This is a genomic window from Flavobacterium sp. ov086, from assembly GCF_900187965.1.
Lineage (GTDB): Bacteria > Bacteroidota > Bacteroidia > Flavobacteriales > Flavobacteriaceae > Flavobacterium.
Map to the genome: position 1 here is coordinate 229936 of NZ_FZNL01000005.1, position 57671 is coordinate 287606.

Here is a 57671-nt window from a genome sequence, read left to right on the forward strand (position 1 = left end):
ATTAAATCAAACCGGAATATTCATGCGATTATCAAGAATATGTCTAAAACCGGCCGATATTATTGGGTTGTAACCGATTTTAAAATTATAGCTGATGGTGATGGCGAAATTGTAGGATACTTTGGAACCAGAAAATCAGTTCCGGAAGAAGTTGTAACAAAGTTTATAGAACCTTTGTATAAAAAACTTGTGCATATCGAAGAAGCAAGCGGACTCCATGCTTCTGAGGAATACCTTATTGGTTTCTTAGAAGAGCGCAAGAAAAGCTATATGGAGTATATTGATAATATTATTGCAACAAAAAAAGATGATAAAAACAAAATAAGTAAAGGTTTGTTTAGTGGTCTTTTTGAAAAGAAAGAACCTCCTAAAAAGAAGTAAAAACAATCAATTATATATGCTTCATTGGATCAGGTAAAATATTCAAAAAAACAAAATTTGTCCCCCAACAAATCTGAAATCACCCTTAGAAATGGTAATTGAATATTTAGAATTTAAACATAAATTTGAGTTTGATGCAATGAAGTATATTTTTTTCTGAAATTTCAATTTTGAAATTCCAAATACAATCCTGAGGATTTCAGGATAAAATCCAATTTTGAAATTGCTTCGTCTGTTCGCTAACGCTCGGGTCCAAATTCCAAGCTCAGAGTCTAAAAACTTAGAACCTCAGAACCTCAGAACCTTTCTCTAACTAATATAATTCCAGATATTTTTCTTCTTGGTCAACTCAATAAATACAGCTTTTAAGACTGCGTGTTCAGGTTTTTGTAATGGACCATCTTCTTTAAGGATTTTCAGTGCATAATTTCGGGCGAGACCCAAAATATCACGATCACGTACAATATCAGCAATTTGAAGATTTAAAACACCACTTTGCTGTGTTCCCATTAAATCCCCCGGACCACGAAGTTTAAGATCAACTTCGGCGATTTCGAAGCCGTCATTGGTTTGTACCATAGTTTGCATTCGAGTTTTACTGTCATCACTTAATTTATGGCTCGTCATTAAAATACAATAACTTTGCTCAGCACCACGACCAACACGACCACGCAATTGGTGAAGCTGAGATAAACCAAAACGCTCAGCACTTTCTATAATCATTACACTCGCATTAGGCACATTTACACCAACTTCAATAACCGTTGTCGCCACCATAATATTGGTTTTGCCTTCAGAAAAATGTTTCATTTCGGCATCTTTATCAGCTGGTTTCATTTTTCCGTGCAAGATAGAAATCGAATATTGAGGCAACGGAAAATCACGGGAAATACTTTCGTAACCGTCCATTAAATCTTTAAAATCCATTTTCTCAGATTCCTGAATTAACGGATAAACGATATAAATTTGTCTTCCAAGTGCAATCTCATCCCTCAGAAACTTCCAAACCTTCAAACGATTACTATCAAAACGATGTACGGTTTGAATAGGTTTTCTGCCGGGAGGCAATTCATCAATTACTGAAATATCCAAATCTCCATACAAACTCATTGCTAAAGTTCGCGGAATAGGAGTAGCCGTCATTACTAAAACATGTGGAGGAATTTCGTTTTTCTTCCACAATTTAGAACGTTGTTCTACCCCAAATCTGTGTTGCTCGTCAATTACAGCCAGACCTAGATTTTGAAATTTCACTTTATCTTCCAATAAAGCATGCGTTCCAATTAATATATGTAAGCTTCCGTTTTCGAGTTCTTCATGAATGATCTTTCGAGCAGCAGTTTTAGTCGAACCGGTAAGTATTTTAATGTTTAGATTTAATGTTTCTGCTAATTCAGATAAACCAATAAAATGCTGATTTGCCAGAATTTCGGTTGGAGCCATCAAACAAGCCTGAAAGCCGTTATCAATTGCCAAAAGCATGCTCATAAATGCCACAATAGTTTTTCCAGAACCAACATCACCTTGCAGTAAACGGTTCATTTGAGCATTGCTTCCCATGTCTGAACGAATTTCTTTGATTACCCTTTTTTGAGCATTGGTAAGTTGAAATGGTAAATGATTTTGATAAAAATCATTAAATAGTTCCCCCACTTTTGTAAAAGGATGTCCTTTTATTTTATGTTTCCGAATCAGGTTTTTGGTAATTAATTGCAGTTGAATAAAGAATAATTCTTCAAATTTTAACCGGAATTGGGCTTTCGCCAAAACTTCACTGCTTTTAGGAAAATGGATATTGAATAAAGCCGCTCTTTTCGAGATTAATTTTAATTCTTCAATCAGATAAGAAGGAAAAGTTTCTGCGAATAAAGCCTGAGTTTCGATAAATAATTGCTCCATCATTTTATTAATCGTCCTATTTGAAATTCCCCTGTTTGCCAGGGTTTCGGTCGAAGGATAAACAGGCTGCATGGCTGAACGAAGACTTTTTTCGTGTTCCGTCAATAATTCAATTTCCGGATGTGCCATGCTAAATTGACTTCCGTAAAGAGAACATTTTCCAAAAATCACACAAACTTCATTTAGTTTCAAACTTTCACGAATCCATTTATGACCCTGAAACCAGTTAAGATCCATTTGTCCCGTATCATCCACGAAAGTGGCAACGAGACGTTTTTTGTTTTTGGCAAATTCAACCGTTTTTATATTGATTATTTTTCCAATAATCTGAACTTCAGAGCCTATATTCTGAAGTTCGTTAATCTTATAATAACGAGTTCTGTCGATATATCTATTCGGAAAAAAATTAACCAAATCCCTATATTTATGAATTCCCAATTCCTTACGAAGCAATTGACCACGATTTGGGCCAACACCTTTTAGGTATTCAATTGGAGTTTCAAGGAGGTTATTAGACATTTTTTTTGACTTCTTAGTTTTTTAGACTGGCTTAGATTTTTAGATTTTAGAAAATAGAGTATAGACAAAAATCTATTTTCTTTTTTCTAAACTCTATTCTCTTTTCGGAAAAGCGAAGATAGATTTTAATTAGGAATTTTGAAAATCAGAGAATTTAAAGTATAGAAAATAATATCTTTGAAGAATAAAATAACAAGAAATGACAACACATTTAGCACTTTTAAGAGGAATCAACGTTTCAGGACATAATATGATGAAAATGGAAGCTTTGAAAACAATGTTGGAAAATATTGGTTTTAAAAATGTACGAACCTATCTTCAAACCGGAAATGTTTTTGTGGATACTGAAGAGGAGAGTGCTTCAAAAGTTGGTTTTATGATTAAACAGGAAATCTTTAAAGTTTTTGGTCATGAAGTTCCAACCATTGTCATTACTAAAGAAGATTTGGAATTGTGTTTTAAAAACAGTCCGTTTTTGAAAGAAAAAGAAATTGATACCAAAAAATTATATGTCGCTTTTGTATCGATTGCTTTAAAAAGCGAAAATATCAACGATCTAAAAATAAGCCAGTTTAAACCCGATGAAGCGAGCATTGATGGTAATCGAATTTTTATTAAATATGATGTAGGCGCAGGAAAAACAAGATTTGACCAAAAATATATCGAGAAAAAACTAAACGTAACAGCGACAATAAGGAACTGGAATACGGTTACTAATTTGCTTAACATGTATGCTGAAAATTAGAAAATGCGTCAATTAGAAAATGAGATAACGCTCATGACATTAACTGCAATTTTTAATTATTAACAACAAAATCATTATCTAATTTTCAAATTCTACTCTCTAATCCATTTTAGCATTGAGGGAAATGCTGCTTTGTTTTCTTTTAAGGCGCGTTCTTTTCCTAAACAAAGTCCGACCCATTCAAGAAAAGGAAGACCAATATAAACTTCATTCTTAAAATTCGAAACCAACCAATCTGATCCATTTTTATAACCATCGGGATGAAAAACAAATTCAGGTTCTAATTGTAAATATTTCGCTGCTGCAAACGACCAAAGAATTGCCCCCATTTCTTCACCATCAGAAGGCCAGGAAGCTGACATTTCACTCGTACCAACTATATTTCTTTCTGCGGAAGTTGTAACGGCTAAATGTCCTGCTTCATGCAAAATATCACCCGGATATAATAGCTTTTTATAGTCAATATAAATACAATTTGGACCTAAACTTAATCCGGGAAGAAAAGTTTCGTCCAGTTCTTTTTCAATCACATTAATTCCAATTTGATTGAGAAATGATAAGACTTTTTTGAGTTCCAAACTGTTCTCTTTTATTAACATAAAAACAAAATATTATTCTAAGTTACTTAATTGAAGTTTAAATCAAATCGCAATACCAGAAACCAAAATCAAAAGCATCACTTGAATTGGTGTCGCAAGCTATATTTGAAGAATCTTCGGTTTTTGGTTTTTCATATTTTCGATAAACGATCTCTCCAATTTCAAAATGTATTGGTTCTGAAAAAATTGGTCCATCAAAAGTAAAGGTATGAAATTCACCATTTTCGCCGCAAACATCTACATTATCAGGTAAATCATTGATAAAATCCTGATCAATTATACGTCCAACAAAACTTTTGTCTAAATATCGTTCATTTACACAAACCACAATAGTCTTAAATCCTGTCGCAATAAATTCCTGTATTAAATCCTGAGTTGGAATTTTCCAGATCGGAAAAATGCCTTCAAACCCTATTTTGGCTAGTTGATCTTCACGGTATTTTCGTAAATCTTCCAGGAATATATCTCCAAAAACCGAATGTGTAATGCCTTGTTCTTTTAATTCGGTTAAGGTTTTGGTCATGACATTTTCGTAAACCTCCATCGTTGGCATTTCCGGAATTTCTAGAATTTTAAGAGGCAAACCAATGCTTTTTGCCTGTGCTTTAAGTAATTCAACACGAACACCATGCATCGAAATACGCTGAAACTGCTGGTTAACACTTGTTAGTAGGCATTCGATTTTAAAATCAGGGTTTTGTAAAATTTTATGTAAAGCAAGTGCAGAATCTTTTCCGCTGCTCCAGTTAAATAAGGCTTTTTTGGGTGCTGACACGATAATATAATTTTCTGATGGTAAACTTACAAATTTCGTTCGATTTGTTGACGAAACCTTTGTAACTTTGGATCTTTGCCCTCAAATTTATTCTTAATGAAATTTATTCTTTTATTCTTTACCAGTTTCATTTTTGCACAACAAACCCAATTTGTCGATTTTAAATCGGTTAATGCGCATTTGAAATTAAATACCACAGACAAATCGATTGCTGGATCAGTAGAATATCAGTTTGATATACTGAAACCAACCGATACGATTAAAATTGACGCCAAAGACATGGAATTTACTAAAATTCTAATCAATCAAAAAGAGGTTAATTTTATAAATACAGGTAAACAATTACAGCTTATCGATAGTTTTAAAGAAGGAAAAAACAAGCTGACTTTTGATTATTGGGCAAGGCCAAAACAGGCTTTATATTTTATAGCTATAGAAAATTCTGAAGTGCAGATCTGGACACAAGGGCAGGGAAGATATACCAGTAATTGGTTTCCGAGTTTTGATGATGTCAATGAAAAGCTGATTTTTAATTTAGGAATCACATTCAACAAAGAATATCAGGTAGTCTCAAACGGAGTCTTAAAGGAAAAAATAACAAACGGCGATTTAACCGAATGGCAATACAAAATGGAAAAACCAATGAGTTCTTATCTTGTCATGCTTTCTATTGGGAAATATGATAAAAAAGAACTGAAAGCCAAGTCTAAAATTCCGTTAGAATATTATTTAGAAAATAAAGATGCAAACCGTTTTGAATCGACTTTTCGTTATTCGAAGCGAATTTTTGATTTTTTAGAGAAAGAAATTGGAGTAAATTATCCTTGGGAAGTCTATAGAGAAATTCCGGTTCGTGATTTTTTATATGCCGGAATGGAAAACACAACTTCAACGCTTTTTGCAACGCGTTATGTAGTAGATTCTATTGGCTTTGAAGATCGAAATTATACCAATGTTGATGCTCATGAATTAGCACATCATTGGTTTGGAGATTTGATTACTGCCGAAAGTAGTATGCATCATTGGCTTCAGGAAGGTTTTGCTACTTATTATGCTTTGCTTGCGGAAAGAGATATTTATGGAGACGATTATTTCTATTCGAAGCTATATGATACAGCCCAACAAATCAAATTTGCTTCCAGAACAGATTCGGTTCCGGTTTTGAATGCCAAAGCGAGTTCTTTGACTTTTTATGAAAAAGGAGCCTGGGCTTTGTTTGTTCTGCACGAATCAATTGGAGATAAAGCATTCAAAAAAGCTATAAAAAGTTACTTGAAAAAGTATGCTTATCAAAATGTAAATACACAAAATTTCTTTGATGAAATCAGGAAAGTTTCAGATTTTGATTTGGATAAATTCCAAAAAACATGGCTAGAATCGCCAACATTTGATACTGCCGAAGCAAATACTTTATTGAGTAAAAATAAAACAATTCAAGTTCGATTAGAAGTTGATAAATTAAAGAAAACGCCATTGGCAGAAAAAGAAGTTTTTCTAAAAAAGACTTTAGAATCTGATGTTTTTCCAAGTGTAAAACAAGCTATTGTTGATCAATTAGAAAAGGAAAAGTATGAAGGCAAAAAGGCACTTTTACTTACCGCTTTAAAAACCAATAATGTGCAAGTTCGACAAGATGTCGCAAGTACTTTGACTAAGATTACAGAGGATTTTAGGTTAGAATATGAAACTTTGCTGGGTGATAAATCATATCAAACGCAAGAAATTGCTTTGTTTTGGTTATGGAAAAACTTTCCGGATCATCGCTCAGAATATCTTGATAAATCTAAAAACTGGATTGGTTTTAACGATTATAATCTTCGTACAATGTGGCTTTCATTAGCATTATCTACACCAAATTACAGCAGTAATCCGGATGCTTTGGTTGCGGAATTAGTTTCTTTTTCATCAACAAAATATGAAGCGACAACAAGACAAAATGCACTTGAAAAATTAATTTCGTTTAAAATTATTAATGATCAGGTTTTGAGTAATTTAGTTTCGGCTACAACGCATCATATGTGGCAGTTTTCTAAGTTTGGAAGAGAGACAATTCGATTTTTATTAAAAAATTCGGAGATGCGTGTTTCATTTGAAAGAATTTTGCCTAATTTGACCCCTGATGAACAGTTTCAATTAGATCGTTTGTTGAAAGAGAATGAGGTGAAGAAGCAAGAATAGTGAAGTTGAGAATGAAGAAGAAAGATGCAAGAAGAAAGATTTGACATTTAGTGAAGGTCTTTCATCTTGACTCTAAAATCTTGTATCTTTCTAAAAAAAAAATCCAAAAACAAAACCTACAATATATTTATGAGAGCATTGGTTATTTCTGGTGGAGGAAGTAAAGGAGCATTTGCGGGAGGTGTAGCGCAATATTTAATCGAGGAGAAAAACCACGAATACGATCTGTTTATAGGGACTTCTACCGGAAGTTTGTTAATTCCGCATTTGGCATTAGGACATATTAAGAAAATTCACTCGGTTTATACCAATGTTACAATGGGAAGCATCTTTAATATTTGCCCTTTTGTAGTTAAGAATAAAGATGGAGTTGATATTGTAACCATTAACCATTTCAATGTTTTGCGTCAGTTTTTTAAAGGAAAAAGAACCTTTGGAGAGAGTAAAGGATTGAAGAAATATATTCAGAATAATTTTAGCCTTTCTGATTTCAATAATCTTAAAAAACTTAAGAACGATGTTGTAATTACAGTAACTAATTTTACTAAAAACGAATCAGAATATAAATCTATAAAAGATTGCAGTTATGATGAGTTTTGCGATTGGTCCTGGATTTCCAGCAATTATGTTCCGTTTATGAGTTTGGTCGAAAAAGATAATTGCGAGTATGGCGACGGCGGATTTTCGAGTTTGGTTCCCATTCGTGAAGCTATTAATCGTGGCGCAACAGAAATTGATGTAATTATATTGGAAACAGAAGTCAATATGGATAAAACCGTTATTGGTAAAAATCCGTTTTCGTTAATGATTGATTTGTTTAGAATTGCCTTAGATCAGGTTGAAAAACACGATATTGCTATAGGAAAACTTATGGCAAACAATAAGAATGTGAAACTTAACTTATATTACACTCCGACAAAATTGACTGATAACGCCCTTATTTTTAACAAGGAAGTTATGAAGGAATGGTGGGAACAAGGTTTTGAATATGCTCAGAATAAGTCTGAAGTAATGAGTGATAACAGGTAATTATAAATACTTTGTCTAAAAAAATGAAGAAATACTACGGGATTCTATTTACAGTACTTTATGCTTTAATATTCAGAGTTCTGGTTGAGTTTGATGTTATAGAAATGAATTCCTTAGATTATTTGATAATTGTTCCGATAGTTATTGGATACTTACCGTTTTTGTTAGACGCAGAGGCTTTTGCTAATAGTAGTTTCAGGGCTGTATTTTATCCTTTGATAAGCAATTTTTTATTTTTGTTAATTGCTTTTATGAGTAGATTGGAAGATCTGGGATGTCTTATCATTTTACTTCCTCCTTATGTGATTATATCGGTTTTGGTTAGCTTAACTTTTAGACATTTTATTGCATTTAGAATTGATTGTAATAAGAAAAAATTAAATAGAAACAGTATGTTACTGATCGTAATTCCGATTCTTTTAGGTAACGTCGAAAAGTTTATTGAGAAAAAAGAAACTCATTTCCAAATTTCAGAAAAAGTAATAATTGACAGTTCAAAAGAGGTAATCTGGAATAATTTATTTGCTGTTCCTGAATTAACTAATTATATTGATAATTCGATTTATAATTATTTGGGATTTCCTAATCCTATAAAATCGGAGTATAATTCCGGAACAAATACAAGATTAGGGTATTTTGATAATGGAGTAATACTTAATGAAAAAGTTATTAAATCAGAAAAATACAAGGAACTATCTTTTGCCGTCAATGTAGACAAATCTGATCTTGATAACAGTCAGACATTCAAACATGTTCTTAAAAATAAAAACTTAGTTTTTGATTCTATAACTTATCAATTGAGAACAATAAGTAAATCAAAAAGTGAATTAACTCTTACTTGCGATTATAAAATTAGGACAAATATTCCGTTGTATGGCGGGATTTGTTCTAAAAGTATCATTTCTGATTTCGAAAATAAATTATTAAAGGCCTTAAAAAAGAAGATTGAAAATTGATAATTTTTGGAAGAACTGAATTCTAAATTCAGTAATTATTGCCACAGGTATATCAGCAGCGAGTCAGGGTTTTTAAGATTATATGATTTATAAGAAAGGAAAAACTAAAACAAAAAAATGAGTGAATTTAGATATAGTATTTGTGAACCAACAAATCCGACAATTATTGAAAAAGGAAAGATTGATTCTTCAGCGATAATGAAAATTCTTGAAGAATTTCCATGGAGATTGCTTTTAGAAGAAGCAGAGAATTCAAAAAATATTTATTACTCACCATCGCTTGAAATCGAAAATTTAGACAATAAAAATGGTTTGGCAATTTCAGCAGTTGGCAATCCTGATAAATATGATTTTTATGTGTTTTTCAAAAGACCTAAAATACAGAAGACATGGTTTGGTTTAAGTGAAAAATTAAATAAAAATTATACTTCTGAACTACTTGATCAAAGTAAAGAAAAAACAATTGAAATAGTAAAAGCTTTGATTGATAATAATTTAAGTTTTTTAGAACATAAATTTCACTAGCTCTGATTATTGATAAACGTAGTTAGAAATTGACTTAATATGATAATATCTTTTGATCTTGATGATACTTTAATTTCTAAAAATAAGTTTGAGTTGGAAAAATCAAATTTATTACAACAATTTTTTGGTCTTGAAAATCTAAGAAAAGGAACGATAGATTTATTTAGGGAACTAAAAAAGCAGAAGCATCAAATTTATATTTATACGACTTCGTACAGAAGTGAATCCCGAATAAAGGGGACATTTTATTCTTATGGAGTTTCTGTTGATTTTGTGATAAACCAACAGAAACATCAAAAGTCAATCCGTAAAAAAGATATTTATTGTTCAAAATTTCCACCTATGTTTAATATTGATATTCATATAGATGATTCAATTGGAGTGGAAATGGAAGGTCAGAAATATGGATTCAAAACCATTATAATTTCTGAAAAAGATGAAAATTGGAATCAAACAATTCTGAGTAATTTACATTAGATAAAAAAATCTAAATTGTTTTTACCACAACTCAGAAACTTCGTTTTTAATATACGCTAATGCGGCATTGCTTGGTGATTGTTTTTCTAACAAATCATTCAAAATTACTTCACGCAATTTATCAGCATTGTCTACACGATCGCTCATAGCAGTTTTGCGGATGATTTGTATCGTTGAGTTTTTAGCAGTTGTAATAATTGTCCAACATTCATCAGACATATAAATTTGTTGTGCTAAATTGTGTTCAAATTCATGTTCGATTTGGTCGATTAAGAAATTTTCGTAATCGTGCTTTTCGTTCGAAATTGGCGCAATTCTTATCAATAGTTTGGTTAGGTTAATACGCTCTAAATATAAAGTCATACGCTCGTAAGCTTGTAAACGTATTGGTAATGATTGTTTTTGATATTCTCTGTTTAATAAAAAAGCACGTTTTTTATCATTGTTTTTAATATGTAATTCAAAAAAGCTATAAGCCACGAATCCAGTAACTACAGCAGGTAAAGTATAACTGGCTAATTCTATAATTCTTGTAAAATCCATTTGGTTCAATTTTTCAACAAAAATATACTTTTTGGGGAGAAATCCGCTTTAAATTTATTGTAATAAACAAAATGGAAGTTTACTTTTGTTTACAGTTCTCAAAACCGTCTGAAACACACTATTAATGGATTCATATGTCATAATTTTACTTTGTTTAGCTGCTTTTGCTGCAGGATTTATTGATGCTATTGTTGGCGGTGGCGGATTGATTCAAACACCAATGGGATTGATTTTATTGCCTAATTTGCCAGTTTCTACGGTTATAGGAACTTTGAAATTACCAGCATTTACCGGAACTGCTTTTGCGGCTTTTCAATACCTTAAAAAAGTTTTTATTCAATGGCGATTGTTATTGATTATGATGTGTCTGGCGGTTCCGTCGGCATTTTTGGGTTCTACTTTATTGACTTATGTAAGTAATGATTTTATGAAGCCGCTTTTATTGGTGGTTTTGTCTCTTTTGCTAATTTATACCTACGCTAAAAAGAATTTCGGACAGCATGTAGCCAAAGATCATTCGGCTAAAACGCAAATTTTGTATGCGGTTGTTATCAGCATAATTGTTGGTTTCTACGATGGATTTATCGGTCCCGGAACCGGAAGTTTTCTGGTAGTTGCTTTTATTGCTTTAATGGGTTTTGACTTTTTGCACGCTTCCGCAAATGCTAAAATGGTAAATCTGGCGACAAATTTTGGATCAATTTGTTTGTTTATGCTAAAAGGGAAAATTATTTGGGTTATTGCAATTCCAATGGCAATAAGCAACGGACTTGGCGGATGGCTTGGTGCAAAACTGGCAATTAATAAAGGAAATGGCTTTATTAGAGTTTTCTTTTTGATTGTGGTAATCGGTACTTTAATCCGATTTGCTTATGATGTGTTTTATAAGTAAGGTTCTAAGTTGTTAAGTTTTCTTGCGATATATCTTGGAGTCTTAGCGACTTAGAACCTCAGAAACTTAAAAAGAAGCCTACTTCTTAAATCTAGCCCCGATAGAGGCGATATCCTCGTAGTGAAACGGAGAGATAAAGCCGAAAGCGGGAACTGTGTTTAATAAAATGCCTATTCTCTGGCTTCAAAAAAAATAAAAACTTAGTCCCAAAGTTTCGATAGAACCTCCGAAACTTAGTAGCTTATTAAATGTAGAATTCTTATTTTTGCATTACTTATGGAGAAAAATTTCATGCAGAAATACATTGACCAGCTCAATGAAGCACAACGACAACCCGTTCTGAAAAAAGACGGGCCAATGATTATTATTGCTGGCGCAGGTTCAGGAAAAACCCGTGTTTTAACTATTAGAATTGCTTATTTGATGGCTCAGGGTGTTGATGCCTTCAATATTTTGTCGCTGACTTTTACCAATAAAGCGGCCCGTGAGATGAAGCACAGGATTTCGGATATTGTGGGTGGACCCGAAGCAAAAAATCTTTGGATGGGGACTTTTCACTCGATTTTTGCGCGTATTCTGCGTGCAGAGTCGGATCATTTAGGATATCCATCTAACTTTACAATTTATGATTCTCAGGATTCGGCAAGATTAATTTCTTCGATTATTAAAGAAATGCAGCTGGATCGCGATGTCTATAAACCAAAACAAATCTTAGGACGAATTTCGACTTATAAAAATAGTTTGATTACTGTAAAAGCTTATTTTAACAATCCGGAATTGGTTGAAGCCGATGCTATGGCAAAAAGACCAAGATTAGGAGAGATTTATCAGCAGTATGTAGAGCGTTGTTTTAAAGCCGGAGCAATGGATTTTGATGATTTATTATTAAAAACCAATGAGTTATTAACTCGTTTTCCTGAGGTTTTAGCAAAGTACCAGAATCGTTTTAGATATATTTTGGTTGATGAGTACCAGGATACAAACCATTCTCAGTATTTGATTGTTAGGGCTTTATCTGATAAATTTCAGAATATTTGTGTAGTAGGTGATGATGCACAGAGTATTTATGCTTTTAGAGGTGCAAATATTAATAACATTCTGAATTTCCAAAAGGATTATGAAGGTGTTATAATGTTTCGTTTGGAGCAAAATTACCGTTCTACCAGAAATATTGTTGAAGCGGCAAATACTGTCATGGAGCATAATAAAACCAAACTGGATAAAGTAGTTTGGACAGCAAATGATTTTGGCGCAAAAATTAAAGTTCACCGCAGCTTAACAGACGCTGAAGAAGGGCGTTTTGTAGCAAGTACAATTTTTGAACAAAAAATGCAGAATCAATTGCATAATGGTTCTTTTGCTATTTTGTATCGTACTAATGCTCAGTCTCGTGCTATGGAAGACGCCTTGAGAAAACGTGATATTCCGTATAGAATTTACGGTGGATTATCGTTCTACCAACGTAAAGAAATAAAGGATGTTTTGTGTTATTTACGTTTAGTAATCAATCCAAAAGATGAAGAGGCTTTGGTTCGTGTAATCAATTATCCAGCCCGTGGAATTGGGGATACAACCGTCGAAAAACTTACAATTGCTGCCAATCATTACAAACGTTCGATTTGGGAAGTAATGGTAAATATCGATAAAATCGACTTGAAATTAAACACAGGAACAAAGAACAAGATTAATGATTTTGTGACTATGATTCAGAGTTTTCAGGTGATTGATCAAAATCAGGATGCTTTTTATGTTACAGATTATGTGGCTAAAAAGACTGGTTTAGTTCAGGAGCTTAAGAAGGATGCTACACCGGAAGGAATGGCAAAAATTCAGAATATCGAAGAACTTTTAAACGGTTTAAAAGATTTTACTGAAGGACAAAGAGAAATTGACGGTGCAAGAGGAGCTTTATCTGAATTTATGGAAGATGTGGCACTTGCAACTGATTTAGATAAAGATACATCTGATGAAGATCGTGTGGCTTTGATGACTATTCACTTGGCAAAAGGTCTTGAATTCCCTCATGTTTTTGTGGTAGGAATGGAAGAAGATTTGTTTCCAAGTGCAATGAGTATGAGTACGAGAAGCGAATTAGAGGAAGAACGTCGTTTATTTTACGTAGCTTTAACACGCGCTGAGCATCAGGCTTATTTAACGTATGCACAATCGCGTTACCGTTGGGGAAAATTAACAGATAGTGAACCGTCACGTTTTATTGAAGAAATCGATGGTCAATATTTGGAATATCTAACTCCGGCAGAAACTAATTATCGTTATAAATCACCAATTGACGGGGACATTTTTGGAGATATTGATAAGTCTAAATTAAGATTGGCAAAACCAATTGGATCAACACCACCAAAGCATGTTACTGATAATACACCAAAACCGGATTTGAATATTCGTAAATTAAAACCCGTTACAGGAACTAATCCAAATAGTGCAGCGCCAAATTTATTTGATAATAAATTAACAATTGGAAATGTAGTAATGCACGAACGCTTTGGAAAAGGAGAAGTTATCAATCTTGAAGGTGTTGGACCTGATAAAAAAGCCGAAATTAAATTTGAAGTTGGAGGCCTCAAAAAATTATTGCTCCGATTTGCGAAATTAGATGTGGTAGGATAAATAGAAGAAAGAAAAATATATGCACGAAAAAACACTTTTGAGAAAACTTAATTTCATTGAAATTTATCAGTTTTTTGGAAGTATAATTGGTTTGTTGATAATGACATATTTAGTTTGCACTACAAATGCAGATAAATATGCTGGTCCATTTTATATTTTTATGATTCTCTCTTTTTTCTTTTTCGGATTTTGTTTATACTCTTCATGGTTATTAAATAAGAAAAATTATTCAAGAGGATTAAATTTTGTAATCATTTCATTAATTTTACAATTGGTTGCTTTTGAATTTCATGGAGTTTATTTTACGTCGGTTAATGGAATTGCTATTAATTTTACTTTAGATTTTACTAATGATATTTTTGCAGGATTTGATTTTCAACCTTCGCAATTTATATTTGCGTTTCGTGAGAATGAAAATATCTCCCATTTCAAACTAAATTTGTTTGCTTGTGGAATGTTATTTTATACACTCAAAACTTTAAAAGGGGTAAAGAATAGTCTTTATTCTACAATCTAACATCTTTATTCTAAAAAAAATGGCTGAGTTCATAAAAATATATCCGGATAAACCTAGTGAAGCCGCAATTGCCAAAGTGGTAAAGGTACTTCAGAGTGGAGGTTTAGTGATTTATCCAACTGATACTGTTTACGGTTTAGGTTGTGATATTACCAATTCACGTGCTTTAGAAAAAATCGCAAAAATTAAAGGAGTAAAATTAGAGAAAGCAAATTTTTCCTTCATCTGCCATGATTTGAGCAATCTATCAGATTACGTTCGTCAGATTGATACCTCGACGTTTAAAATTCTGAAAAGAGCTTTGCCGGGACCTTATACTTTTATTTTACCGGGGAATAATAATTTACCAAAAGAGTTTAAAAAGAAAACTACTGTTGGTATTCGTGTTCCTGATAACAATATTGTTTTGGAGATTGTTCGTCAATTAGGAAATCCTATTGTTTCGACTTCTATTCGTGATGAAGATGATGTAATTGAGTACACTACAGATCCTGAATTGATTTTTGAGAAATGGCAAAACATTGTAGATTTGGTAATCGATGGTGGTTATGGGGATAACGTAGGTTCAACCATAATCGATTTATCAGATTATGAGCCAGTTATTGTCAGAGAAGGTAAAGGTGATATCGATATTTTGTAAATAAATACTGAAATTGCGTAATAGTTAAAAATAAATAACTAATTTTATTACAGTTAAAATTTAGTTAGTTAATTTAAAATAATGTTATTCTTGATTTGTATTTAATTGGTTATTAAAAAAATTAAGGATACATAAAAGCAGGTCAATTGACCTGCTTTTTCTGTATTATAAAGTATGTGAAAAACTTAAATTATTTAGCTTGTTTTTTCATTTCTTTTTCAATCATATCATAGAACTGATCAATTTTTGGCATAACCACAATACGAGTTCTTCTGTTACGTGCTTTGTTTTCCGGAGTATCATTAGCAACTAATGGTACATAAGAACTTCTACCTGCAGCGATTAATTTTGCTGGGTTAACACCAAGATCATTTGTTAATACACGTACGATAGATGTAGAACGTTTAACACTTAAATCCCAGTTGTCTAAGATTATACCGTTGCTTTTGTAAGGAACGTCATCTGTGTGACCTTCAACCATACATTCAAAATCAGGTTTATCATTTACTACTTTTGCAACTTTAGCCAAAACAGATTTAGCTTTATCGCTTACGTCGTAGCTACCACTTTTAAATAATAATTTATCTGCAATAGAAATAAATACAACTCCTTTTTCAACATTGATTTCGATATCCGGATCGTTGATTCCAACTGCTCCTTTTAAACTAGTAACTAAAGCTAATGTTACACTGTCTTTTTTAGTTAAAGCATCTTGAAGTCTGGATATTTTTAAATCTTTTTCTTTTAAACTTTCTAAAGATTTTTCAAGGTTTTCAGCTCCTTTAGTCGTTAATACAGTTAAATCTTTAGAGCTATTGATTAAGTCTTGATTGTGTGCTTTATAACTTTCAGCTGTAGCTGCAAGTCCAGCTTTTTCTTCAAGGCAAGAATTTAATTTTACGGTGCAAGAGTTTAATAAATCTTGTGTCTCTTTGTTCTTAGCTTCTAATGCTGCGTATTGCTTTTTTGATACACACGAAGTTAAGGCCATTAATACTGTTAGTGCGATAACTATTTTTCTCATAGGTATTATATTTAATTAAACGTTGATTACAAATTTAGTTTTTAATATTTTGTTTAGTGTTAAAGATTTCTTTAAAAACACCCAATTTCCTGATGTAATACAAGTAAACGATACTTTTGATGGTATAGTATTGTTGTATTTGAAAATCTTTTCTTTTTTTTAGATATCTTAAAGATAGGTAATAAAAAGAGAAGTGTGCCTTTAAAACAGCAAAAGTATGACTGAACTTTCCTTGTGTAAGAAACCGGATAGCAGCAATACCGTCTAAAACCATTCGAAAGAAAATCACAAAAAACAACCCCTTTTTCGGTAAGTTTTTGACAAGCATCAATAATGAATTTCTGAAATTCAAAAACGTTTTTCTTGGATTTCCGTGTTGCAACGTGGCACCTCCAACATGATAAACAACAGATTTTGAGTCATACTTTATAATGTGACCTTCATTTGCAGTTCGCCAGCATAAATCAATTTCTTCCTGATGTGCAAAAAAGCTTTCATCAAATCCTTTTAATTCGCGATATACTTCGCTTCTAATAAAAAAACAAGCTCCCGAAGCCCAGAATAATTCACAATTATCATCGTACTGACCGTTGTCTTTTTCTATGGTATCAAAAATTCGGCCACGACAGAACGGAAAACCATATTTATCAATAAATCCTCCGGCTGCACCGGCATATTCAAAATATTCTTTATTCTTAAAATCAAGAATTTTTGGCTGTATTATGGCGGTTTGTTTCTCGGCGTCAAAAGTTTGAATTATTGGTGTAAGCCAATTTTCTGTCACTTCAACATCCGAATTGACTAAAGCATAAATTTCTGCATCAATATGTTGCAAAGCATCATTATAGCCCTTTGCAAAACCATAATTTCCGCTATTTTGCACAATTTTGATAGTTGGGAAATTTTCCCTGACAAAATTTATAGAAATATCAGTCGAAGCATTATCTGCTACATATATAGTGGCTCCTTCTGAAAATTGAACAATTGAAGGTAAAAATTGCTCCAACAATTTTACACCATTCCAATTTAAAATGACGACAGCTATTTTATCCAAAAGTAATTTTTATTTTATTTGAGTATTTATTATCTATTATAATCCGGCAGTTCCCTTAAAAACTGGTATTTTTCGTTTTCAAAATCCATTTGGCAATAAAAATGGCTGAGACCATTCGTTACATTCAAAAATCGTGCCTGCATTGTCATATTATAACGGGCAATTTGGTCAAAAGTTGCCTGAGAAATTTTGACTTCCGGCGCTTTGCACTCTACTAATATATGTATAGAACCGTCAGAATTAAAGACAACAATATCATATCGTTTTCGTAATCCGTTGACGGTTAGAACTTTTTCTACATTAATGAGAGATTTTGGGTATTTTTTTTCATTCATCAAAAAATGAACAACATGTTGCCGAACCCATTCTTCGGGAGTAAGAATGATAAATTTTTTCCTGATTTCATCAAAAATAGACACTTTATTTTCGCTATTTTTGAATCGGAAAGTATAAGTAGGAAAATTTAATTGCTGCATAGCGCAAAAATATTAAAATAGTTTCAGGTTTCAGGTTTAAAGTTTCAAGTTATTGAGATATGAACCTGAAACTTTAAACTTGAAACAAAATAATTTGAATGGATGAAGTTGTAAAAATTGTTAATGATATTAAGGCCGGAAACATCAAACCCATATATTTTTTGATGGGTGAAGAACCTTATTATATTGACAAATTATCGGAGTATATTGAACAGAATATCCTTTCGGAAGAAGAAAGAGGATTCAATCAAACCGTTCTATATGGTAGAGATGTTTCTGTAGAAGATATAGTTTCAACGGCTAAGCGTTATCCTATGATGGCTGATCGTCAGGTTGTTATCGTAAAAGAGGCACAAGATTTATCAAGAACAATTGATAAAATAGAATCATATGTTAATAATCCAATGGAAACAACGGTTCTGGTTTTTTGTTACAAATACAAAACTCTTGATAAACGTAAAAAAGTCACAAAACTTTTGGCTCAAAACGGAATCGTTTATGAGAGTAAAAAATTATATGAAAACCAGGTTGGTGATTGGATAAAACGCGTGCTTGCCGGTAAAAAATATACAATCGATCCTAAGGCAAATGCGATGTTGGTGGAGTTTTTAGGGACTGATTTGAGTAAAATAAATAACGAATTAGAGAAATTACAGATTATCTTACCGCAAGGAACCGTAATTACCCCGCAACACATTGAGGAAAACATTGGTTTTAGTAAAGATTATAATGTTTTTGAACTCCGAAAAGCAATTGGCGAACGTAATCAGTTGAAAGCTTATAAGATAGCAGAGAATTTTGCACACAATCCAAAAGAATATCCATTAGTAATGACTACAGGATTAGTCTTTGGTTTTTTTGTTCAGCTTTTAAAATACCACGGATTAAAAGATAAAAACCCTAAAAATGTTGCCACTGCTATTGGCGTAAATCCTTATTTTCTAAAAGAATATGATTTGGCAATAAAAAATTATCCAATGCGAAAAGTGAGTCAAATCATTGGAGCTTTGCGTGACGTTGATGTTAAAAGTAAAGGAGTAGGAGCAAATGCATTGCCACAGTCAGATTTGTTAAAAGAAATGCTGTACAAAATATTTAATTAAGCCGTGAAAATTCACGATATTTGCACTTCTAAAAATAAATCACATTAAAAAATAATTATTACAATTATGGGAATGAATAAAAATACCGTTTTAGGATGGGCTACTTTTATAATGATACTTATGGGATTGTTACTTATAGGTCTTGGAGCTTTTAGATACAGTGATGTATCGGGCTGGGGATTTGCAGCAGCAGGAGTTGGTTTCTTAGCCAATGCCTGGGTTTTTAATGCTTTGAAAGGTAGAGTTTAGTAAAATTCAATATCAATTGAAGATTCAATTGTGATATAAAATCAATAAAAAATAATTAATCAAAATTAAAAATAAACAGAATGTCAGACGATAAGAAAGTAATTTTCTCAATGCAAAAATTGAGCAAAACCTATCAGGGAGCAGACAAACCGGTGCTTAAAAACATTTATTTAAGCTTTTTTTACGGAGCTAAAATTGGTATTCTTGGATTAAACGGTTCAGGAAAATCTTCTCTTTTAAAGATTATTGCCGGTGTAGATAAAAATTATCAGGGTGATGTGGTTTTTCAACCAGGTTATACTGTAGGTTATTTAGAACAAGAGCCTATTCTTGATGATTCTAAAACAGTTATCGAAATTGTTCGTGAAGGAGCTGCAGAAACTATGGCCGTTTTAGAAGAATACAATCAAATTAATGATTTATTCGGTCTTGAAGAAAACTATTCCGATCCTGATAAAATGGATAAGTTGATGGATCGTCAGGCAGCTTTACAAGATAAAATTGATGCTCTTGGTGCTTGGGAAATCGACACCAAACTTGAAATTGCAATGGATGCTTTGCGTACTCCAGAAGGAGATACGCCAATCAAAAACCTTTCAGGAGGAGAGCGTCGTCGTGTGGCTTTATGTCGTTTGTTGTTGCAACAACCTGATGTATTGTTACTTGATGAGCCTACCAACCACTTAGACGCTGAGTCTGTACTTTGGTTAGAGCAACACTTAGCACAATATTCAGGAACTGTAATTGCAGTAACGCACGATAGATACTTCCTGGATAATGTTGCAGGTTGGATTCTTGAGTTGGATAGAGGAGAAGGTATTCCTTGGAAAGGAAATTATTCTTCTTGGTTAGATCAAAAATCAACCCGTATGGCGCAAGAAGAAAAAGTTGCTTCAAAACGTAGAAAAACTTTAGAGCGTGAGCTTGACTGGGTTCGTCAAGGAGCAAAAGGGCGTCAGACAAAACAAAAAGCACGTTTACAGAATTACGACAAATTATTAAACGAAGATCAAAAACAACTGGATGAAAATCTGGAAATTTATATCCCGAACGGTCCACGTTTAGGAACAAATGTTATTGAGGCTAAGAATGTTGCCAAAGCTTTTGGAGATAAATTATTGTACGATAATTTAAATTTCACTTTGCCACAAGCAGGAATTGTTGGGATTATTGGGCCAAACGGTGCTGGTAAATCTACCATTTTCAAAATGATTATGGGTGAACAGGCTACGGATAGTGGAGAATTCTCAGTTGGTGAAACTGTAAAAATCGCTTACGTAGATCAATCTCACTCTAACATTGATCCAAATAAATCTATCTGGGAAAACTTTGCCGATGGTCAGGAATTGATTATGATGGGCGGAAAGCAAGTAAATTCAAGAGCTTATTTGTCACGTTTCAACTTTGGTGGAGGCGAGCAAAACAAAAAAGTATCAATGTTATCAGGTGGTGAGCGTAACCGTTTGCACTTGGCAATGACATTGAAAGAAGAAGGAAACGTACTTTTACTGGATGAGCCTACAAATGACTTGGACGTAAATACACTTCGTGCACTTGAAGAAGGTTTAGAGAATTTTGCTGGTTGTGCTGTTATTATTTCGCACGACAGATGGTTCTTAGACAGAATTTGTACGCACATTCTAGCTTTCGAAGGAGATTCTGAAGTTTACTATTTCGAAGGAGGTTTCTCTGAATACGAAGAAAACAAAAAGAAACGTTTAGGTGGTGATTTAACTCCAAAACGTTTGAAATACAGAAAATTAATTAGATAATAATTCTAAATAACGTTCAATTTCTAAAATCTCAAATTCCAACTTTAACAGATTGGAATTTGGGATTTTTTTATTAGAAAATTTATCTGAATATCACTCTGAGCGAAGTCGAAGAGTCAGGAGCTATTTCCTGCTATCCACTTGTATCTTTTATTTTTTCTAAAGAAAAAAAAATAAAAGGATACCGCTTCTATCAGGGCTAAGGTATTAGGTTCCACAAGAATCATTATTGCTTAATAATATTGAATGTCAGGCTGAGCGATCCCGAGGTTTTGGGAGGAGTCCCGCAAAAAAATAACACAAGATACCAACAGAAAGTATTACAGAGTTATATACTCAGATTCTTCATTTTTCAAAATTGACAAAATTTAAAACAAAAACCTGCGCTATTCAGTTTAACCCGTAAAATCCGCGGGTAATATTTATAAAAATTTCGCCTTCAACTCCGGAGTAGGAATCATGCAGCTTTCTTTTTTGCCGTACCATTTGTAACGGTTTTTGGCAATATAATTGTAAATGTAATTTCGAAGTTTTTCTGGTAAAATTTTAAAGATGGAAATTAAACTGTAAATTCCTCCTAAGTCTTCTGTAATTTCGATCGCGGCCGAAGATTTGTAATAATACGCCACACCAGGATTATATAAAATTATGCTGTCAATTTTAGTTTGATCAACACCAATATATTTACAAATCTCGATTCCCAATTCTGATTGCAAAGCCACAAATCTAAAAATATCTTTTTTGTCATGTTTGATGACAAACTGAACTGCACTATTGCATAAATTACAAACGCCATCGAAGAGGATTATTTTTTTATTTTTTGGAAGGTCTTGCATTCTGAAAAAAGTTTCAAGTTTAAGGTTTCAAGTTTTCTAAGCTTTGTCAAAGTAAGAAGTAGTTTGTCATTCTGAGGAACTAAACATGTATACAAATCCAGGTTTCATTTCTTATTTTTTTTAGTTGCTATTTCGTCTTTGCGATGAACGAAGAAATTTTACTTTTGAGTTGACATATTTTATGTGCTCGTGAGATTGCTTTGTTCATCGCAAAGACAAAACTAAAGAAATAAAAAAAAATATAGGTTTTTTACTACTATCTTGTTTGCCTATCAAAAATAAAACTTCATAGATTTTATAAATCAAAAACAGCATTCATAAATCATTTAAAAATGATCTTTATAAAAAATCCATCTTCCTAATTGTATTTTTAAAAATCATGCATTAAATAGCTTTATTTTAATTTTCGATCAAAATTTGAGATTTCAACAACTGAAAACTGCGACAGATTACTGAAAACTTACTTCTTCCCAGCTTCAACAAATTCCAATTCATCTAAACTTACTTTTGAAGTAAAGATTCCATAATTAACCGTAGCTTTATTTTTTTCAATTGAATCAATACTTCCAACAGATCTTCCGTCCAACATTCTTACGCGATCGCCAACTTTTAAAATTGGTTTTGGTTTCTCGATAACTGGTTTGAGTTTTTTCTCTTTTTTCTCTTTTCGAATTTCTTCAACCTGAACGGTTACTTCAGCAATAACTTCTTTTTTCTTTTCGATTATGGCTTTAGTTTCTTTTGGAGTCGCTTTTTTACGTTTTGAATTTTCGATTTCAATAATTTTCAAAAATTCACCAATAAGTTCTTTCTTGTTTTTGTTGTTGAAATATTTCTCCGAGATATCTTCAATCTTCTGACCAATGTAGATTGTTTTTTGGTTGCTGTCATATAATTCCTGATAGCTTTCCAATTTTTGTTTAATTTTTACATTGATGTTTTCCATCTTTTTACTTTCCTCACGTGCTCGTGTTTCTTCTTCTTTTAAATTTATAGAAGTTTTTTCGAGTTTAGATCTTTCTTTCTGAAGTGTTGCGATGGTTTTATCAAAACGAACCTTTCCAACTTCAATTTTCTTTTTGGCGCGATTAATTAATCCAAACGGGATTCCGTTTTTCAGTGCCACTTCAAAAGTAAATGAACTTCCGGCTTGACCTAAAGCTAACTTGTACATTGGTTCAAGTGATTTCTCGTCAAACATCATATTTGCATTTGTAGCAAAAGGCAATTCGTTAGCCAAAATTTTCAAATTGGAGTAATGCGTTGTAATAATCCCAAAAGCTTCACGATGGTAAAATTCTTCCAGGAAAATTTCCGCCAAAGCGCCACCTAATTCAGGATCAGAACCTGTACCAAATTCGTCGATCAAAAACATGGTTTTCTTGTTGCATTTCTTCAAGAAGTAATTCATGTTTTTTAATCGGTAACTATAAGTACTTAGGTGATTTTCAATAGATTGATTGTCTCCAATATCAGTTAAAATTCTATCGAACAAGAAAGTTTCGCTCCGTTCATGTACCGGAATCAACATACCGGATTGTAACATCAATTGCAATAAACCAACCGTTTTTAGTGAAATTGTTTTTCCTCCCGCATTGGGCCCTGAAATTACAATTATTCGGTTATCTTGTTTTAATTCAATAGTTTGTGGATGTGTAACTTCGTTTTTTTGTTTATTATTCAAATACAAAATAGGATGATAGGCTTCTCTAAAAAACAATCTTCTCTCTTCTGTAATGGTTGGTAAGATTCCGTTTATTCGATTGGCATATTTTGCTTTTCCGGCAACGACATCAATATCACTTAAAAATTCCTGATACTCAATTAACAAAGGTAAATATGGACGAATCTGATTTGATAATTGTTTTAGAATTCTTGTAATTTCTTCTTTTTCCTCGTATTCGAGATTAGCGAGTTCACGAGAATATTGTAAAGTTGCTTCTGGTTCAATATAAGCGATACTTCCGGTTTTGGAAGTCCCTAAAATAGAACCTTTTACTTTACGGCGATACATTGCTAAAACGGCTAAAACTCTACGGTTCTGAACAAAGCTTTCTTTAATATCGTCAAGATATCCAAGACTATTATTGTGAGAAAGAGCAACTCCAAAACTGTGGTTTACTTTTCCGCGAACAATATTCATATTCTGACGAATGCTTGATAAAGCCGGAGAAGCATTGTCTTTTATTTCGCCATATTTATCTACGATGGCATCTATTAAGGTAACAATGTCTTTTGTGTATTCAACTCTTGAAGCTCTTGCGTTTAAGTTTGGATAATAGTCATCAAACTTTTTAAGGAAATTCAGTAAGAAATTTGAAGTCGATGAAAGTGTTGCAATTTTTCTAAAACTTCCTACTTCAAGAAAGCTATCTTCAATTGCTAAAAACTTAATTTCATACGTTATAGCGTCAAATCCGTGATTTGGAATTGCGTTGTTATTTTGAAAAGACGAAACATACTCTGATGTTTGCATCAAAGCTTGCATTAAAGTTTCTTTATCTCTAAAAGGTGTTATTTGTAAAGCTTTTTCTTTTCCAATATCTGTATTACAACCATCTGAGATGGTTTCGAGTACTGTTGGAAATTGTAAATCTTGTAATGTTTTTTCGGTAATGGATATCATTATATATCGTAAGTTGTAAAGTTCAAAGTTACAAAGTTTTAGAACTAAATTGTACTATTATTTGGTACTTTGGAAAAAACTTTGCGTTATTTGTAATAAAATTTAGTAAAATGGAAATCAATCTTTCTTCGGAATGGCAGACAGTTTTAAAAGATGAAATTCAAAAGCCATATTTCAAGGAATTAATGTTGGCTTTGGATATCGAATATAAAACTCATACTTGTTATCCTCCGGCAGAATTGATTTTTTCTGCTTTTAATAATTGCTCTTTTGCAAATCTAAAAGTGGTTATTATTGGTCAGGATCCTTATCATGGAGAAGGTGAGGCCAATGGTTTAAGTTTTTCTGTAAATGACTCCGTTAAAATTCCGCCTTCATTGCGTAACATTTTTAGAGAGTTAAACGATGATTTGGACTCCATTTTTATGCCAACTTCCGGTAATTTAGAAAAATGGGCGCAACAAGGAGTTTTACTTTTGAACGCTGCATTAACAGTTCAAAAAGACAGCCCAAACAGTCATAAACACTTAAAATGGAATCTTTTTACTGATGCTGTAATTCAGGCAATTTCTGATCAAAAAGAAAATGTTGTCTTTTTACTGTGGGGAAGCTTTGCTCAGAAAAAAGGTTTTAAAATAGATCGTTCCAAACATTATGTTTTAGAATCCGGACATCCTTCACCTATGAGTGCTAATCAGGGAAAGTGGTTTGGGAACAAACATTTTAGTCAGACGAATACTTTCTTGAAATCAAAAGGAATTTCAGAAATTGAATGGTTGTAATATATTAAACGATATAAGTGCTATATGGTTTAATATTAGTGTATTTTTCAATCTTGCCATTCGGAGGAATGACAAAAAAAACTATTCTTTTTCAGCAGGTTTCTTAATGATTTCTTCTAAGATCGCTTTATTTTCATAATTGGCTATTTTCAAAATGATCTCTTGATTTTTTACCGTTTTTCCTTCAATCACATAAAGTTTTCCTTTATTGAATGGAACATTGCTTTGATCAAAATCTACATCACCATAAGTTAATGTGTTTTTGATATCAGCCGTATCAACCCATTTTTCGTTTAAAGTCTGAATTGCTTTAGGAGAATATTGAAAAGGTTTTGTTCTTAAATTATTCAGAACCCTGGCGTTCGGAAAATAATTGCAACGAGTATCTTTTCCACTAAAAACAAGGGCTACAAAAAAGCATCCCATAATCAAACCAATCAAATAATATGCAAAACGATGTACGAACTTCATGAAATAAAATTTTTGCAAAGGTACACTAAAGTTCCCTTAAAATACAAGTAAATTAATATCGTTATCTGGCAAATCAAACCATTCGCCAATTGCTTTGTTGGTAAGGATTCCGTGGTATAAATAAATTCCGTTTTTTAAGCCTTTATTACATCTTATTGCACTTTCTAATCCTCCATCTTCAGCTATTTGAAGCAAGTACGGAGTTAATATATTACTTATTGATAATGAAGCAGTTTTAGAATATCTTGATGGTATATTTGGTACACAATAGTGTAAAACATTGCTTTTTATAAAGGTTGGCTTTTCGTGAGTAGTAACTTCTGAGGTTTCAAAACAGCCTCCGGTATCAATACTAACATCAACAATTACAGCGCCTTTTTTCATGTGTTCCACCATAGTTTCTGTCACTATAATCGGACAGCGTTCTTTTCCGCGCATAGCACCAATAGCAACATCACAACGTCTTAAAGCTTTTAATAACGCTTTTTGCTGAACTGTTGACGTAAAAATTCTCTGGTTTAAATTATTCTGTAAACGACGTAGTTTAGTAATTGAATTGTCAAATACTTTTACGTTTGCACCAAGTCCAATTGCGGTTTTAGCAGCAAATTCACCTACAGTTCCTGCACCTAAAATTACGACTTCGGTAGGAGGGACGCCAGTAATATTACCGAATAAAAGTCCTTTTCCAAATTCGTCTGTAATCATTAATTCGGCAGCAATAAGTATCGAAGCCGTTCCGGCAATTTCGCTTAATGATTTCACTGCAGGATAAGAACCGTCTTCGTCCTTAATATATTCAAAAGCAAGCGCAGTTATTTTTTTCTGAGCTAAAGCTTCGAAATATTCTTTCTTTTTAGTTTTTAACTGAATTGCTGAAATGATAATCGTTTCAGGATTAATCATTTTAATTTCAGCCAATGTTGGAGGTTCAACTTTAAGTAATAAAGGACAGCCAAAAACTTTTTTAGTGTCTTTTGTTACTTCTGCACCAGCATCTGCATATTCTTTATCAGAATAACTAGAGCTTTCTCCGGCACCAGATTCAATCATAACACGATGACCTTCGTAAGTCAAAGAATTTACCGCGTCTGGAGTCAGGCAAATACGACGTTCCTGGTAACTTGTTTCTTTAGGAATTCCTATAAAAAGTTCACTTTTGAATCGGCCAATTTCAAGTTTTTCTTCTTGTGGCAACAATTGTTGTTTCGTAAATGGAGTTAAGGTAATTGACATGGGTTGTGCAAAATATTAAGAGTACAAATTACGTAAAAAGTTTTAAAATCAATGTAAAAATTGTGCTAATACTGTTTTAATAATTAAAGCATTAGTTTTTCCATTTTAATGTCGGCTCTTTCGTAAATCCCATCTTCCAAAGGAATTTCTTCAAAACCAAATTTTCTATAGAGATGAATTGCGGGAAGTAATTTTCGGTTTGAATATAAAAGTACTTTTTTAATACCGTTTTCTTCGGCGACAGCCAGACAATGAATTAATAGTTTATTCCCAATTCCAAGACCTTGTGCTTTATCCGAAACTGCCATTTTACTCAATTCAAATGTCATGTCGTCAATCTTCAGTAAAGAAGCCGTTCCAATAATTTCGTTATTATGTTTAGCGTAGAAAATAAGTCCGCCTTTATCAATAATTTCTTCTTGGGGATTAGAAAGTACATATTCGTCTCTTTCCTCAACTCTAAAATACTTTTGCAGCCATTCTATGTTTAAGGTTTTAACGTGTTCTTTTAAATCTGAAGAAAAGGGAATTATTTCTACTGTATTTTGGGTATTCATTCAGTCTAATTTTATTCGTAAATTACTTCTACTTCAAATAATCCTTCTGAACTTGCCTTATTACCATTACTATTCAAATATAAAACTTGGAAGGAAGTTCTTTTTCTTTTTGGATCCATCAAAAATATTACAGGGAATGTTATTGGATTTCTACTGCCAATATTCTTTCCAGCCATTGTAATTTTATTATCTTTTGATTTTAGCATTATTCCTGTCAAGCAATCATGACATGGAGTATCTGAATAGTATTTTACTGTAATAGAATCGCCAATTTTGTAATCACTTGCTTTTAAAACAAGGGGTATTTTATTGGTATATCCATTATATTCTTTGATTTTTATTTTATTATAAAAAACATGCCAAACACTTATTGTATCAGAAGCTTTGCAAAAGCTAGAAATTAGAAAAAATGCAATAAGGATATTTAATTTCTTCATGCTTTTAAATTAATTCTAAGCTTCTTTTTCCATCTGCCAATAATTCAATATTGATTGAGGAAGTTTCTTCAGGAAGTAAATTCGCAATTTTTTCAGACCATTCGATAAAGCACCAATTTCCCGAATATAAATAATCATCAACACCCATATCGAGTGCTTCGGTTTCTTTGTTTAATCGGTAAAAATCAAAATGATAAACGATTTGATTGTTCGAAGTGGAATATTCATTTACAAGCGAAAAAGTTGGACTGCTTGTTGCGCTTTCAACTCCTATACTTCTGCATAATTGCTTGATAAGAGTAGTTTTTCCAACGCCCATTTCTCCATTAAAAAGGATAATCTTTTTAGGATTTGAGGCTAAAATTTGTTCTGCTACTTCTTGAATTTGATCTAATGAAAAAACGATATTCATTGTAAGTATTTAATTTGGTTTTATTTCTTTTTTGTAAACTTCCTAACTTCCGGATTAATTAAATTAGGATCAATTTCGTCTGTTTTTTTGATGTATTTATTCAAGCTGTCTTTTTTTGAATAATAGGCATAAGAACTTGCTAATTGCGCATAATAACTACCATTATTTGGTTCAATTTTAACAGCTTTATTTAAATTTTGAATAGCCTGATCTAAATATTTTTTATCATTTTTCTCCACGAATATTTGACCATAACTTATAGCTGCGCAATAAAATACTTTTCCATTATTTGGATTTAATGCAATGGATTTTTCTAAATAAACAGCAGATTTTTCGTATTCTTTTTTCTTTCCTAAAATAATTCCAAATCCCCAAAAAGCGTTTGGATTTTGATTATCTAAAAGCCAGGCTTGATTAAATCTTTTCATTGATGTATCAAGATCATCTTTATAGAAATATTCCCATGCTTTACTGGCATAATATTCCGAAGCCTCTTTTTTATTTTTAAATTGTTTTTCGGCTTCTTCAATAAATTGATTATCACTTTGTATTTGCTGAGGGCATTTTTTGACTTCACCATACATGGGAATCAAATTAATTCCTTCAGGACAATCTTGAGCACAACTATAATTAATGTTAGCTAAGAAAACTAAAAAGAATAAAAAATTTAATGGTTTCTTCATATAAAAGTTGTCTTTTCTATTTTGGATTAAATTCTATGCTTATTATATAAGTCTCAGTCGCAGTTCTAAGTGTCAGTTGGAAACTGAAAACTGCGACTGAAAACTGTTTTTATTTCGGATTAAATACCAAAAACGGAATAATCATTTCTTCTAACGAAATTCCTCCATGTTGATAGGTATTTCTGTAATAACTCACATAATGATTGTAATTGTTTACATAGGCCAGAAAGAAATCATTCTTGGCGAATATAAAAGAACTACTCATGTTTATTGCCGGTAAACCAATATCTTTTGGTTCTTTTACGACATACACATCTTTTTGCTCGTATGTTAAACTACGTCCGGTTTTGTAGCGCAAATTTAGACTAGTATTTTTATCTCCAACCACTTTCGAAGGGTTTTTTACATTAATTGTACCGTGATCTGTGGTTAAAATTAATTTGAAACCTAAAAGCTGAGCTTGTTGAATAATTTCCAGTAAAGGAGAATTTTTAAACCAACTTAAAGTTAAAGAGCGATAAGCTTTATCGTCTGAAGCGAGTTCTTTTACAACTTCCATTTCTGTTTTAGCATGAGATAACATATCGACGAAATTGTAAACAACAGTCACTAAGTCATTACCTTTTAAAGCTTTGAAGTTTTCGGCGAGTTTTTTCCCACCGGCGTAATTGGTGATTTTAAAATAATCTTCCTTAATATTTAATCCTAAACGTTTTAATTGAGCAGAAAGAAATTCGGCTTCATAAAGATTTTTTCCACCATCTTCAACATCATTTTTCCAATATTGCGGAAATTGTTTTTCCATTTCTATTGGTAATAAACCAGAGAAAATTGAATTTCTGGCGTATTGTGTTGCTGTTGGAAGGATAGAGAAATATGGAACTTCTTTTTCTAATTTATAATAATTAGAAACTACGGTTTCAAATGATTTCCATTGGTCGTAACGCAAGTTATCAATAACAACAAACAGAATTGGTTTGTCTTTCTTTTTAATTTCGGGAACAACTAATTCCTTAAATAAGGTATGAGATTGTATTGGTTTATCTGCTTTTGGTGCAAACCAGTCTTCGTAGTTTCTCTCAATATATTTTCCGAATTGCGAATTGGCTTCAACTTTTTGAGATTCAAGGATTTCAATCATTCCCTGATCGTTGATGTTCTCTAGTTCCAGTTCCCAGAAAATCAATTTTTTATACAATTCAACCCAATCTTCAAATGAATTAACCATGGCTAATTCCATTGAGATTTTACGAAATTCCTTTTGATAATCTAGAGTGGTTTTTTCTGAAATTAATCTCGAATGATCCAGATTTTTCTTCAAGCTCAGTAAAATTTGATTCGGATTTACTGGTTTTATCAAGTAATCAGCGATTTTTGAGCCAATTGCTTCTTCCATTATATATTCCTCTTCACTTTTAGTAATCATAATCATCGGGATTGCTGATTTTTTCTCTTTCATTTCCGAAAGCGTTTCCAAACCACTCATTCCCGGCATATTTTCATCCAGAAAAACGATGTCAAAATTATCCTCTTCAAATAATGTAATTGCGTCAAGTCCATTGTTTGAAGTTGTTACAGCATAGTTTTTTTTCTCCAGAAATAATATATGTGGTTTCAAAAGATCAATTTCATCATCGACCCAAAGTATTTTTATCTTATCCATAAACGAATTTTATTTTAATGCAATTTAGAAGTATAGAACTTAAAAAGTATTAAAAATAGTATAAATTTCAGAATAATGATTTGTGATTTTGTTTTAATATCTTTTTTTTATTTTGCTATTACTTTGATAATCAGTGCAAATTATTGCTAATTTTTAAGTAAAAAACTCCAAATGGTTTATAGTTATTTACTTATATTTGTTGATCTAAAAATAACCAAATAGTGACTCATATCAATAAGTTAAAAATATTCAATGATCCCATTTATGGGTTTATTTCCATCCCGAACGAACTTATTTACGACTTAATTCAGCATCCGTATTTTCAACGTTTACGCCGTATTTCACAAATGGGATTGTCGTATTTGGTTTATCCGGGAGCCAATCATACACGGTTTCATCATGCCTTAGGATGTATGCATTTAATGCAGAAATCTGTAGAGACACTTCGTTTTAAAGGAGTTGCAATTTCTTCGGAAGAAGAGAATGCTTTGTATATTGCTATTTTGCTGCACGATATTGGTCATGGACCTTTTTCGCATGCTATGGAAAAAAGTATAGTTGAAGATGTGAATCATGAAGCTATTTCGTTATTATTTATGAATCAGCTGAATGAAGAGTTTGATGGAAGATTGGGCTTGGCAATTCAGGTTTTTAAGGGTGATTATCACAGGAAATTCATGTTGCAGTTGATTTCAAGTCAATTAGATATGGATCGAATGGATTATTTAAAACGTGATAGTTTTTATACGGGAGTTGCAGAAGGAAATGTTAATTCTGAGCGTTTGATTCAGATGATGAATGTAGTTGACGGAACTTTGGTTATTGAGGAAAAAGGAATTTATTCTGTAGAGAAATTCCTGCTTTCGAGAAGATTGATGTATTGGCAAGCCTATTTGCATAAAACAAGTTTGGTGGCTGAATTAATCCTGATGAAAGTATTAAAAAGAGCTAAAGAATTGACTTTAAAAGGTGTTTCTTTACCTTGCAGCGAGCCTCTTTTGTATTTTATGCAAAACAAAGTTGCTTTGGAGGATTTTGATGCCGAAAAGCTTGATTTGTTCTCTCAATTAGATGATTTTGATATTATTAGCGCTTTAAAAGCGTGGCAAAGACATAGTGATTTTATACTTTCGACTTTAAGTAAAATGATCATTAACAGAGATTTACTTAAAATTAAATTAAGTGCGGATAAAATTCCGATGGAAGAATCTCAATCTTTAAAAGAAGAATTTGCTAACGAACACCATATTACACAATTAGAAGCTGGATATTTTATTTTTAGAGGAAAAATAAAAAATCAGGCTTACAGTAAAGAAGCGGAACCAATCCGAATTTTGAAAAAAGATAGAACAATTGAGGATGTTGTAGAAGCGTCTGATCAGCTGAATTTGAAATCGTTATCTAAATTGGTGACAAAATATTACATCTGTTTCCCAAAACAACTTATTTAAAATTAACATTTAAAATCTATTTTTTATATTTTTGTCGCAATGAAATTTACAGCAGAACAAATAGCAGGAATTTTAGAAGGAGAAGTTGTTGGGAATCCCAATGCAGAAGTTTCTCGGTTATCTAAGATCGAAGAAGGCGAGGAAGGTTCACTTACTTTTTTGGCTAATCCTAAATATATCAATCACATATATACTACAAGGGCTTCAGTAACAATTGTTAATGATAGCTTTATACCTGAGCAGGAAGTTACGACAACTTTAATAAAAGTAGAAGATGCTTATGCGTCTTTTTCTAAGCTTTTACAGTTTTACAATCAGGTAAAATTGAATAAAAACGGAATAGAACCACAGTCTTTTATAACGGAAGGAACTAAATATGGAGAGAATTTATATTTAGGAAGCTTTAGTTATATAGGGCAAAACGTAGTTTTAGGCGACAATGTAAAAATTTACCCAAACAGTTTTATTGGCGATAATGTTGTTATTGGCGATAATGTGTATATTTTTGCAGGCGCCAAAATTTATTCTGAAACTATTATCGGAAACAATTGTACCATTCATTCAGGGACCATTATTGGTGCCGATGGTTTTGGTTTTGTTCCTAATGAAGAGGGAGAATATAGTAAGGTACCGCAAATTGGCAATGTTATTATAGAAGATAATGTAGATATTGGTGCCAATACTACAATCGACAGAGCAACTCTTGGTTCTACAATTATTAGAAAAGGAGTTAAATTAGACAATCAAATTCAGATTGCCCACAATGTAGAAATTGGTAAAAATACTGTGATTGCTGCGCAATCAGGTGTGGCTGGTTCTACAAAAATTGGAGAAAACTGTATGATTGGCGGGCAAGTTGGTATCGCAGGCCATTTGATTATAGGTAATAATGTTAGATTGCAGGCTCAATCAGGAGTAGCACGAAACATTAAAGATGATGAAATTTTACAAGGCTCACCATCGCTTGGATATAGTGATTTTAATAAATCGTATGTTCATTTCAGGAATCTACCTAAAATCGTAGCCGAAATTGATGAATTAAAAAAACAAATAATAAACCCAAAAAATGGAAATAATGGTTAAACAGAAGACCATCAAAAATGAAATTTCACTAACAGGCGTTGGATTACATACTGGGAAAGAAGTTACAATGACTTTTAAACCAGCTCCAATTAATAATGGTTTCACTTTTGTAAGAGTAGATTTGCAAGGTCAACCAGTCATTGAGGCTGATGCTAATTATGTTGTTAACACGCAAAGAGGTACTAATTTAGAAAAATTAGGTGTAAAAATTCAAACACCGGAACATGTTTTAGCTGCTTTAGTTGGATGTGATTTGGATAATGTTATTATTGAATTAAACGCTTCTGAGCTTCCAATTATGGATGGTTCTTCAAAATACTTTGTTGAAGCAATTGAAAATGCCGGAATTGAAGAACAAGATGCTAAACGTAACGTTTATGTAGTAAAAGAAGTTATTTCGTTTACTGATGAAACTACCGGAAGCGAGATCTTGGTTATGCCAAGTGATGATTATCAAGTAACTGCAATGGTTGATTTTGGTACTAAAGTTTTAGGTACTCAAAATGCAACGATGAAAAGTATAGCCGATTTTAAAGAAGAAATCGCTAATTCCAGAACTTTTAGTTTCTTACACGAATTAGAATCTCTTTTAGAAAACGGATTAATTAAAGGTGGAGATTTAAACAACGCTATTGTATATGTAGATAAAGAAATATCTGATGCTACAATGGAGAATTTAAAGAAAGCTTTTGGAAAAGATAAAATTTCAGTTAAGCCAAACGGAGTTTTAGACAACCTTACTTTACATTATCCAAACGAAGCTGCAAGACATAAATTACTTGATGTTGTTGGAGATTTATCTTTGATTGGAGTAAGAATTCAAGGAAAAATTATTGCTAACAAACCTGGACACTATGTAAATACACAGTTTGCCAAGAAATTAGCGAAAATCATCAAAATTGAACAAAGAAATCATGTGCCGGTTTATGATTTAAACTTAGAGCCATTGATGGATATTCATAAAATTATGGCTGTATTACCACACAGGCCTCCATTTTTGTTAATTGATAGAATTATAGAAATGTCTGATAGTCACGTGGTTGGAATGAAAAATGTTACTATGAATGAGAATTTCTTCGTAGGGCATTTTCCTGAAGCACCAGTTATGCCAGGAGTTTTAATTGTTGAAGCAATGGCACAAACAGGAGGAATTTTGGTTTTAAGCACCGTTCCGGATCCTGAAAATTATTTGACATATTTCATGAAAATTGATAATGTTAAATTCAAACACAAAGTATTGCCTGGTGACACCTTAATTTTTAAGTGTGAATTGATTTCTCCTATCAGAAGAGGAATCTGTCATATGCAGGCAAATGCTTACGCAAACGGAAAATTGGTAACTGAGGCAGAATTAATGGCTCAAATTGCAAGAAAACAATAATAATTAATCAATTTTATTGTTTACGTTTGTTGCCCAAATTAGATTATTTTAATTTAAAATATAAAATATACAGATGAATCAACCATTAGCATATGTTCATCCCGGCGCCAAAATCGCTAAAAATGTTGTAATAGAACCTTTTACAACAATTCACAATAATGTTATTATTGGTGATGGTACTTGGATTGGTTCAAATGTGACCATCATGGAAGGGGCCCGTATTGGTAAAAATTGTAATATTTTTCCAGGAGCTGTAATTTCTGCGGTGCCACAAGATTTAAAATTTGGCGGAGAAGATTCTCTTGCTATTATAGGAGATAATTGTACAATTAGAGAATGTGTTACAATCAATAGAGGTACAGTTGCATCCGGACAAACTATTTTAGGTAATAACTGTTTAGTTATGGCTTATGCACACATTGCACACGATTGTGAAATTGGTAATAACGCCATTATTGTAAATGGTGTTGCTTTGGCAGGTCACGTAGTTGTTGGTAATCACGCCGTAATTGGTGGTTTGGCAGCAATTCACCAATTTATTCATATTGGAGATCACGCAATGATTTCTGGTGGATCTCTGGTTAGAAAAGATGTTCCTCCATATACAAAAGCTGCAAAAGAGCCGTTATCATATGTAGGAATCAATTCAGTAGGTTTAAGAAGAAGAGGTTTCAGTACGGAGAAAATCAGAGAAATTCAGGAAATCTACAGAATTTTATACCAAAAGAATTACAATACAACACAAGCTTTAAGTATTATTGAAGCTGAAATGGAAGCCACTCCTGAGAGAGATGAAATTCTTGATTTTATCAGAAACTCATCACGAGGAATTATGAAAGGTTATTCAGGAAATTATTAAATAAAAGTTTAATCGTTTATTTGTTTATTCGTTAAGTCGAAAACATATAAACGATTTAACGATTAAACAAAATATCAAATAAAACAAGAACAAAATGGCATCTACATCAGATATTAGAAACGGATTGTGTATTAAATTCAATCACGATATTTATAAAATCGTTGAATTTCTTCACGTAAAACCTGGAAAAGGTCCTGCTTTCGTAAGAACAAAATTAAGAAGTTTAACTACAGGAAGAGTATTAGATAATACATTTTCTGCTGGGCATAAAATTGACGATGTGCGTGTTGAAACGCATAACTACCAGTTTTTATATGCTGAAGGAGATGAATTTCATTTTATGAATACAGAGTCTTTTGAGCAAATTTCTTTGAACAAAAACATCTTAGATGCTCCGGGATTATTGAAAGAAGGTACAAGTGTAATGGTTCAGGTAAATACTGAAACTGATTTACCTTTATCAGTAGATATGCCGTCTTCTGTAATTCTTGAAGTTACTTATGCAGAGCCGGGAGTAAAAGGAAACACAGCTACAAATGCTACAAAATCTGCTACGGTAGAAACTGGAGCTTCTGTAAACGTTCCGTTGTTCATCAACGAAGGTGATAAAATTAAAATTGATACAGCTTCAGGTTCTTACATGGAGCGTGTAAAAGAGTAGTTTATCAATAAGATAATTTGTCAATGAGTCAATTAGAAAATTGATGCAACAGCAGAAATGAATAATTTTTATTTTCTAATTGACACATTTTCTAATTGACACATTCTCTAATTGACAAATTTTCTAATTATAAAATATGAAATTTCCAAAGAGTCATTCTTTACAAGAAATTGCAAATTTGCTTAATTGCGAATTTATTGGTGACCCAAACTTTCCGGTTTTAGGCATGAACGAAATACATGTTGTGGAACCTGGAGATATAGTTTTTGTAGACCATCCTAAATATTATGACAAAGCTTTACAATCAGCTGCGACTATTGTTTTGATTAACAAAAAAGTAGATTGTCCGGAAGGTAAAGCACTTCTGATTTCTGACGATCCTTTCAGAGATTTTAATACTCTAACCAAACATTTCAGACCTTTTCAGGCAACAAATGTATCTATTGCTCTTTCTGCAACTATTGGAGAAGGAACCGTAATTCAGCCTAATTGCTTTGTTGGGAACAACGTTACAATTGGAAAGAATTGTATAATACATCCAAATGTTACTATTTATGATCATACTGTAATTGGTGATAATGTAATGATTCATGCCGGAACTATTTTAGGTGCCGATGCATTTTATTATAAAAAACGTCCGGATGGTTTTGATCAATTAATTTCTGGCGGAAGAGTTGTAATTGAAGATAATGTTGGCATTGGTGCACTTTGTACTATTGACAAAGGTGTAACTGGTGATACAACAATTGGTGAAGGGACAAAATTGGATAATCAGGTGCATGTTGGACATGATACTGTGATTGGAAAAAAATGTTTAATTGCTTCACAAACAGGTATTGCAGGTTGTGTCGTTATTGAAGACGAAGTTACAATCTGGGGACAAGTAGGGACAACCAGTGGAATCACGATAGGAGCGAAGGCTGTTATTATGGGACAAACTGGTGTAACTAAATCGGTAGAAGGAGGGAAATCTTATTTTGGAACTCCAATCGAAGAATCAAGAGAAAAGCTAAAACAGTTAGCTAACATCAAAAAAATTCCCGAAATTTTAAATAAATTGAAGTAATATGTCTATTAAAGAATTTGTTCAAAAATTTTATAAGTCGGATGCCTTAATTGATAGCGAAATCATGAAAACTTACTTGCATCCGGAGGTAAAGTTAGATTGGAATAGTACTAAAGGATTGATCGAAATGGATTATAATTCGATGTTAGATATGGCAAATGAGCTAAGTCGTGCTTATGTGCGTTCTAAAGTCAGAATTAGCCATATTCTTGCTGAAGAAGACTTAGTTTCAATTCGTTATTCTCATTTTGTGAAAACGATTGAAAACCCAAGAGAAGAGATGTTATTGGCCCATTTTTCTACAATTTGGCAAATAAAAGACGATAAATTATATCGCGGTTATCAAATGAGTCAATTTTCTTGATTTTTTTGAAGACAAAAAGGTTAAAATACGTTACAAAACCTTACTTTTGCATCACAATTTTAAAAACTACATAAAATATATATCATGAGTGTTTTAGTTAATAAAGATTCCAAAATAATTGTTCAAGGATTTACAGGAAGCGAAGGAACTTTCCACGCTTCTCAAATGATTGAGTACGGTACTAATGTTGTTGGTGGTGTTACGCCTGGAAAAGGTGGAACTAGCCATTTAGATCGTCCGGTTTTTAACACAGTAAAAGATGCTGTTGATCAAGCTGGAGCTGATACATCTATTATTTTTGTACCGCCAGCTTTTGCTGCTGATGCAATTATGGAAGCTGCTGACGCTGGAATTAAAGTAATTATTGCTATTACAGAAGGAATTCCTGTAGCAGATATGATTAAAGCAAATAATTATGTTAAAGAAAGAAATTCTAGATTAATCGGACCAAACTGTCCAGGAGTTATTACTCCGGGTGAAGCTAAAGTTGGTATTATGCCAGGTTTCGTTTTCAAAAAAGGAACAGTTGGAATCGTTTCTAAATCAGGAACTTTAACTTACGAAGCTGCTGACCAAGTTGTAAAACAAGGTTTAGGAATCACTACAGCTATTGGTATTGGTGGAGATCCAATTATTGGAACTACAACTAAAGAAGCTGTTGAATTATTAATGAACGACCCAGAAACTGAAATCATCATTATGATTGGTGAAATTGGTGGTCAACTTGAAGCTGATGCTGCAAGATGGGTAAGAGCTGATGGTAACCGTAAACCAGTTGTTGGTTTTATCGCTGGAGAAACTGCTCCTGCCGGTAGAACAATGGGTCACGCAGGCGCTATTGTTGGTGGTTCTGATGATACTGCTGCTGCTAAAAAACAAATTATGAGAGACAACGGAATTCATGTTGTTGATTCACCAGCTGAAATTGGTAAAAAAGTAAAAGAAGTACTTGGATAATCTCCGGTATTCAAAATAAAAAATTCCAAAAAAAGTCTCAATATTTTGTTGAGACTTTTTTACATTTTTAAAATGATTGGAATTTAATTTAAAAACTTAGCAACTTAGAACCTCAGTTTCTTAGAAGCTTAAAATGAGAAATATGTACAAAGAATTAGAAAAGTTTAAAGTAAGCAATAGTTTTACTTTTACAATCGAGGATAGTTTAGAACAAGCTTGTAATGCTCCGGAATCTGGCGCAGGAGTTTTTGTAGTTTATGCTGTTGAAGGTGGTGCAAAAGAATTAATCATGGTGGGTTCTACAGGAACCGTTCAGAATGATGGAGCTTTGAAAAGCAAAAATGGCGGTTTATACGATAAAATCGTAAACGGACACCAATTTGCTAAAACTGGTAGAAAATATTCTTGGCCAGCACAAATGAAATTAGAAAACATCGATGCTCTTGAAGTAGTTTGGTATGAAACTTTTAATGCTGACGTAAAAGGAATCCCTACTACTGTTGAAGGACAAGTTTTGCAAAATTTCTTAGATGAAAATGCAAGATTACCAAGATGGAATGTAGCTTTCTAAGTTTTTTTAACTAGAAAACATCAAAAAGCCTTACTTACTAGTAAGGCTTTTTTTTATATTCGGATTTTTTTTTATTTAACGACTAATTTTATAATGTAAGTTTCTTTTACAAATGAGATATGTTAATATAAATGAATTGTTAAAAAAAGAAAATAAAAATGGTGGTAGTAAAATCTTACAATTAAATTGTTTTTTAAAATAGTATTATTATTTTAATTTGCCTTAAGTTCTAGTTAAATCAAGCATAAAGCAACAGTTTTCTTATATTAGGAAACTGCTTCCTTTGTGTAAAAAAATTGGTTTTAAATATTTGCTTTTATATATTTATCGCACAAAACCAAAAGATAATGTTAAAAAAACATATTCTTTGTATTAAATCAAAGAGTTTGTTTTAAGAATATCAGCCACTATAACCATGAAAACCTCAACCTTTGAATTTACCGCTTTTGACGATATTACCCTTTGGACTAACCTAAGAGAGGGAGACGAAAAATCATTCTCGATGTTGTTTGAAAGATATTATGCCGATTTGGTGAGTTATGGCAATTCACTTTCTCCCTATCATGAAAAAGTACAGGATTGTATTCAGGATGTTTTTACAGATATATGGGTGTATCGCAATTCATTACAGCGTTCTGTGGTTGTAAAGGCTTATTTGTTATCAAGTGTACGCAAGAGAATTGCAAGATTGCATGAACGTGATCATATTTTCCGCAAAGCAACAAACACAGATTCTATTGCATTTTTACTGGAGTTCTCTGTGGGGCATGAGCTTATAGATGATGACTATGCTACCAAAGAAAAAGTTACTTATCTGAATAAATTATTAAATGATTTACCACCTCGCCAGAAAGAAGCTTTGTATTTAAAATATCATCAGGGACTTAGTGTGGAACAAATTGCTGAAATGCTCGATGTAAATTACCAATCGGCCAGTAATTTGCTGTATCGCGGTTTGCTGGTGCTTCGTAAAGAATGGAAAGGTACTTTTTCATTATTTCTACTACTATCTTCAAGTAGTTTTTAATTTTATTTCAAAAAATAAAAAAAAAATCACAATTTGGTGAGTATACAATCAAAGAAGTGTCCTCTATGTTTTTGTAACCTTATTTTTAGATGCAAAAACGTAATACATATACCGAAATAGAAGATTTTTTATCTGACGAATCATTCCAGTCGTGGATTTTATTAAAAATTGACAATGATGGTTGGGAGGAGTGGACTTTAGAAAGTCGTCAACGTGCAAAATTAGTCGAAGAAGCACGACACTTATTGTTGGCGATGCATGTTACGGATTCAGAATTATCAACTTCGGATATTCGCAGAGCGTTAGAAGCGACTTGGTCGAAAATCGAAGAGAAAGAAAATCAAAACCATTTACCTGAAAACTCAAACATTAGATTTCTTAGAAAATGTTTTCTTAACGGAGTTGCAGCAACTTTAATTTTTGGACTAATATCCGTTTGGTTCTACAAAAACTATTTCCAAACAGAAAATAAAGTTGTTACCTACAAAGAACTTATTGATGAAAATAGTGAAGGATTAGTGGAGCAGACTAATAATTCAGACAAACCGCAAATTATTACATTATCTGATGGTAGTTCGGTTTTATTACAGCCAAATAGTAAATTAAGTTATCCTAAAATCTTTACCGGAAACGAAAGAAAGGTGTATTTATCCGGCGAAGGTTTCTTTGAAATTAGTAAAAATCCTAAAAAACCTTTTTACGTTTATGCAAACGAGATTGTCACAAAGGTTGTTGGAACTAGTTTTAGGGTCAAAGCTTATTCTGATCAACCTGATGTTGAAGTTCTTGTCCGCACCGGTAAAGTTAAGGTTAAGTCTAATGAAATGATTTCAAAATCAGATCACGAAGAAATAGTTTTACTTCCTAATCAGGCATTACGATTTGTACGTAATGATCTAAAATTCAATAAAATTACAAATATCACTCAAGATGCTGAACTTGTTCAAAGTGTTGGAAATATCGAACAACTAAGCTTTGAGTTTAGTGATATCCCTGTTTCGCAGATTTTTGAAACAATAGAACAGGCTTATCTGGTAGATATTGATTATCCAAAAGACAAATTAAAAGATTGCCATCTTACCACTTCACTGAGTGACCAGCCTTTGCCGGAAAAATTAAAAATTGTTTGTAGAAGCATTGGCAACAATACCAGTTTTGAAATGAACGGAAATCAAATTATTATAACATCAGAAGGATGTAATTAATGCTTTTGTATAACTGTAATTATACAAAAGAAGATCGCATTAAGTGATTTAATATTTTAGATAAATTCTTTCTTTTTTTTATAAGAATGTAATTTATTTCTTTTGAAACAAACCAAAACCAAAGTATAAACCAAAACTAAGAAAAACCAAAAAAGCCTATGTAAAAGATAATGCATAAAAAAAAGTGCCGAAATGCTGTAACATTTTCGACACTTATAAAATTGAATTTCTCTCTGTAAAGAGTCATTCAGTACGTTTCTTAAAATACACTCGAATCAGTATTAATCAAAACAAACCAAAATTATGAAAAAACCAGTTGTTAAACAACGATTACTCCATCGAATCATGAAAATAACACTATTTCAGTTTGTCCTTGCACTTGTGTTTTCAAGTGTTGCAATGGCAAACGATGTAAATGGGCAAAAAAAGTTAGATACCAAAGTCACAATTACAGTTGAAAATTTGACATTGGATAATGCATTATCTAAAATTGAAAAGTCTGCGCATGTAAAATTTTCTTATAACTCCAGATTACCACAATTAAACCAAAAAGTGAGTATTGAGGCTAATCAGGAAACATTGGCAAGTATTCTAAACAGAGTATTGCTTCCGTTTAATATCACATTTGCAGAAGTTAGTAATCAGATTATTTTGCAAAAGAATGTTGTAAATCCGTTTGCAAATACAGATAATCACGATTCATTATTAGAAATATTAACTGCGGGTCCAATTATAAAAGGAAAAGTGACAGATTCAGGAGGAAATCCTTTACCTGGTGCAACAGTATTGGCAAAAGGAAGCAAAATGGCCGTGCTTACTGACTTTGATGGTAATTTTACTATCGAAATGCCTGCGAATAGTGATAAAATTATCATTTCTTATGTAGGTATGGAGACAAAAGAAATTGGTATAACTAATATTACACCAACAATTGTTTTAAATGAATTGGGGCAAAACCTAAAAGAAGTTGTAGTGACTACAGGTTACGAAAAAACATCTAAAAGAACCTTTACAGGAGCTATCAGTAAAATTTCGGGAACGGAATTAAAAGTTGACGGTGTAGTTGATGTCAGCAGAATGATTGAAGGAAAAGCAGCAGGGGTAACAGTTCAAAACGTTACAGGAACATTTGGTACAGCACCAAAAATTACTGTTCGTGGATCCTCATCAATCTTTGGAGATACAAAACCTTTATGGGTTATTGATGGTGTTGTTCAGGAAGATATTATTAATATTTCATTTTCTGATTTGGCCTCAGGAAACTCTGAAACTTTGCTAAGTTCATCTGTAGCAGGTTTAAATGCTAATGATATTCAAAGTGTAGAAATCTTAAAAGATGCATCGGCAACTTCTATTTATGGTTCAAGATCATTAAACGGAGTTGTAGTTGTAACGACAAAACAAGGTCGTAGAGATTCACCTTTAAAAGTGAGTTATTCAGTAGAGAATACGGTAAGAACTGTTCCTAATTATTCGCAATATGATATTTTAAACTCTCAGGAATCAATGAGTATTTTAAAAGAGTTGGAAGGATATAGCGGAGATGGAAAAGGGTTTCTTGAAATAGCTTCCTCACTAAACGGAAGATTTGGTGGAGTTTATAATATTCTTGCAAAACAAATTGATACTTACAATAAAACAGGTGGTCAGTTTGGAGTTAGAAATGATGAAGTTAGCCGTAATCAATTTTTAAAGAAATATGAATTAGGCAATACAGATTGGTTTAGTGTTTTATTTAGACCTTCAATCACACAAAATCACTCTTTGAGTTTTTCTGGTGGAGGAAAAAACAACACATTTTATGCTTCTCTAGGATATTATACAGATCCGGGATGGACAATTGCAGATAACGTAAAACAATTGACATCTAATATAAAAGGAACTTTTTTTATAAATGATAAATTAAATATTACTTTATCTACAATGGGTTCGGTACGTAATCAAATGGCACCGGGAAGTTATGAAAGTAAATCAGATCCAGTTTACGGAAGCGTAAACAGAGAATTTGATATCAACCCTTTTAAGTATGTTTTAAACACAAGCAGAACTTTAAGACCTTACGATGAAAATGGAAATTTAGAGTATTACAGAAATAACTGGGCTCCAATGAATATTATTAACGAGCTTAGTAATAATACATTGGATATTAAAGTAAATGATATTCGTTTTCAATTGGATTTAGAATATAAAATTAATCCACATTTAACTTATAATCTTACAGGTTCAGCCAGATATGCTAATACTTCGAGAGAGCATAAAATTTATGAAGATTCGAATGTGGCTGCCGCTTATAAGGCGGGTACAGCTTTGAGCGTAGAAGGAGAAAATTCAATCGTTCAGGAGGCTAATATATTTTTATACCGTGATCCGGATAATTTAACGGCACCAAAAATATCTGTACTTCCAAATGGAGGGTTTTTAAGAAAATTTACAAATGACATGACTTCTTACAACATTAGAAATAGTGTTAATTATAGAAATACATTAAATGAAAAACACGAATTAGAAGGATTCTTTGGTACTGAACTTAGATCAGTAGACAGAAACAGTGATAATTTTACTGCAGTAGGACTTCAATTTGACCGTGGACTTACACCATTTATCGATCCTAGATTAATTTCTAAAATAGTAAATGACGGAGATTCTTATTATGGTTTTGATGCTGAAAGAGAAAGAACAGTTGGTTTCTTCGGAAAAGTAGGATATACTTATGATCGTCGTTATACAGCGTCTCTTACAGGTCGTTATGACGGATCAAACAGACAAGGAAACAGCGGTTCTAACAGATGGCTGCCAACTTATACAGTAAGTGGAAAATGGAATATCACGGAAGAAAATTTCATGAGAAATTCTAAAGCTATAAACAATTTAGCATTAAGAGCATCTTATGGACTTACAGCTACTGCCGGACCAGCTACCAATTCATTGGCGATTTACAAAAGTTTTATTACGGATAGACTTTTTCTTGGAAACAGAGAATCTGCAATATCTATTGATGAATTACAAAACGGTGATTTAACTTGGGAAAAACAATACGAAACTAACATTGGTTTAGATTTAGGAATGTTTAACAACAGAGTACAATTTGTAACGGATGTCTATACTCGTAATGCCTTTGATTTAGTTGATTTTGTGACAACATCAGGTGTTGGAGGAGAAAGTATCAAGCAAGGTAATAATGCCGATATGAGAACTAAAGGTCTTGAAGTAGGTTTTACAACTCAGAATATTGTAGGCAAAGATTTTAGATGGTCTACTACGCTTAATTTCTCTGTTTATGATCAAAAAATTACAAAATTACAAAACAAACCATCTGCATTTAGTTTAGTAAACGGAAACGGCGGAAACGCATTAGGAACTCCTAGAAACTCTATTTATTCGTATGACTTTACAGGATTAAATAATCAGGGATTACCAACTTTTAAATTACAGGATGGTGCAGAGAACAATATGACTGATGCAGATTTTCAAGATACAAATGATGTAACTAAATACCTGAAATATGAAGGTTCTATTGAGCCAAATAAATCTATAGGTTTAGCGAATACTTTTACTTACAAAAATTGGTCATTATATGTATTTATTGTTGGTTCAGGGGGAAATAAAGTTCGTTTGAATCCTGTTTATGATAGCGTTTATGATGATTTGACAGTGTTTACAAAAGATTTTACCAATCGTTGGATAAATCCTGGAGATGAAAATATTACAAATGTTCCTGTGATTGCTGACAAAAGATTGATAGAAAATAATGGAGGAGAACGTACACTTGCAAAAGCATACAACACCTATAATTATTCTGATGTTAGAATTGCTGATGGTGATTTCGTGAGATTAAAAAATATCTCATTAGGTTGGGAATTCCCTAAAGATTTCAAGAGAAAATTAGGAGTAAGCACCTTTACATTAAAAGGATCAGCAGTAAACCCTTGGTTAATTTATTCTGATAAAAGACTTAACGGTCAGGATCCGGAATTCCGTAATACAGGAGGTGTAGCTTTTCCAATTACATCACAATACACATTTGCCATAAACCTTTCATTTTAATATAATTGATTATGAAAAATATAAAAATAGCTTTATCACTATTGATACTTGTTAGTGTTAGTAGTTGCGATGATTTCCTTTCAGAAACACCGGATAACAGGTTACAAATTGATACACCCGAAAAAATTTCAGAATTATTGGCAGCTGCATATCCAGACGGTACATATATCGAGCTTGCAGAAACTATGACAGACAACGTATCTGATAATAAAAGCTCTCTGGTAAACATTAATAATGCACAAAGTTATAATTGGGATTTACAAGATGATCAAACAGGTAGAGATACTCAGGGATTTTACTGGAATGCTGCTTATAAGGCAATTGCGACCGCAAATCAGGCATTGGCATCTATAAAAGAGCTTGGAGCTGCCCCTAGTCTTAACCCTCAAAAAGGAGAAGCATTATTAGCCAGAGCATACTCTCATTTTATGTTGGTTTCGTTATGGTCAAATCGTTATAATCCTGCTACAGCTGGTACAGATTTAGGGATTCCTTATGTAACAGAACCGGAAACAGTTTTGATTGCGAAATACAAACGTAATTCAGTAAAAGAAGTTTTTGACTTTATACAAGCAGATATTGAAGAAGGGTTGAAATATGTAACGAATGAGTACAGAACTGATTATTTAAAATATCACTTTAATAAAGAGGCTGCAAAAGCTTTTGCGGCACGTTTTTATACTGTAAAAGGAGACTGGAAACGAGTATTGGAACTTACTGACGGATTAGGAAACAAACCCGTAGGAAAACTTAGAGATTGGACAGCATACAACGGTTATGATTTTCCAAATAAACCAATTGAATATGCAAAAAATACACAGGTTACAAACTTGTTAATTGGATCTCCAAGTTCAATTTGTGGTAGAGCAACAAGAAATAACAGATTTGCTTTTACAAGAGCAAATGAGAGAGACCAGATACTTGGCAGCGACACCAATATTTTTAATAAAGACTGGTTAATTGATATTTCAATACAAGGGGCAAGTGGAGCAAATGTTGCAGTATACAAGTTTAATGAGTATTTCAAATATACCAATGTAACAGCACAAATTGGTCTTCCATATACTGGAGTTGTACTTTTTTCTAACGATGAAATGTTCTTAAACCGTATTGAAGCACATGTTATGACAAATCAATTGGATGTTGCCACTTCAGAGTTGGAATATTTTTTAGGAACCAGAACAGATGGACATGACGCTTCGGATGTATTGACAAAAGATATGGTATATGATAAATATCCGGTTATTGCGGATGAATATACTCCGTTTTATTCTCTTACTCCGGAACAAACATCTTTTATTAAAGCAATTACAGAAGCCAGAAGAAGAGAGTTTTTACATGAAGGACTAAGATGGTTTGATATCAAGAGATTTAATCTGGTAATAAAACATGATACTTATAATCAACAAGGACAAATTTCTAAGAGTAATATTTTGGTTAAAGATGACAAGCGTCGTGCTGTGCAAATACCTCTAAATGCGTCTAATAATGGAATTGAACTAAATCCGAGATAATTTTAATTTGAAACATTATGAAATTAATTAAACAATATAAAAATATAATATTTGCTGTCGGAATTTTGACACTTGTATCCTGTTCTCATGAAGATCAGCCAAAGGAGAGTTTCTTGAATTTTACTCCAAAAGTAAAGACTGATTTGGACAGATGGATTGACAAAAACTATATAGATCCTTATAATATTAGTGTGCAATATGAGTGGAATCAAAATGTAGTTGAAGGCAATAGATTTTTATATCCGCCAGCAATTGACAAAGTGCAGCCAGCATTAGAAATAATCAAAAAAATATGGATCGACAGTTATACAACAATAGGAGGGAAGGATTTTGTTAAAATCATTGCACCAAGAGATTTTGTTCTGGTAGGCGGAGTAAACGTAAATCCTGATGATGTTTCAAATACTTTAGGTCTTGCCGAAGGAGGAAAGAGAATTTCTCTTTTTCAGGTTGATTATGTGGATAAAAAAGATCGCGAAAGTGTAACAGAATTTATCCATACAATTCAGCATGAATACGTGCATATTTTAAATCAGACTAAAACATTTGATGTAGAAGCCTGGGCAAAAATAACACCAAAAGATTATAGCTCAGACCCATTTAGTATTACAGATAGGCAGGCGCATGAACTTGGTTTTATAAGTGCTTATGCAAGATCAAATTATACAGAAGATTTTGCAGAAACAGCAGCAATAATTTTGCTAAACTCAGAAGTAGAGTACGAGGCATTACTTGCAAGTATCACAAATCCTGCTGCAGTTGAAGCCTTAAAGAAAAAAGAAGCACTAGTAGTACAATACTATAGAGATGCCTTTAATATAGATTTTTATGCGCTAAGAGATGAAGCTCAAAAGAATACCACAGATGTTCTAAATGATTAAAAATTTAACAAAAGATAAATTATGAAAACTAAAAATATATTGAAGTATTTGTTGCTCATTATTTTGATGTTGCAAGTAAATAGTTGTGTCAGCACAGATGCGGAACAAAAATTTGATGATACACCTACAGAGCGTTTAAACAAGCGAAAAAAGGAATTAAATGATCTATTACTTTCTGCCGAAAATGGCTGGAAGGCAGTTTATTATACAGATGATAATCAATTGGGAGGATTTACACATTTATTTAAATTTTTGCCTGACGGAAAAGTAGACATGGCTTCTGATTTTGACGATGATACAGAGAAGCATAATAGTCAGTATGAAATTCAATTAGGAAGTACTGTGAGTGTAGTTTTTACGACAAAAAATAAAATTCATTTATTGTCAGACTCTGGTAATTCACCTCTTGCCGCAGGAAAAGGATTCTTAGGAGATTTTCAGTTCTTATTTTATGGTGTAGAAAATGGAGACCTTGTTTTCAAAACTAATAGAACCGTAAAGGAAGTTCGTTTTGTAAAAGCAACAGCTCAAGACTGGGTTGATTTAAAAGGAAACACTATCACGAACAAAAACATGACAGGTGATATTAATAGTCCATTATTTAGAACACTTGAGACTACTGATGGAACAACAGTTAAAAAATACGAGCTTGATTATAATTCCGTAGTTAGATTTGGAACAGCGACTCCTTTAGAAGATGGAAACGCTGAAACTCTTAAATTGGCAGTTGCCTATACACCAACAGGAATAACTGTAAAGCCGGCAATTACCGTAGGAAGTCAAAAGTTAACAGATTTTGTTTATAACGCTACAGATAAATCTTTTGTGGCAACAGGAACAAGTGGTGCAAAAGCTACTATTCAATTTACAAATGCACCTCCTAGATTAACAGATGATTATAAACTATTTTTAGAAGGGGGAGGGCAAATTACAATAGGATATATAGCTGCAAATTTATCTAAAGCCGCGACCAACTCAGCTTACGCTAAATCAATATTAGATAAGGTAAATGCTACTTTGCCCGCAAATCAAAAAATTGCGAGAGTTCAGATAGCTTTCAATGATCCTTTGAATGGTAATTATATCGCATATACATTTACTGGAGGAAAACCATCGATATATCATTTTTTCACCACTACTGAGGATGCCGTAAATAAGACCATTATTTTAACTGATGACGGCTGGATAGGGACTCCGGCAGCAAGAGCGTTTTTGAAAATTTTAGATGATGAAATTACAAATCCTAAAGGATTATACCTTAAAAAAGAATCGTTTACCATTTTCTATACAAATGTTATTTACACTTATACAAGTGCAGCCACTCCGTTTAGATTGACGAATTACAAATTTTAATAGCTTAGTTTTTTAGTTTTGTTCTTGATTTTGGATAAAAAGCGGCTCAAATCGAGCCGCTTTTTTAAAGAATAGAATTAATGTCAAGAATTTAATTAATATGTTTTTTGGTCTTTAGTTATAAATTTTAATGAATGCATTTAGTATTACGTCTGAAACTCAACAGACATAAAAATGATTGAGAATACAAATATTAAACAACCTGATTATTATGTTAGAAAAAATTTTAAATCTTAAAGGAGTTGAAGTACTTAGTATTAATGAACAAAAAAATGTAATTGGCGGGACTGTCATATGTACAATTCCCTGGACTCCACTTCCTTATTATGGGCCATGTATTATGGAGGGACCAATAAGACCAGTTGAGCCAATATGTAAAGCAACAATTGATGGTATAGAGTGCCTTTAATAAAATTATTTCTTTTAGAACCGTTTCATATCCGTGAAACGGTTTTTTTTTGTTCTTTTTAGCCTTAAAGAAGCGTTCTTCTTCATAAATTATACTATTGTTATTTTTTTAAAAAGGGAATTATCATATATTTGACGAGTCATTCATAGCCCTGATAGTAGCGGTATCCTTTTTATCTGCTTTTTTGCAGATGAAAAGATACAAGCGGATAGCAGGAATAGCTACAAATAAATATTAACATAGATTTTGAATATGAAATTACTAGAAGGAAAAGTTGCCATCATTACGGGCGCTAGTCGTGGAATTGGAAGAGGAATTGCTGAAGTTTTTGCTAAACATGGTGCAAACGTTGCTTTTACATACAGCTCGTCTGTAGCTTCTGCAGAAGCGTTAGAAGCTGAATTGAACAGTTTAGGGGTTAAAGCAAAAGGATACCAGTCGAATGCGGCCGATTTTAATGAAGCGCAAACTTTTGTTGATGCTGTTTTGGCTGATTTTGGAACAGTTGATATTTTGATTAACAACGCCGGAATTACAAAAGACAACTTATTAATGCGTATGTCTGAGGCTGATTTTGATCAAGTTATTGATGTGAATTTAAAGTCAGTATTTAATATGACAAAAGCAATTCAAAAAACTTTCTTAAAACAACGTGCAGGTTCAATTATCAATATTAGCTCAGTAGTAGGAGTATCAGGAAACGCTGGACAAACTAACTATGCTGCGTCAAAAGCAGGTGCAATTGGTTTTACGAAATCAGTAGCATTAGAGTTGGGATCACGTAATATTCGTTGTAATGCAATCGCTCCGGGATTTATTGAAACCGAAATGACAGCAAAATTACCAGAAGATGTAGTAAAAGGATGGAGAGACGGAATTCCGTTAAAACGTGGAGGAACAGTAGAAGATGTAGCAAATGCTTGTCTTTTCCTTGCTTCAGACATGAGCGCATACGTGACAGGACAAGTCCTTAATGTTTGCGGAGGAATGTTAACATAAGGAACTATCCCGAAGCTTCGGGACTGAGTTACAAAGGTTCAAAGGTTTTATTTTGAGATCTTTGAAGTATTAAATATTCCAATCATTAAATCACAAATATGACTACAAACACGATTCTATTATTATTACTATCATTAGTAATAGCGGGTGGTTTGTCGTATTTTCAATATTTTTTTAAAGCCAAAAACAAATCCAATGTGATTTGGTTTTTGGCTTTTTTACGTTTTTTAGCCATTTTTGGATTATTACTTTTATTGATAAACCCAATAATGACTAAAAATTCACTTGAGATCACTAAAACGCCACTAGCAATTGCGGTTGACAACTCAAGTTCTATTTCTGTTTTAAAATCAGACAAAAAAGTTACCGAATTATATCAGAAATTAATTTCGAATCCTGCCCTTAAAGAGAAATTTGAAATTCAATCGTATCAGTTTGATGCAGATTTTAAACCCTCAGATAAATTTGATTTTAAAGGAAAACAAACCAATCTGGACGAAGTTGCTAAGAATCTAAAAAGCATCAATAAAAACCTGATTTTCCCAACGGTTATAATTACTGACGGAAATCAAACTACAGGAAACGATTATGTATATCGTTTTGATCCTGTTAATAAAGTTTATCCTTTGGTTGTGGGAGATACAACCACGTTTCTGGATTTAAAAATCAATCAGTTAAACGTAAATAAATACGCTTTTCATAAAAATAAATTTCCTGTTGAAGTTTTTCTTCAATATTCCGGAGACAAAACCACAAATGCCAATTTCACAATTTCGCAAGGAAGTACAATTGTAGCCAGAGAAAAAGTTTCTTTTTCGCCTTCTAAAAAAACAGCCACTTTAGATTTGCTTTTACCCGCAGACAAAGTTGGATTACAAGTTTATAAAGCCAGCATTTCATCTGGTGCGAAAGAGAAAAATAGCTATAATAACATCAAGAATTTTGCAGTAGAAGTAATAGATCAAAAGTCGACAATTGCGATCGTTTCGTCTATAAATCATCCGGATATAGCAGCGTTAAAACGCTCGATAGAAGTTAATGCACAACGTAAAGTGATTTTGGTTAAACCAAATGATATTAGTCAGTTGCAAGATGTTTCGGTTTTAGTTTTATATCAGCCAACAACAGCATTTAAAGCAATTTTTGACAACAATAAATTAGCAGCAACAAACACTTTTATTATCACAGGAAACAACACTGATTTTAATTTTCTTAACCAACAACAAAATAGTTTAATATTTAAAATGAGCGGGCAGAGAGAAGATTATTTATCTGAATTTCAATCGCAGTTTAATTTGTTTGCGATAGATAATATAGGTTTTGAAAATTTCCCGCCATTGCAAAATTTATTCGGGACCGTTACCACAAAAGGGAATGTATCGGTTTTACTTTCGTCAAAAATTAGAAACGTTTCTACAAATGCTCCTTTATTGGCTTTTGCCGAAAATCAAGGAAAAAGAACCGCTTTTCTTTTAGGAGAAAACACTTGGAAATGGCGTTTGCAAAGTCATATCGACAATCAGTCTTTTGAAAAATATGATGTTTTTGTAGATAAAGTAATTCAATATTTAGCTTCGACTACTTCAAAGAAATCTTTGGTTGTAACACACGAAATCTTTTATAATTCGGGAGAAGCAATTGTAATCAATGCGCAATACTTCAATAAAAATTATGAGTTTGATGAAAAAGCCAGACTGACAATCACAGTTACAAATGCTGAAACGAAACAAGCCAAAAACTACGATTTATTAAAAGGAAATAATTCTTTCTCAGTAAACCTGGACGGTTTATCAACCGGAAAATACAATTTTACCGTTAAGGAATTAAATACGAACACATCATATTCAAGTCATTTTGAGATTTTGGATTTTGATATCGAAAAGCAATTTGTAAATCCTGATGTTACGAAACTGAAACAACTGGCACTTCAAACAAACGGAAAAGCATTTTTTGAAGATCAAGCCGATAATTTGATCAACACACTTCTTGAAAATAAAGAATACAAATCGATAGAGAAAAATATTTCGACCAAAACGCCGTTAATTGATTGGGTTTGGTTGCTGATTTTAATCGCTTTATTACTGACAACAGAGTGGTTTGTTAGAAAATATAATGGATTGCTTTAGAAAAAGGTGCAAAGGTCCAGAGTTTTACTTCACTTCAAACATAATTAAAAATATATGCCTAATTCATTCAAAAGCAATAGTAAAGAAGATGTTGTTTTTAATACGTTTAAAACACAACTTGAAAGCAAAGGCTTAACTATTGATTCTATTGATAAAGATGGATTTATTCTTATAAACGTAGAAGAATCTGAATTAAAAGTAAGTTTAGATAATGTTAGACGTAATTACGAAAGAGATAATGATGAAAGTTATATCACAGATTTAGTTAATACAATTGTCTCACATTCAGAAAAAAAAGAAGATTGGGAGAATATAAAAGATAAAATATACGTTCAATTTTTTCCTAATGATTTTGAGTTTGAAAACCTCGTACATGAAAAGGTGACAAATGAATTTAGTAAAGTTTTTATGGTAAATACTAATAATAACTTTTCATTTATTTCTCATGATGATTTAACAGACTGGAACTTAGACTTAGAAGAACTAAAAAATCAAGTTGATTTAAATTTAGATGCTTTTTCAGATAAAGTAAAGATTGAGATTGAAGATATTGAGAATCATAAACTTGGAATGATTGATATTGATGAAGTTTGGCTAAAAAGTGCTTGTCTCTTTTCATCAAAAATTAAGGATTTAGTTCAAAATAATATTGGTTTCCCATTTTATGCTGTTATTCCTGTGAGAGACTTTTGTTATATTTTTGGAGAACAAGATTTTGGGTATTTTTCTGAACGTTTGGGTTCTGTCGTAGTTGAAGAATACGAGAAATCAGGATATCCAATTACAACTGAAATTTTGAAATTCTCAGAAAATGGAATTGAAGCAATGGGAAAATATTAAATAATATATGGATTTCAGGCTAAAAGTATTCTACACCGTTGCGTTGCGCTTAAACTTTACTAAAGCGGCAACAGAACTATATATCTCGCAGCCAGCGGTTTCTAAACACATTCAGGAACTGGAAGAAACTTATAAAACCAAGCTTTTTGAGCGAAATGGTTCTAAAATTGCTTTAACTCCGGCAGGAGAAATTCTTTTAAGACATACTAAGAATATTTTCGAAATCTACCGTGAAATCGACTTTGATATGAGTTCGTTTATGAATGAACGTCAGGGTTTATTGCGATTAGGAGCCAGTACAACAATTGCGCAATATCTTATTTCGCCAGTTTTGGCGCGTTTTCATCAAAAGCAAAAAGATATAAAAGTCAATTTGCTGAACGGAAATACAGAGCAAATCGAAAACGCCTTAATTAATAAAGAAATCGAAATTGGAATTGTAGAAGGACAATCTAAAAATCAGTCCATTAAATATATTCCGTTCTTGAAAGACGAATTGGTTTTGGTTTGTAATACTAAGAATCCTTTAGTGAAGAAAAATGAAATTTCATTGGAAGATTTAAAAACAATGAAATTCATAACTCGAGAGCGAGGTTCCGGAACACTTGAAGTTATAGAATTTGCTTTGAAACAAATTGGTTTTAGAATAACCGATTTACAAATCGAAATGCAGTTAGGAAGTACAGAAAGCATAAAATCATATTTATTAAACTCTGATTGTTTTGCTTTTATGTCAATACATGCGGTAGATAAAGAACTTAAAAATAATGAACTTATGGTTTTGGATGTAGAAAATTTATCAGTTGAAAGGTATTTTTACATCATAACTTTACTTGGTAAATCAGATTCATTATCAGAACTTTTTATTCAGAATATCTCTTCTTATTATAACTTAGAGTTATAGTCGATTGCAATTTACGATTAGTGATTATGATATAAACGACAGACCTTTGTAAAAGAAATATCAAATCAATTATTTTGAAAACGAATCAACATACAACATCACATTTATTTGAAGTTAATCTTTATATACAACAAGCAATTTTTGTTCTAATAATTGCATTATGCCTATTTTCGATTATTTCTCCACCAATTGCATTATTATTAGGAGTTATAATGGTGAACATTTTCGGGAATCCGTTTGTAGAATTCAATAATAAAGCGATTACTTATCTATTACAGTTTTCAGTAGTTGGCTTAGGTTTCGGAATGAATGCTACAAGTGCACTTTCTGCCGGAAAAGAAGGTTTTTTACTGACCATATTTTCAATTTTTAGTACTTTAATATTAGGTACATTCCTGGGAAAATGGCTTAGAACTGATAAAAAAACTTCGCAGTTAATCTCTTGCGGAACAGCAATTTGTGGAGGAAGCGCCATCGCAGCTATTTCTCCGGTAATTAAATCAAATGAGAATCAAACTTCAATTGCTTTGGGCGTAATCTTTATCCTGAATTCGATTGCATTATTCGTTTTCCCGTTCATCGGGCATCAGCTTAATCTGTCTCAACAAGATTTTGGCTTATGGTGCGCCATTGCAATTCACGACACAAGTTCTGTAGTAGGCGCTGCGAATAAATACGGAGCCGAAGCCTTGCAAATTGCCACAACTGTAAAATTAGCAAGAGCTTTATGGATTATACCAATCTCGCTTTTGACTGCGATAATTTTTAATAAGCAATCCCGAAACGTCGGGACAAAAATTAAGATTCCGTATTTTATTGGATTGTTTATTCTGGCAATGCTCTTTAATACTTATGTACCAGAAACCGCTATTGTAGCACCACATATTGTGGGTTTTGCTAAAATTGGTTTGACAATTACGCTGTTTTTAATTGGTGCTACTTTAAATATAAACACTTTAAAATCAGTAGGAGTGAAGCCTTTACTTCAAGGTGTTTTATTGTGGGTGTTTATTGCTTGTTTAGGTTTAGCTTCAATATTATACTTTCATTAAAAAGGAAATTGAATTATTTTACATTCGAAAACTTGACAATCGGTTTATCAGTCATTTTGTATAATTTTCCTTTGAACGAAAAATGCTTTTCAATCTCAAAATTAAATTGTTTTTTTGTTTTGGCCATTGCAGCTATTTCCTGAGGTAGATTTACTTCAAATTCGTCATTTGCTTGTGCAGCTTTATCAAAAGAACCTTTTGTTTTAATGATAATATCCCTAAAATGTTTTTTAGTATTGTCATTGACAACGGTATAAGAACCGGACCATTCTACACTTGCAACATTGGTAAGTTGGTAATCATAGACCTCCATAATAGGTTGGTATTTGCCTTCAAATCCGGCAACAAGATACAGAATACCTTCAAAAGGACCACCGGCACCGCCATTCACATGCAATAATGTAAAAGCATATTGATCTTCTCCAATCTCAATAAGTTTTGGAGAAGGGGCTTGTGCAAATGAACCAAAAGCAGCAACTGCAGGTTGAAAAGATCTCATTATCCAACTCTTGTCATTCTTTGCAAACTTAGCAACACCAACAAGACCACCGGAGAATCTGCTGGTTTGCAAACCATCTTCGTCATAATCAGAATGATTGAAAAATAGCAGTTTGAATTGATTGTTTTTAGAATCTTTATAATCGATATTACCCAATATTCTTGTGGCAACCCCTCTAGTATAAGGAAACATTTGATCGCCTTCGACACCATTTACGTCATTGTACGCAACAGGTTTGCAACTTTTGCAATTCCAGCTTATAAAAGTATTATGGTCTGATAAGTTGTATAGTTTTCCGGGAAATAATTTCTGCATTGTTTTTATAGCATTCAATGGATCTGGTACTTGCAGTGTTCTTTTAGTGTTTAAAATAGTATCACTAATATTTTTTAGTTGCACAATATCTTGTGCTGTACAAATTGAAGAAAAAATAAGAGAAAAAAGTATTGCTTTAGCTAAATTCATTAAAACAGAGAATAATATTAAGACTCAAATTTACATAGTTTTTTCAATGTATACTTTTTATGAGGTTTATATTTTTTTGAAATCGTTAAATTATTTTGAAAATGGTTTTAAGATGATTTTGTTAGAATTATAATCATTGTTCTGAGTTCTAAAGAAAGTTTTCTATTATCATTAATTTATATTTTTAACAGTTAGATTGTATTTGTTTTATTTTTAAATAGTTATAATGAATATTTTGTATTACAGTTTGATAAAATACAATCAGTTTTATCTTACTGAAAACTAAATATTTGCAATGAATATTTTTTAGGGCCTTAAAATCTTCGTTAACTTTTTAAAAACTATCTTATGAAAAAACCACATTTTATGAAACAAATTTTCAAACTAATTCCTGTTTTATTTTTAACTTTAAGTATTTCACTTTTTGTTAGTTGCGACAGATCCGATACAGAACAAAGAACTCCTGAAGCAAAACTTGTAACTGCTGTAACAACAACTTCTAATTTAACTTCAAAGACCGCATCAAGTTTTGGAGACATCGGAAATGGAGTAAATCTGCAGCCTTCTTATTACAACGGAGGAAATTGTGACTTAGGCTGGAACTTAATGAAACAAAATACTAAAATCAAAACCGTTAGAATTGAAGTAGAGCCGGGACAGGAAACCAATGCTAAAAGATGGATTTCTGAAGCAAAGGCAAACGGATTTACGGTAATTGTTTCCTATCATAAATCGAGTGTATTAGGTTCAGACAGTACTGCCGAATTGAATGCAGCAGCGACTTGGTGGAAAAATAATTACAGCAGCTTAGGAGGTAATTTTATTATTAATCTAACCAACGAATGGGGAAGCCATAATATTACTCCCGCTGCATTTGCTGCTGCTTATAACATGGCAATTACTGAAGTTAGAAAAGTGTATAGCGGTACAATTATTATTGACATTCCGGGTTGGGGACAAGAAACTGCTACGGCTGCTTGTGCGGTAAAAGGCTGCTCTGCCGGACAAACAAAAATTAATGATACTAAAATTATTCTGTCAGCGCATATTTATCCCGGAGCTTATAATCAGGCAAAAGGACGTTATATGAATACTTCTGATATTGACGATTTGGCTTCATCCGGCAGACCTTGTATGATTGGTGAATTTGGAAACAGTGGAGGATCTGGCGCAGATTGGTCCGGAATTGTTGATTATGCTAAGAATAAAGGATGGACTATTTTAGGCTGGGCATGGAATGGTGATGGCGGTTCTATGAATATGATAACGCCCCAAT

53 protein-coding genes (2 of these 53 only partly in view) are annotated in these 57671 nt (G+C 32.5%); 36 read left to right on the plus strand and 17 right to left on the minus strand.

Annotated elements, in window-relative coordinates; all coding sequences use genetic code 11:
- Positions 1–381: the 3' portion of a PAS domain-containing protein gene (locus tag CHB81_RS08165; RefSeq protein WP_089351391.1), read on the plus strand. 225 nt of this gene lie to the left of the window's left edge; 381 of the gene's 606 nt are visible here — the last part of the coding sequence; its start codon lies beyond the left edge, outside the window; its stop codon occupies positions 379–381.
- Positions 382–690: 309 nt separating this feature from the next.
- On the opposite strand, the gene recG is transcribed toward CHB81_RS08165, so the two are convergent.
- Positions 691–2799: an ATP-dependent DNA helicase RecG gene (gene recG, locus CHB81_RS08170; protein WP_089351392.1), complete on the minus strand. Its 2109-nt coding sequence runs from the start codon at positions 2797–2799 to the stop codon at positions 691–693.
- A gap of 199 nt (positions 2800–2998) precedes the next feature.
- Here recG and CHB81_RS08175 point away from each other — a divergent pair, with 199 nt between their 5' ends.
- Positions 2999–3544 carry a DUF1697 domain-containing protein gene (locus tag CHB81_RS08175; protein ID WP_089351393.1) on the plus strand — a complete coding sequence of 182 codons (546 nt, stop codon included), beginning with the start codon at positions 2999–3001 and terminating at the stop codon, positions 3542–3544.
- Between the two features lie 92 nt (positions 3545–3636).
- Here the strand turns inward: CHB81_RS08175 and CHB81_RS08180 are convergent, their stop codons facing one another.
- A complete protein-coding gene (locus CHB81_RS08180) occupies positions 3637–4122 on the minus strand; it encodes a hypothetical protein (protein WP_369597372.1) in 486 nt (161 codons plus the stop codon).
- Between the two features lie 58 nt (positions 4123–4180).
- Positions 4181–4918, minus strand: coding sequence for a diphthine--ammonia ligase (locus CHB81_RS08185; RefSeq protein WP_089351395.1), 738 nt, complete (start codon positions 4916–4918; stop codon positions 4181–4183).
- A 96-nt stretch (positions 4919–5014) separates the two neighbouring features.
- Between CHB81_RS08185 and CHB81_RS08190 the strand changes: the two genes are divergently transcribed.
- The 5 genes from CHB81_RS08190 to CHB81_RS08210 all read left to right on the plus strand — a co-directional run bounded on the left by CHB81_RS08190 (position 5015) and on the right by CHB81_RS08210 (position 10083).
- On the plus strand, positions 5015–7096 hold the full coding sequence (locus CHB81_RS08190; RefSeq protein ID WP_089351396.1) for a M1 family metallopeptidase: 2082 nt from the start codon (positions 5015–5017) through the stop codon (positions 7094–7096).
- Between the two features lie 129 nt (positions 7097–7225).
- The gene (locus tag CHB81_RS08195) at positions 7226–8125 is read left to right on the plus strand and encodes a patatin family protein (RefSeq protein ID WP_089351397.1); all 900 of its coding nucleotides are present in this window, start codon (positions 7226–7228) and stop codon (positions 8123–8125) included.
- Positions 8126–8148: 23 nt separating this feature from the next.
- Positions 8149–9081 carry a hypothetical protein gene (locus CHB81_RS08200; RefSeq protein ID WP_089351398.1) on the plus strand — a complete coding sequence of 311 codons (933 nt, stop codon included), beginning with the start codon at positions 8149–8151 and terminating at the stop codon, positions 9079–9081.
- 117 nt (positions 9082–9198) lie between these two features.
- The gene (locus tag CHB81_RS08205) at positions 9199–9606 is read left to right on the plus strand and encodes a hypothetical protein (protein WP_217899722.1); all 408 of its coding nucleotides are present in this window, start codon (positions 9199–9201) and stop codon (positions 9604–9606) included.
- Positions 9607–9645: 39 nt separating this feature from the next.
- Positions 9646–10083: a hypothetical protein gene (locus CHB81_RS08210; RefSeq protein WP_089351399.1), complete on the plus strand. Its 438-nt coding sequence runs from the start codon at positions 9646–9648 to the stop codon at positions 10081–10083.
- 21 nt (positions 10084–10104) lie between these two features.
- Here the strand turns inward: CHB81_RS08210 and CHB81_RS08215 are convergent, their stop codons facing one another.
- Complete coding sequence (locus tag CHB81_RS08215; RefSeq protein WP_089351400.1) at positions 10105–10626, minus strand: hypothetical protein; 522 nt, start codon at positions 10624–10626, stop codon at positions 10105–10107.
- Between the two features lie 124 nt (positions 10627–10750).
- Between CHB81_RS08215 and CHB81_RS08220 the strand changes: the two genes are divergently transcribed.
- The 4 genes from CHB81_RS08220 (at position 10751) to CHB81_RS08235 (ending at position 15303) form a co-directional block, all read left to right on the plus strand.
- On the plus strand, positions 10751–11518 hold the full coding sequence (locus CHB81_RS08220) for a TSUP family transporter (RefSeq protein ID WP_089351401.1): 768 nt from the start codon (positions 10751–10753) through the stop codon (positions 11516–11518).
- A 291-nt stretch (positions 11519–11809) separates the two neighbouring features.
- On the plus strand, positions 11810–14146 hold the full coding sequence (locus tag CHB81_RS08225) for an ATP-dependent helicase (RefSeq protein WP_089351402.1): 2337 nt from the start codon (positions 11810–11812) through the stop codon (positions 14144–14146).
- A 19-nt stretch (positions 14147–14165) separates the two neighbouring features.
- Positions 14166–14663, plus strand: a complete 498-nt coding sequence (locus tag CHB81_RS08230) for a hypothetical protein (protein WP_089351403.1) — start codon at positions 14166–14168, stop codon at positions 14661–14663.
- Positions 14664–14682: 19 nt separating this feature from the next.
- Positions 14683–15303, plus strand: coding sequence for an L-threonylcarbamoyladenylate synthase (locus CHB81_RS08235; protein ID WP_089351404.1), 621 nt, complete (start codon positions 14683–14685; stop codon positions 15301–15303).
- A gap of 190 nt (positions 15304–15493) precedes the next feature.
- On the opposite strand, the gene CHB81_RS08240 is transcribed toward CHB81_RS08235, so the two are convergent.
- Genes CHB81_RS08240 through CHB81_RS08250 form a run of 3 tightly spaced genes read right to left on the minus strand, consistent with a single transcriptional unit; the run spans position 15494 to position 17857 of the window.
- Complete coding sequence (locus CHB81_RS08240; protein WP_089351405.1) at positions 15494–16327, minus strand: OmpA family protein; 834 nt, start codon at positions 16325–16327, stop codon at positions 15494–15496.
- 34 nt (positions 16328–16361) lie between these two features.
- Complete coding sequence (locus tag CHB81_RS08245; protein WP_089351406.1) at positions 16362–17381, minus strand: glycosyltransferase family 2 protein; 1020 nt, start codon at positions 17379–17381, stop codon at positions 16362–16364.
- A 29-nt stretch (positions 17382–17410) separates the two neighbouring features.
- On the minus strand, positions 17411–17857 hold the full coding sequence (locus CHB81_RS08250; protein ID WP_089351407.1) for a type I restriction enzyme HsdR N-terminal domain-containing protein: 447 nt from the start codon (positions 17855–17857) through the stop codon (positions 17411–17413).
- Between the two features lie 98 nt (positions 17858–17955).
- Here CHB81_RS08250 and holA point away from each other — a divergent pair, with 98 nt between their 5' ends.
- The 3 genes from holA to ettA all read left to right on the plus strand — a co-directional run bounded on the left by holA (position 17956) and on the right by ettA (position 20981).
- Positions 17956–18960 (plus strand): DNA polymerase III subunit delta, encoded by a 1005-nt coding sequence (gene holA / locus CHB81_RS08255; protein ID WP_089351408.1) that lies wholly within the window; start codon positions 17956–17958, stop codon positions 18958–18960.
- Positions 18961–19026: 66 nt separating this feature from the next.
- Complete coding sequence (locus CHB81_RS08260) at positions 19027–19209, plus strand: CAL67264 family membrane protein (RefSeq protein ID WP_089351409.1); 183 nt, start codon at positions 19027–19029, stop codon at positions 19207–19209.
- A gap of 80 nt (positions 19210–19289) precedes the next feature.
- Positions 19290–20981 (plus strand): energy-dependent translational throttle protein EttA, encoded by a 1692-nt coding sequence (gene ettA / locus CHB81_RS08265; RefSeq protein ID WP_089351410.1) that lies wholly within the window; start codon positions 19290–19292, stop codon positions 20979–20981.
- A gap of 422 nt (positions 20982–21403) precedes the next feature.
- On the opposite strand, the gene CHB81_RS08270 is transcribed toward ettA, so the two are convergent.
- Entirely contained in the window at positions 21404–21817 is a 414-nt protein-coding gene (locus CHB81_RS08270) for a thiol-disulfide oxidoreductase DCC family protein (RefSeq protein WP_089351411.1), read from the minus strand.
- 460 nt (positions 21818–22277) lie between these two features.
- On the minus strand, positions 22278–24443 hold the full coding sequence (locus tag CHB81_RS08275; protein WP_089351412.1) for a DNA mismatch repair protein MutS: 2166 nt from the start codon (positions 24441–24443) through the stop codon (positions 22278–22280).
- A 110-nt stretch (positions 24444–24553) separates the two neighbouring features.
- Between CHB81_RS08275 and CHB81_RS08280 the strand changes: the two genes are divergently transcribed.
- Positions 24554–25225 (plus strand): uracil-DNA glycosylase, encoded by a 672-nt coding sequence (locus tag CHB81_RS08280; protein ID WP_089351413.1) that lies wholly within the window; start codon positions 24554–24556, stop codon positions 25223–25225.
- Positions 25226–25306: 81 nt separating this feature from the next.
- Here the strand turns inward: CHB81_RS08280 and CHB81_RS08285 are convergent, their stop codons facing one another.
- From CHB81_RS08285 to CHB81_RS08315, 7 genes are all read right to left on the minus strand, one after another.
- Positions 25307–25696 carry a DUF4258 domain-containing protein gene (locus tag CHB81_RS08285; protein WP_089351414.1) on the minus strand — a complete coding sequence of 130 codons (390 nt, stop codon included), beginning with the start codon at positions 25694–25696 and terminating at the stop codon, positions 25307–25309.
- Between the two features lie 36 nt (positions 25697–25732).
- A complete protein-coding gene (locus tag CHB81_RS08290) occupies positions 25733–26932 on the minus strand; it encodes an alanine dehydrogenase (protein ID WP_089351415.1) in 1200 nt (399 codons plus the stop codon).
- Positions 26933–27015: 83 nt separating this feature from the next.
- Positions 27016–27489 carry a GNAT family N-acetyltransferase gene (locus CHB81_RS08295; protein WP_089351416.1) on the minus strand — a complete coding sequence of 158 codons (474 nt, stop codon included), beginning with the start codon at positions 27487–27489 and terminating at the stop codon, positions 27016–27018.
- An 11-nt stretch (positions 27490–27500) separates the two neighbouring features.
- Positions 27501–27926, minus strand: coding sequence for a hypothetical protein (locus tag CHB81_RS08300; protein ID WP_089351417.1), 426 nt, complete (start codon positions 27924–27926; stop codon positions 27501–27503).
- Positions 27927–27930: 4 nt separating this feature from the next.
- Complete coding sequence (gene tsaE, locus CHB81_RS08305) at positions 27931–28338, minus strand: tRNA (adenosine(37)-N6)-threonylcarbamoyltransferase complex ATPase subunit type 1 TsaE (protein ID WP_089351418.1); 408 nt, start codon at positions 28336–28338, stop codon at positions 27931–27933.
- 20 nt (positions 28339–28358) lie between these two features.
- The gene (locus CHB81_RS08310; RefSeq protein ID WP_089351419.1) at positions 28359–29021 is read right to left on the minus strand and encodes a M48 family metallopeptidase; all 663 of its coding nucleotides are present in this window, start codon (positions 29019–29021) and stop codon (positions 28359–28361) included.
- A gap of 109 nt (positions 29022–29130) precedes the next feature.
- Positions 29131–30684 carry a bifunctional response regulator/alkaline phosphatase family protein gene (locus tag CHB81_RS08315; RefSeq protein WP_089351420.1) on the minus strand — a complete coding sequence of 518 codons (1554 nt, stop codon included), beginning with the start codon at positions 30682–30684 and terminating at the stop codon, positions 29131–29133.
- Between the two features lie 221 nt (positions 30685–30905).
- Between CHB81_RS08315 and CHB81_RS08320 the strand changes: the two genes are divergently transcribed.
- The 20 genes from CHB81_RS08320 (at position 30906) to CHB81_RS08420 (ending at position 55431) form a co-directional block, all read left to right on the plus strand.
- A complete protein-coding gene (locus CHB81_RS08320; RefSeq protein WP_089351421.1) occupies positions 30906–32135 on the plus strand; it encodes an HD domain-containing protein in 1230 nt (409 codons plus the stop codon).
- 39 nt (positions 32136–32174) lie between these two features.
- On the plus strand, positions 32175–33218 hold the full coding sequence (lpxD, locus tag CHB81_RS08325; protein WP_089351422.1) for a UDP-3-O-(3-hydroxymyristoyl)glucosamine N-acyltransferase: 1044 nt from the start codon (positions 32175–32177) through the stop codon (positions 33216–33218).
- Positions 33211–34599, plus strand: a complete 1389-nt coding sequence (locus CHB81_RS08330) for a bifunctional UDP-3-O-[3-hydroxymyristoyl] N-acetylglucosamine deacetylase/3-hydroxyacyl-ACP dehydratase (RefSeq protein WP_089351479.1) — start codon at positions 33211–33213, stop codon at positions 34597–34599. Before lpxD ends, CHB81_RS08330 begins: the two co-directional genes overlap by 8 nt.
- 73 nt (positions 34600–34672) lie before the next feature.
- Positions 34673–35458 (plus strand): acyl-ACP--UDP-N-acetylglucosamine O-acyltransferase, encoded by a 786-nt coding sequence (gene lpxA, locus CHB81_RS08335; protein ID WP_017497513.1) that lies wholly within the window; start codon positions 34673–34675, stop codon positions 35456–35458.
- Positions 35459–35552: 94 nt separating this feature from the next.
- Positions 35553–36119, plus strand: a complete 567-nt coding sequence (efp, locus tag CHB81_RS08340) for an elongation factor P (RefSeq protein WP_026985157.1) — start codon at positions 35553–35555, stop codon at positions 36117–36119.
- 136 nt (positions 36120–36255) lie between these two features.
- Entirely contained in the window at positions 36256–37185 is a 930-nt protein-coding gene (locus tag CHB81_RS08345; RefSeq protein ID WP_089351423.1) for a UDP-3-O-(3-hydroxymyristoyl)glucosamine N-acyltransferase, read from the plus strand.
- Between the two features lies 1 nt (position 37186).
- Positions 37187–37549, plus strand: coding sequence for a hypothetical protein (locus tag CHB81_RS08350; protein ID WP_089351424.1), 363 nt, complete (start codon positions 37187–37189; stop codon positions 37547–37549).
- A gap of 84 nt (positions 37550–37633) precedes the next feature.
- Positions 37634–38506 (plus strand): succinate--CoA ligase subunit alpha, encoded by an 873-nt coding sequence (gene sucD, locus CHB81_RS08355; RefSeq protein WP_089351425.1) that lies wholly within the window; start codon positions 37634–37636, stop codon positions 38504–38506.
- 142 nt (positions 38507–38648) lie between these two features.
- Positions 38649–39077 (plus strand): hypothetical protein, encoded by a 429-nt coding sequence (locus CHB81_RS08360; RefSeq protein ID WP_089351480.1) that lies wholly within the window; start codon positions 38649–38651, stop codon positions 39075–39077.
- Positions 39078–39492: 415 nt separating this feature from the next.
- A complete protein-coding gene (locus CHB81_RS08365; RefSeq protein ID WP_089351426.1) occupies positions 39493–40104 on the plus strand; it encodes an RNA polymerase sigma factor in 612 nt (203 codons plus the stop codon).
- A gap of 89 nt (positions 40105–40193) precedes the next feature.
- Entirely contained in the window at positions 40194–41309 is a 1116-nt protein-coding gene (locus CHB81_RS08370) for a FecR family protein (protein WP_089351427.1), read from the plus strand.
- A 303-nt stretch (positions 41310–41612) separates the two neighbouring features.
- The gene (locus CHB81_RS08375; RefSeq protein WP_089351428.1) at positions 41613–45353 is read left to right on the plus strand and encodes a SusC/RagA family TonB-linked outer membrane protein; all 3741 of its coding nucleotides are present in this window, start codon (positions 41613–41615) and stop codon (positions 45351–45353) included.
- An 11-nt stretch (positions 45354–45364) separates the two neighbouring features.
- Complete coding sequence (locus CHB81_RS08380) at positions 45365–46867, plus strand: RagB/SusD family nutrient uptake outer membrane protein (RefSeq protein WP_089351429.1); 1503 nt, start codon at positions 45365–45367, stop codon at positions 46865–46867.
- 17 nt (positions 46868–46884) lie between these two features.
- Positions 46885–47748, plus strand: coding sequence for a substrate import-associated zinc metallohydrolase lipoprotein (locus tag CHB81_RS08385; protein ID WP_089351430.1), 864 nt, complete (start codon positions 46885–46887; stop codon positions 47746–47748).
- Positions 47749–47769: 21 nt separating this feature from the next.
- Complete coding sequence (locus tag CHB81_RS08390) at positions 47770–49101, plus strand: DUF4302 domain-containing protein (RefSeq protein WP_089351431.1); 1332 nt, start codon at positions 47770–47772, stop codon at positions 49099–49101.
- Positions 49102–49762: 661 nt separating this feature from the next.
- Positions 49763–50509: a 3-oxoacyl-[acyl-carrier-protein] reductase gene (fabG, locus tag CHB81_RS08400; protein WP_089351433.1), complete on the plus strand. Its 747-nt coding sequence runs from the start codon at positions 49763–49765 to the stop codon at positions 50507–50509.
- A gap of 98 nt (positions 50510–50607) precedes the next feature.
- Positions 50608–52635, plus strand: a complete 2028-nt coding sequence (locus CHB81_RS08405; protein ID WP_089351434.1) for a hypothetical protein — start codon at positions 50608–50610, stop codon at positions 52633–52635.
- A 54-nt stretch (positions 52636–52689) separates the two neighbouring features.
- Positions 52690–53475 carry a hypothetical protein gene (locus CHB81_RS08410; protein ID WP_089351435.1) on the plus strand — a complete coding sequence of 262 codons (786 nt, stop codon included), beginning with the start codon at positions 52690–52692 and terminating at the stop codon, positions 53473–53475.
- Between the two features lie 7 nt (positions 53476–53482).
- Entirely contained in the window at positions 53483–54379 is an 897-nt protein-coding gene (locus tag CHB81_RS08415) for a LysR family transcriptional regulator (RefSeq protein ID WP_089351436.1), read from the plus strand.
- Between the two features lie 74 nt (positions 54380–54453).
- On the plus strand, positions 54454–55431 hold the full coding sequence (locus CHB81_RS08420) for a YeiH family protein (RefSeq protein ID WP_089351437.1): 978 nt from the start codon (positions 54454–54456) through the stop codon (positions 55429–55431).
- A gap of 13 nt (positions 55432–55444) precedes the next feature.
- Here the strand turns inward: CHB81_RS08420 and CHB81_RS08425 are convergent, their stop codons facing one another.
- Positions 55445–56245: a hypothetical protein gene (locus CHB81_RS08425; RefSeq protein ID WP_254921021.1), complete on the minus strand. Its 801-nt coding sequence runs from the start codon at positions 56243–56245 to the stop codon at positions 55445–55447.
- Positions 56246–56743: 498 nt separating this feature from the next.
- On the opposite strand from CHB81_RS08425, the gene CHB81_RS08430 reads away from it, so the two are divergent.
- Positions 56744–57671, plus strand: partial view of a glycoside hydrolase gene (locus tag CHB81_RS08430; RefSeq protein WP_089351439.1) — the 5' portion only. It continues 77 nt past the right edge of the window; only the first 928 of its 1005 coding nucleotides appear in the window; it begins with the start codon at positions 56744–56746; the stop codon falls past the right edge of the window.

Bases quoted from the DNA above. Each gene is read 5' to 3' on its own strand.
- recG (WP_089351392.1), bottom strand. From the start codon at position 2,799: ATGTCTAATAACCTCCTTGAAACTCCAATTGAATACCTAAAAGGTGTT.
- CHB81_RS08175 (WP_089351393.1), top strand. From the start codon at position 2,999: ATGACAACACATTTAGCACTTTTAAGAGGAATCAACGTTTCAGGACAT.
- CHB81_RS08190 (WP_089351396.1), top strand. From the start codon at position 5,015: ATGAAATTTATTCTTTTATTCTTTACCAGTTTCATTTTTGCACAACAA.
- CHB81_RS08195 (WP_089351397.1), top strand. From the start codon at position 7,226: ATGAGAGCATTGGTTATTTCTGGTGGAGGAAGTAAAGGAGCATTTGCG.
- CHB81_RS08200 (WP_089351398.1), top strand. From the start codon at position 8,149: ATGAAGAAATACTACGGGATTCTATTTACAGTACTTTATGCTTTAATA.
- CHB81_RS08205 (WP_217899722.1), top strand. From the start codon at position 9,199: ATGAGTGAATTTAGATATAGTATTTGTGAACCAACAAATCCGACAATT.
- CHB81_RS08210 (WP_089351399.1), top strand. From the start codon at position 9,646: ATGATAATATCTTTTGATCTTGATGATACTTTAATTTCTAAAAATAAG.
- CHB81_RS08215 (WP_089351400.1), bottom strand. From the start codon at position 10,626: ATGGATTTTACAAGAATTATAGAATTAGCCAGTTATACTTTACCTGCT.
- CHB81_RS08220 (WP_089351401.1), top strand. From the start codon at position 10,751: ATGGATTCATATGTCATAATTTTACTTTGTTTAGCTGCTTTTGCTGCA.
- CHB81_RS08225 (WP_089351402.1), top strand. From the start codon at position 11,810: ATGCAGAAATACATTGACCAGCTCAATGAAGCACAACGACAACCCGTT.
- CHB81_RS08230 (WP_089351403.1), top strand. From the start codon at position 14,166: ATGCACGAAAAAACACTTTTGAGAAAACTTAATTTCATTGAAATTTAT.
- CHB81_RS08235 (WP_089351404.1), top strand. From the start codon at position 14,683: ATGGCTGAGTTCATAAAAATATATCCGGATAAACCTAGTGAAGCCGCA.
- CHB81_RS08240 (WP_089351405.1), bottom strand. From the start codon at position 16,327: ATGAGAAAAATAGTTATCGCACTAACAGTATTAATGGCCTTAACTTCG.
- CHB81_RS08250 (WP_089351407.1), bottom strand. From the start codon at position 17,857: ATGCAGCAATTAAATTTTCCTACTTATACTTTCCGATTCAAAAATAGC.
- holA (WP_089351408.1), top strand. From the start codon at position 17,956: ATGGATGAAGTTGTAAAAATTGTTAATGATATTAAGGCCGGAAACATC.
- CHB81_RS08260 (WP_089351409.1), top strand. From the start codon at position 19,027: ATGGGAATGAATAAAAATACCGTTTTAGGATGGGCTACTTTTATAATG.
- ettA (WP_089351410.1), top strand. From the start codon at position 19,290: ATGTCAGACGATAAGAAAGTAATTTTCTCAATGCAAAAATTGAGCAAA.
- CHB81_RS08270 (WP_089351411.1), bottom strand. From the start codon at position 21,817: ATGCAAGACCTTCCAAAAAATAAAAAAATAATCCTCTTCGATGGCGTT.
- CHB81_RS08275 (WP_089351412.1), bottom strand. From the start codon at position 24,443: ATGATATCCATTACCGAAAAAACATTACAAGATTTACAATTTCCAACA.
- CHB81_RS08280 (WP_089351413.1), top strand. From the start codon at position 24,554: ATGGAAATCAATCTTTCTTCGGAATGGCAGACAGTTTTAAAAGATGAA.
- CHB81_RS08285 (WP_089351414.1), bottom strand. From the start codon at position 25,696: ATGAAGTTCGTACATCGTTTTGCATATTATTTGATTGGTTTGATTATG.
- CHB81_RS08290 (WP_089351415.1), bottom strand. From the start codon at position 26,932: ATGTCAATTACCTTAACTCCATTTACGAAACAACAATTGTTGCCACAA.
- CHB81_RS08295 (WP_089351416.1), bottom strand. From the start codon at position 27,489: ATGAATACCCAAAATACAGTAGAAATAATTCCCTTTTCTTCAGATTTA.
- CHB81_RS08300 (WP_089351417.1), bottom strand. From the start codon at position 27,926: ATGAAGAAATTAAATATCCTTATTGCATTTTTTCTAATTTCTAGCTTT.
- tsaE (WP_089351418.1), bottom strand. From the start codon at position 28,338: ATGAATATCGTTTTTTCATTAGATCAAATTCAAGAAGTAGCAGAACAA.
- CHB81_RS08310 (WP_089351419.1), bottom strand. From the start codon at position 29,021: ATGAAGAAACCATTAAATTTTTTATTCTTTTTAGTTTTCTTAGCTAAC.
- CHB81_RS08315 (WP_089351420.1), bottom strand. From the start codon at position 30,684: ATGGATAAGATAAAAATACTTTGGGTCGATGATGAAATTGATCTTTTG.
- lpxD (WP_089351422.1), top strand. From the start codon at position 32,175: ATGAAATTTACAGCAGAACAAATAGCAGGAATTTTAGAAGGAGAAGTT.
- CHB81_RS08330 (WP_089351479.1), top strand. From the start codon at position 33,211: ATGGTTAAACAGAAGACCATCAAAAATGAAATTTCACTAACAGGCGTT.
- lpxA (WP_017497513.1), top strand. From the start codon at position 34,673: ATGAATCAACCATTAGCATATGTTCATCCCGGCGCCAAAATCGCTAAA.
- efp (WP_026985157.1), top strand. From the start codon at position 35,553: ATGGCATCTACATCAGATATTAGAAACGGATTGTGTATTAAATTCAAT.
- CHB81_RS08345 (WP_089351423.1), top strand. From the start codon at position 36,256: ATGAAATTTCCAAAGAGTCATTCTTTACAAGAAATTGCAAATTTGCTT.
- CHB81_RS08350 (WP_089351424.1), top strand. From the start codon at position 37,187: ATGTCTATTAAAGAATTTGTTCAAAAATTTTATAAGTCGGATGCCTTA.
- sucD (WP_089351425.1), top strand. From the start codon at position 37,634: ATGAGTGTTTTAGTTAATAAAGATTCCAAAATAATTGTTCAAGGATTT.
- CHB81_RS08360 (WP_089351480.1), top strand. From the start codon at position 38,649: ATGTACAAAGAATTAGAAAAGTTTAAAGTAAGCAATAGTTTTACTTTT.
- CHB81_RS08365 (WP_089351426.1), top strand. From the start codon at position 39,493: ATGAAAACCTCAACCTTTGAATTTACCGCTTTTGACGATATTACCCTT.
- CHB81_RS08370 (WP_089351427.1), top strand. From the start codon at position 40,194: ATGCAAAAACGTAATACATATACCGAAATAGAAGATTTTTTATCTGAC.
- CHB81_RS08375 (WP_089351428.1), top strand. From the start codon at position 41,613: ATGAAAAAACCAGTTGTTAAACAACGATTACTCCATCGAATCATGAAA.
- CHB81_RS08380 (WP_089351429.1), top strand. From the start codon at position 45,365: ATGAAAAATATAAAAATAGCTTTATCACTATTGATACTTGTTAGTGTT.
- CHB81_RS08385 (WP_089351430.1), top strand. From the start codon at position 46,885: ATGAAATTAATTAAACAATATAAAAATATAATATTTGCTGTCGGAATT.
- CHB81_RS08390 (WP_089351431.1), top strand. From the start codon at position 47,770: ATGAAAACTAAAAATATATTGAAGTATTTGTTGCTCATTATTTTGATG.
- fabG (WP_089351433.1), top strand. From the start codon at position 49,763: ATGAAATTACTAGAAGGAAAAGTTGCCATCATTACGGGCGCTAGTCGT.
- CHB81_RS08405 (WP_089351434.1), top strand. From the start codon at position 50,608: ATGACTACAAACACGATTCTATTATTATTACTATCATTAGTAATAGCG.
- CHB81_RS08410 (WP_089351435.1), top strand. From the start codon at position 52,690: ATGCCTAATTCATTCAAAAGCAATAGTAAAGAAGATGTTGTTTTTAAT.
- CHB81_RS08415 (WP_089351436.1), top strand. From the start codon at position 53,483: ATGGATTTCAGGCTAAAAGTATTCTACACCGTTGCGTTGCGCTTAAAC.
- CHB81_RS08425 (WP_254921021.1), bottom strand. From the start codon at position 56,245: ATGCAGAAATTATTTCCCGGAAAACTATACAACTTATCAGACCATAAT.